Annotated in this window: 52 protein-coding genes (1 of these 52 running past the window's edge); 19 read left to right on the top strand and 33 right to left on the bottom strand. The window is 50.3% G+C overall.

Annotated features, from left to right (window positions below; translation table 11 throughout):
• On the top strand, window positions 1-322 hold the final stretch of the coding sequence (locus ACNI23_RS19590) for an EAL domain-containing protein (RefSeq protein WP_420250900.1). Its footprint begins 1,820 nt before the window's first position; 322 of the gene's 2,142 nt are visible here — the last part of the coding sequence; its start codon lies off the left edge, out of view; it ends in the stop codon at window positions 320-322.
• 41 nt (window positions 323-363) lie between these two features.
• Here ACNI23_RS19590 and ACNI23_RS19585 read toward each other — a convergent pair whose 3' ends face one another.
• The 14 genes from ACNI23_RS19585 to ACNI23_RS19520 are packed head-to-tail and all read right to left on the bottom strand — an operon-like array spanning window position 364 to window position 13,366.
• Window positions 364-1,188: a DsbA family protein gene (locus tag ACNI23_RS19585; protein WP_420250899.1), complete on the bottom strand. Its 825-nt coding sequence runs from the start codon at window positions 1,186-1,188 to the stop codon at window positions 364-366.
• Window positions 1,189-1,246: 58 nt separating this feature from the next.
• The gene (locus ACNI23_RS19580; RefSeq protein ID WP_420250898.1) at window positions 1,247-2,473 is read right to left on the bottom strand and encodes a type II secretion system F family protein; all 1,227 of its coding nucleotides are present in this window, start codon (window positions 2,471-2,473) and stop codon (window positions 1,247-1,249) included.
• 23 nt (window positions 2,474-2,496) lie between these two features.
• Window positions 2,497-4,089, bottom strand: a complete 1,593-nt coding sequence (locus ACNI23_RS19575) for a GspE/PulE family protein (RefSeq protein ID WP_420250897.1) — start codon at window positions 4,087-4,089, stop codon at window positions 2,497-2,499.
• 14 nt (window positions 4,090-4,103) lie between these two features.
• Window positions 4,104-5,708, bottom strand: coding sequence for a secretin GspD/PilQ domain-containing protein (locus tag ACNI23_RS19570; RefSeq protein ID WP_420250896.1), 1,605 nt, complete (start codon window positions 5,706-5,708; stop codon window positions 4,104-4,106).
• 53 nt (window positions 5,709-5,761) lie between these two features.
• Window positions 5,762-6,640, bottom strand: coding sequence for a PDZ domain-containing protein (locus ACNI23_RS19565; RefSeq protein WP_420250895.1), 879 nt, complete (start codon window positions 6,638-6,640; stop codon window positions 5,762-5,764).
• A gap of 3 nt (window positions 6,641-6,643) precedes the next feature.
• The gene (locus ACNI23_RS19560) at window positions 6,644-8,191 is read right to left on the bottom strand and encodes an ABC transporter substrate-binding protein (protein WP_420250894.1); all 1,548 of its coding nucleotides are present in this window, start codon (window positions 8,189-8,191) and stop codon (window positions 6,644-6,646) included.
• Complete coding sequence (locus ACNI23_RS19555) at window positions 8,188-9,534, bottom strand: PilN domain-containing protein (protein ID WP_420250893.1); 1,347 nt, start codon at window positions 9,532-9,534, stop codon at window positions 8,188-8,190. The genes ACNI23_RS19560 and ACNI23_RS19555 overlap by 4 nt, the downstream gene beginning before the upstream one ends.
• A gap of 13 nt (window positions 9,535-9,547) precedes the next feature.
• On the bottom strand, window positions 9,548-10,567 hold the full coding sequence (locus ACNI23_RS19550) for a type II secretion system minor pseudopilin (protein ID WP_420250892.1): 1,020 nt from the start codon (window positions 10,565-10,567) through the stop codon (window positions 9,548-9,550).
• A gap of 4 nt (window positions 10,568-10,571) precedes the next feature.
• Window positions 10,572-11,183, bottom strand: coding sequence for a PilW family protein (locus ACNI23_RS19545; protein WP_420250891.1), 612 nt, complete (start codon window positions 11,181-11,183; stop codon window positions 10,572-10,574).
• On the bottom strand, window positions 11,155-11,580 hold the full coding sequence (gspG, locus tag ACNI23_RS19540; protein WP_420250890.1) for a type II secretion system major pseudopilin GspG: 426 nt from the start codon (window positions 11,578-11,580) through the stop codon (window positions 11,155-11,157). Before gspG ends, ACNI23_RS19545 begins: the two co-directional genes overlap by 29 nt.
• Window positions 11,580-12,062, bottom strand: coding sequence for a PDZ domain-containing protein (locus ACNI23_RS19535; protein WP_420250889.1), 483 nt, complete (start codon window positions 12,060-12,062; stop codon window positions 11,580-11,582). Before ACNI23_RS19535 ends, gspG begins: the two co-directional genes overlap by 1 nt.
• On the bottom strand, window positions 12,059-12,475 hold the full coding sequence (locus tag ACNI23_RS19530; RefSeq protein ID WP_420250888.1) for a PulJ/GspJ family protein: 417 nt from the start codon (window positions 12,473-12,475) through the stop codon (window positions 12,059-12,061). Before ACNI23_RS19530 ends, ACNI23_RS19535 begins: the two co-directional genes overlap by 4 nt.
• Complete coding sequence (locus ACNI23_RS19525; RefSeq protein ID WP_420250887.1) at window positions 12,465-12,953, bottom strand: prepilin-type N-terminal cleavage/methylation domain-containing protein; 489 nt, start codon at window positions 12,951-12,953, stop codon at window positions 12,465-12,467. The genes ACNI23_RS19530 and ACNI23_RS19525 overlap by 11 nt, the downstream gene beginning before the upstream one ends.
• A gap of 14 nt (window positions 12,954-12,967) precedes the next feature.
• Complete coding sequence (locus ACNI23_RS19520; RefSeq protein ID WP_420250886.1) at window positions 12,968-13,366, bottom strand: hypothetical protein; 399 nt, start codon at window positions 13,364-13,366, stop codon at window positions 12,968-12,970.
• A 225-nt stretch (window positions 13,367-13,591) separates the two neighbouring features.
• On the opposite strand from ACNI23_RS19520, the gene ACNI23_RS19515 reads away from it, so the two are divergent.
• Window positions 13,592-15,541 (top strand): hypothetical protein, encoded by a 1,950-nt coding sequence (locus ACNI23_RS19515; protein WP_420250885.1) that lies wholly within the window; start codon window positions 13,592-13,594, stop codon window positions 15,539-15,541.
• Between the two features lie 97 nt (window positions 15,542-15,638).
• On the opposite strand, the gene ACNI23_RS19510 is transcribed toward ACNI23_RS19515, so the two are convergent.
• Window positions 15,639-16,028, bottom strand: a complete 390-nt coding sequence (locus tag ACNI23_RS19510) for a PaaI family thioesterase (RefSeq protein WP_420250884.1) — start codon at window positions 16,026-16,028, stop codon at window positions 15,639-15,641.
• A gap of 237 nt (window positions 16,029-16,265) precedes the next feature.
• Between ACNI23_RS19510 and ACNI23_RS19505 the strand changes: the two genes are divergently transcribed.
• Complete coding sequence (locus ACNI23_RS19505) at window positions 16,266-17,681, top strand: ATP-binding protein (protein WP_420250883.1); 1,416 nt, start codon at window positions 16,266-16,268, stop codon at window positions 17,679-17,681.
• Entirely contained in the window at window positions 17,678-19,021 is a 1,344-nt protein-coding gene (locus ACNI23_RS19500) for a sigma-54-dependent transcriptional regulator (protein WP_420250882.1), read from the top strand. The genes ACNI23_RS19505 and ACNI23_RS19500 overlap by 4 nt, the downstream gene beginning before the upstream one ends.
• Here the strand turns inward: ACNI23_RS19500 and ACNI23_RS19495 are convergent.
• A complete protein-coding gene (locus ACNI23_RS19495) occupies window positions 19,018-21,066 on the bottom strand; it encodes a S16 family serine protease (protein ID WP_420250881.1) in 2,049 nt (682 codons plus the stop codon). The two genes, ACNI23_RS19500 and ACNI23_RS19495, sit on opposite strands and share 4 nt — an antisense overlap.
• 500 nt (window positions 21,067-21,566) lie before the next feature.
• Between ACNI23_RS19495 and ACNI23_RS19490 the strand changes: the two genes are divergently transcribed.
• From ACNI23_RS19490 to nhaB, 3 genes are all read left to right on the top strand, one after another.
• Entirely contained in the window at window positions 21,567-22,178 is a 612-nt protein-coding gene (locus tag ACNI23_RS19490; protein ID WP_420250880.1) for a hypothetical protein, read from the top strand.
• A 41-nt stretch (window positions 22,179-22,219) separates the two neighbouring features.
• On the top strand, window positions 22,220-24,019 hold the full coding sequence (locus tag ACNI23_RS19485; protein WP_420250879.1) for an SLC13 family permease: 1,800 nt from the start codon (window positions 22,220-22,222) through the stop codon (window positions 24,017-24,019).
• Window positions 24,020-24,197: 178 nt separating this feature from the next.
• A complete protein-coding gene (nhaB, locus tag ACNI23_RS19480) occupies window positions 24,198-25,820 on the top strand; it encodes a sodium/proton antiporter NhaB (protein WP_420250878.1) in 1,623 nt (540 codons plus the stop codon).
• A gap of 93 nt (window positions 25,821-25,913) precedes the next feature.
• Here the strand turns inward: nhaB and ACNI23_RS19475 are convergent, their stop codons facing one another.
• Both ACNI23_RS19475 and ACNI23_RS19470 read right to left on the bottom strand, forming a co-directional pair.
• Window positions 25,914-27,533: an FmdE family protein gene (locus tag ACNI23_RS19475; RefSeq protein WP_420250877.1), complete on the bottom strand. Its 1,620-nt coding sequence runs from the start codon at window positions 27,531-27,533 to the stop codon at window positions 25,914-25,916.
• 58 nt (window positions 27,534-27,591) lie between these two features.
• Window positions 27,592-27,879: a metal-sensitive transcriptional regulator gene (locus tag ACNI23_RS19470; RefSeq protein WP_420250876.1), complete on the bottom strand. Its 288-nt coding sequence runs from the start codon at window positions 27,877-27,879 to the stop codon at window positions 27,592-27,594.
• 51 nt (window positions 27,880-27,930) lie between these two features.
• Here ACNI23_RS19470 and ACNI23_RS19465 point away from each other — a divergent pair, with 51 nt between their 5' ends.
• Complete coding sequence (locus ACNI23_RS19465; RefSeq protein WP_420250542.1) at window positions 27,931-28,581, top strand: TorD/DmsD family molecular chaperone; 651 nt, start codon at window positions 27,931-27,933, stop codon at window positions 28,579-28,581.
• Here the strand turns inward: ACNI23_RS19465 and ACNI23_RS19460 are convergent.
• From ACNI23_RS19460 to ACNI23_RS19435, 6 genes are all read right to left on the bottom strand, one after another.
• Window positions 28,568-29,560 carry a rhodanese-like domain-containing protein gene (locus tag ACNI23_RS19460; protein ID WP_420250875.1) on the bottom strand — a complete coding sequence of 331 codons (993 nt, stop codon included), beginning with the start codon at window positions 29,558-29,560 and terminating at the stop codon, window positions 28,568-28,570. The genes ACNI23_RS19465 and ACNI23_RS19460 overlap by 14 nt on opposite strands.
• A 54-nt stretch (window positions 29,561-29,614) precedes the next feature.
• The gene (locus ACNI23_RS19455) at window positions 29,615-30,727 is read right to left on the bottom strand and encodes a rhodanese-like domain-containing protein (RefSeq protein ID WP_420250874.1); all 1,113 of its coding nucleotides are present in this window, start codon (window positions 30,725-30,727) and stop codon (window positions 29,615-29,617) included.
• Window positions 30,728-30,878: 151 nt separating this feature from the next.
• The gene (locus tag ACNI23_RS19450) at window positions 30,879-31,598 is read right to left on the bottom strand and encodes a formate dehydrogenase subunit gamma (protein ID WP_420250873.1); all 720 of its coding nucleotides are present in this window, start codon (window positions 31,596-31,598) and stop codon (window positions 30,879-30,881) included.
• Window positions 31,598-32,353, bottom strand: coding sequence for a 4Fe-4S dicluster domain-containing protein (locus ACNI23_RS19445; RefSeq protein WP_420250872.1), 756 nt, complete (start codon window positions 32,351-32,353; stop codon window positions 31,598-31,600). Before ACNI23_RS19445 ends, ACNI23_RS19450 begins: the two co-directional genes overlap by 1 nt.
• Entirely contained in the window at window positions 32,350-34,560 is a 2,211-nt protein-coding gene (locus ACNI23_RS19440) for a molybdopterin-dependent oxidoreductase (protein WP_420250871.1), read from the bottom strand. The genes ACNI23_RS19445 and ACNI23_RS19440 overlap by 4 nt, the downstream gene beginning before the upstream one ends.
• Window positions 34,561-34,642: 82 nt before the next feature.
• On the bottom strand, window positions 34,643-34,966 hold the full coding sequence (locus ACNI23_RS19435) for a c-type cytochrome (protein WP_420250537.1): 324 nt from the start codon (window positions 34,964-34,966) through the stop codon (window positions 34,643-34,645).
• A 365-nt stretch (window positions 34,967-35,331) separates the two neighbouring features.
• On the opposite strand from ACNI23_RS19435, the gene ACNI23_RS19430 reads away from it, so the two are divergent.
• Window positions 35,332-36,378, top strand: coding sequence for a tRNA dihydrouridine synthase (locus ACNI23_RS19430; RefSeq protein WP_420250870.1), 1,047 nt, complete (start codon window positions 35,332-35,334; stop codon window positions 36,376-36,378).
• A gap of 32 nt (window positions 36,379-36,410) precedes the next feature.
• On the opposite strand, the gene hydE is transcribed toward ACNI23_RS19430, so the two are convergent.
• The 8 genes from hydE to fdhF form a co-directional block, all read right to left on the bottom strand.
• Window positions 36,411-37,427 carry a [FeFe] hydrogenase H-cluster radical SAM maturase HydE gene (hydE, locus tag ACNI23_RS19425; protein ID WP_420250869.1) on the bottom strand — a complete coding sequence of 339 codons (1,017 nt, stop codon included), beginning with the start codon at window positions 37,425-37,427 and terminating at the stop codon, window positions 36,411-36,413.
• 36 nt (window positions 37,428-37,463) lie between these two features.
• Window positions 37,464-38,873, bottom strand: coding sequence for a [FeFe] hydrogenase H-cluster radical SAM maturase HydG (gene hydG, locus ACNI23_RS19420; RefSeq protein WP_420250868.1), 1,410 nt, complete (start codon window positions 38,871-38,873; stop codon window positions 37,464-37,466).
• Between the two features lie 35 nt (window positions 38,874-38,908).
• Window positions 38,909-40,360, bottom strand: a complete 1,452-nt coding sequence (locus ACNI23_RS19415; protein WP_420250867.1) for a sigma-54-dependent transcriptional regulator — start codon at window positions 40,358-40,360, stop codon at window positions 38,909-38,911.
• Between the two features lie 5 nt (window positions 40,361-40,365).
• Window positions 40,366-41,478, bottom strand: coding sequence for a PAS domain-containing sensor histidine kinase (locus tag ACNI23_RS19410; protein ID WP_420250866.1), 1,113 nt, complete (start codon window positions 41,476-41,478; stop codon window positions 40,366-40,368).
• 112 nt (window positions 41,479-41,590) lie between these two features.
• A complete protein-coding gene (locus ACNI23_RS19405) occupies window positions 41,591-42,100 on the bottom strand; it encodes a 4Fe-4S dicluster domain-containing protein (RefSeq protein ID WP_420250526.1) in 510 nt (169 codons plus the stop codon).
• A gap of 2 nt (window positions 42,101-42,102) precedes the next feature.
• Window positions 42,103-43,491, bottom strand: coding sequence for a [Fe-Fe] hydrogenase large subunit C-terminal domain-containing protein (locus ACNI23_RS19400; protein ID WP_420250525.1), 1,389 nt, complete (start codon window positions 43,489-43,491; stop codon window positions 42,103-42,105).
• Window positions 43,491-44,093 (bottom strand): 4Fe-4S dicluster domain-containing protein, encoded by a 603-nt coding sequence (locus ACNI23_RS19395; RefSeq protein ID WP_420250524.1) that lies wholly within the window; start codon window positions 44,091-44,093, stop codon window positions 43,491-43,493. The genes ACNI23_RS19400 and ACNI23_RS19395 overlap by 1 nt, the downstream gene beginning before the upstream one ends.
• Window positions 44,078-46,195, bottom strand: a complete 2,118-nt coding sequence (gene fdhF, locus ACNI23_RS19390) for a formate dehydrogenase subunit alpha (protein ID WP_490722702.1) — start codon at window positions 46,193-46,195, stop codon at window positions 44,078-44,080. Before fdhF ends, ACNI23_RS19395 begins: the two co-directional genes overlap by 16 nt.
• Window positions 46,196-46,472: 277 nt before the next feature.
• Between fdhF and ACNI23_RS19385 the strand changes: the two genes are divergently transcribed.
• From ACNI23_RS19385 to ACNI23_RS19345, 9 genes are all read left to right on the top strand, one after another.
• Window positions 46,473-47,750 (top strand): diguanylate cyclase, encoded by a 1,278-nt coding sequence (locus ACNI23_RS19385; RefSeq protein ID WP_420250522.1) that lies wholly within the window; start codon window positions 46,473-46,475, stop codon window positions 47,748-47,750.
• Window positions 47,751-48,042: 292 nt separating this feature from the next.
• Entirely contained in the window at window positions 48,043-48,720 is a 678-nt protein-coding gene (locus ACNI23_RS19380) for a FadR/GntR family transcriptional regulator (protein WP_012765952.1), read from the top strand.
• 19 nt (window positions 48,721-48,739) lie between these two features.
• Entirely contained in the window at window positions 48,740-48,934 is a 195-nt protein-coding gene (locus ACNI23_RS19375) for a hypothetical protein (RefSeq protein WP_420250521.1), read from the top strand.
• Between the two features lie 87 nt (window positions 48,935-49,021).
• Window positions 49,022-50,425 carry a hypothetical protein gene (locus ACNI23_RS19370; RefSeq protein WP_420250520.1) on the top strand — a complete coding sequence of 468 codons (1,404 nt, stop codon included), beginning with the start codon at window positions 49,022-49,024 and terminating at the stop codon, window positions 50,423-50,425.
• 24 nt (window positions 50,426-50,449) lie between these two features.
• The gene (locus ACNI23_RS19365) at window positions 50,450-51,619 is read left to right on the top strand and encodes an MBL fold metallo-hydrolase (RefSeq protein ID WP_012765949.1); all 1,170 of its coding nucleotides are present in this window, start codon (window positions 50,450-50,452) and stop codon (window positions 51,617-51,619) included.
• A gap of 71 nt (window positions 51,620-51,690) precedes the next feature.
• Window positions 51,691-53,517 carry a CobW family GTP-binding protein gene (locus ACNI23_RS19360; RefSeq protein WP_420250519.1) on the top strand — a complete coding sequence of 609 codons (1,827 nt, stop codon included), beginning with the start codon at window positions 51,691-51,693 and terminating at the stop codon, window positions 53,515-53,517.
• Window positions 53,514-54,104 carry a MotA/TolQ/ExbB proton channel family protein gene (locus ACNI23_RS19355; RefSeq protein WP_420250518.1) on the top strand — a complete coding sequence of 197 codons (591 nt, stop codon included), beginning with the start codon at window positions 53,514-53,516 and terminating at the stop codon, window positions 54,102-54,104. The genes ACNI23_RS19360 and ACNI23_RS19355 overlap by 4 nt, the downstream gene beginning before the upstream one ends.
• A gap of 12 nt (window positions 54,105-54,116) precedes the next feature.
• Window positions 54,117-54,551 carry an ExbD/TolR family protein gene (locus ACNI23_RS19350; protein ID WP_420250517.1) on the top strand — a complete coding sequence of 145 codons (435 nt, stop codon included), beginning with the start codon at window positions 54,117-54,119 and terminating at the stop codon, window positions 54,549-54,551.
• The gene (locus ACNI23_RS19345; RefSeq protein WP_420250516.1) at window positions 54,548-55,075 is read left to right on the top strand and encodes a TonB family protein; all 528 of its coding nucleotides are present in this window, start codon (window positions 54,548-54,550) and stop codon (window positions 55,073-55,075) included. The genes ACNI23_RS19350 and ACNI23_RS19345 overlap by 4 nt, the downstream gene beginning before the upstream one ends.
• 35 nt (window positions 55,076-55,110) lie before the next feature.
• On the opposite strand, the gene ACNI23_RS19340 is transcribed toward ACNI23_RS19345, so the two are convergent.
• Window positions 55,111-56,400, bottom strand: coding sequence for an MBL fold metallo-hydrolase (locus tag ACNI23_RS19340; protein WP_420250515.1), 1,290 nt, complete (start codon window positions 56,398-56,400; stop codon window positions 55,111-55,113).
• A 207-nt stretch (window positions 56,401-56,607) separates the two neighbouring features.
• Here ACNI23_RS19340 and ACNI23_RS19335 point away from each other — a divergent pair, with 207 nt between their 5' ends.
• Window positions 56,608-57,645 (top strand): LacI family DNA-binding transcriptional regulator, encoded by a 1,038-nt coding sequence (locus ACNI23_RS19335; protein WP_420250514.1) that lies wholly within the window; start codon window positions 56,608-56,610, stop codon window positions 57,643-57,645.
• Window positions 57,646-57,671: the final 26 nt, after the last annotated feature.

Genomic DNA, 57,671 nt, shown 5'->3' with positions numbered 1-57,671 from the left:
ATTATCTATCGATGACTTTGGCACAGGTTACTCTTCACTATCGCATCTGAAAAACATGCCCATGCATACTTTGAAGATAGATCAATCATTTGTTGCAGGGCTGCCCCACAACAAATCAGACCAAAAACTTGTAAGAGCTATAATGTCTCTGGCTAAAAGTTTCGATCTTTCAACAGTTGCAGAAGGAATTGAAACACCGGAGCAATACAACTACATGCGAGAAATCGGCTGCGAGGTTATGCAGGGGTACTATTACAGCCCCCCTGTACCTTTAGAAGAGTTCGCGTCTCTTGTAGAAGCTACTTTAAAAACAGATTTTTAAAACCAACTTGCATTATCTGTTTTGAACCTGCCCAGAACCAATCACATCTGGTTCAGGCAGTCTTCGCAGATTTCACCTTCTTGCGTTGCATCTGCAGCATTCCTGGTCGATTTTTCAAGGATCAAATTAACCTTCTTTTCAAACATATCTACAGGAAGGTAGCCACGCACAACTACGCCATTAATAAGGAATGTGGGAGTTGCATTGATCTCGAATTCACGGGCTTCCTTTCCGTCATCCAACAGATATTGCTGCACTTGAGCGGAATTGGCTATTTTCCTGACCTGTTCAGGATCAACGCCTACTTCACCGAGGATTTTGCTCAGCACAACACCGGAATTATCATCATAAAGTTCCTTCTGGCGCTCAAAGACGAGATTATGAAACTGATAAGCCTTTGCCTTATCAAAGAGAGCTATTGCTTCAAAGTTAAGGGACAGTTCACGCGACTTTGCATGCATGGGCAGATGCTTAAAAATTACCCTGTATTTATCCGGCTGATCTTGAGCCAGCTTGCTGACCACGCTTGCTCCCTTACTGCAATAAGGACACAGAAAATCTGAATACTCCACGATAGTTACCGGGGCATCAGCATTGCCGAGCATAATTCTCTCAGCCCTAATTTGAGGTTTTAATGGATTCTTTATTTCCGCTTCCAGCCTTGCTTCGCGCTTCAACTTCTCTCGCTCGCTTATGCCCTGCTCAAGAATCACCAGCATATCCATTTTTCTTTCACGCATGGCATCAAGCACAATCTCGGGATTTTCACGGATCGCCTCAGCAAGCTGCTCCTTAATCATCTGCTTATTAACGCAACCGGAAATCAGAACAGCAACCGACAGAATCAACAGAATTCGCTTCAACACGGAAGACCTCCATCCATTTTGAGAAATGCCTACAATATAACAAACAACAAATAAATTTTTACCCCGCCATCAGCTGCATCTGGAAAACCGGCAGCAGGATTGCCATGACAATAAATCCGACCACCGCGCCCATGACCAGAATCATGACCGGCTCAAGAAGCGAGGTGAGGTTTTTAACCAACTGATCCACTTCACGTTCATAATGTTCAGCTATTTTTCCGAGCATTGAATCCAAAGAACCGGACTCTTCACCCATGGAAATCATTTCAGTGACGTATGGCGGGATGATGCCGCTTTCCTTAAGCGGAGTCGCCAACTTGCTGCCCTCACGGACCTCGGCGGTGGCTTTCTCCACAACTTTTGAAACAGCCACATTTCCGGTAACTCCCGCGCTGGATTGCAGTGCAGTCAAAAGCGGAACACCGGAACCTATCAGGGTTCCCAGAGTTCGGCACCAGCGGGCCATGCTGACCTGAATGACGATAGGCCCCAAAGCCGGAACCTTTAATTTGGTACTATCAATCTGCATGCGTCCGCCGGGGGTGGAACCGATCTTCTTCCACGACGGGATGGCGATGAGCAGAAACAAAGGCAGCAGCCACCATGTTTGTTGCAGAGAGTCTGAAATATCGATGAGCAAACGGGTGGCAATGGGTAATTTCTGGCCCATGCTTGAAAACATCTGGGCGAACCTCGGGACAACAAGCAGCATCATGGTGATAATCGCCCCGACCATGGCAATAAACATAATCGCGGGGTAGATCATGGCACCTGAAACCTTCGAACGCAGGTCCTCCTGTGCCTCACGCATGAAAGCCAGCCGGTCCATTGCCTGATCAAGCATTCCTCCGGTTTCTCCAGCTGCCACCAAAGAAACATACAGTATATCAAAATATTTGGGATATTCAGCCAAGGCCCGCGACAAAGGCATGCCTTCACGTACCCGGGAATTGATGGTTCCGATGACCTCTCCCAGCAAGGTTCCTTCATTCTGGTCACGCAGAAATGAAAGCGCCCGCACCAGAGGAAGACTTGACCCCAGCAAGGTTGCGAACTGACGGGTAAAAGAGGTTATCTGCTTATAGCTGATTCGTTTACCGAAAAGGGACTGGCTCTTCCCCTTTACTCTCAGATCTTCCCCCGGCCCGCCGTCCTTGCGTTCCACACGCAGCACTCTGGCTCCCTGCCCGGAAAGTTCACGCTGCACTGCGGCGGCATCAGCAGCTTCCATCTCTCCTGAAAGCTGCTGTCCGTCTTTGATTGCCGTGTACGTAAACTTTGCCATGAGCACTCCAATTACAAAATTACCTAGTTATCCTGAGCCATTCGATACACTTCCTCTTCCGTGGTCAGCCCCTTGCCCGCTTTGACAAGTCCATCCTGAAGCAGGGTACGCATACCTTCCTTCTGAGCCTGCGCTCCGATATCCGCGGCACTGGCCCCGTTCTGGATAAGCGTCTGGATTGCCGGGGTATTAATCAGCAACTCGAATATTCCGAGTCTGCCCTTGTAACCGGAACCTTCGCAGACCTCACAGCCCACAGCCTGCCATTTGCCGTCCGGACCCTGTTTCTTGCAATTGCTGCACAGCCTGCGCAAAAGCCGCTGAGCCATTGCCCCGGCAAGGGTGGGCGCGGCAAGATAGGGAGCTATCCCCATCTCCACCAGACGGGTGATAGCTGTGGGCGCGTCATTGGTATGCAGGGTCGAAAGCACAAGGTGTCCGGTCAGGGAAGACTGGATAGCGATTTCCGCTGTTTCAAAATCGCGGATTTCCCCAACCATAATTACATCAGGGTCCTGACGCAGAATGCTTCTGAGGGCAGCGGCAAAGGTCAGTCCGACCTTGGGATTAACCTGAATCTGGTCTATGCCCCGCAGCTGGTATTCAACCGGATCTTCGGTGGTAATAATCTTAAGTTCCGGTGACTTGATGTAATTAAGCGAGGCGTAAAGCGTGGTAGTTTTACCGGAACCGGTCGGTCCGGTAACCAAAATCGCTCCATGTGGACGATGAACGAGGGCTTTCCATGTTTCGAGCATTTCCGGCTCAAAGCCTACGTCTGAAATATCGACCTTAATGGAAGACTTATCCAGAATACGCATGACCACCCCTTCCCCGAACACGGTCGGTGTGGATGCCACGCGAATATCATAATCGGACTGCTCCATCTTCAAACGGATACGGCCGTCCTGCGGAATCCTGCGCTCGGCAATGTCCAGATTGGACATGATCTTGATTCTGGAAATGATGGCGGCCTGATATTTTCTGGGTACGGTATTGACCACATGCAGAATACCATCCACCCGAAAACGGATTTCCAGACCGTCTTCATAGGGCGAAATGTGAATATCCGAGGCCCCCTGAGCAATGGCATCGCGGAAAGTGTTGTTAACCAGCCGGATCACAGGTGCGGCCTGCGCCATGTCACGCAGATCCTCCACATCATCCAATGAATCAAGGTCTTCATCCAGACTGGTGAACACTCCCTCCATTCCTTCACCGGAATAGGCCCGCTCCAAAGCATCCACAAGATTGTCCGCCGGAGCGAGAATCATGTGCACCGTCATGTCCAAAGCCTGTTCCATTTCAGAAATGGAAGTGCCCAAAAAAGGTGTGGCAACGGCCACTCGTACCACTCCGTCCTTCTCCTTTGCCAAAGGCAGCAACAGATGGTTTTTTGCAAAATTTTCCGGCACAAGCTGCACCACTCCCGGCTCGGCAAGATAGGTTTTGTCCAGCTCCATCCACTCCAGACCGAGCAACTCCGCAGTACTTTTCAACGCATCCTGTTCTGACTCCCCGGCCTGCCTGACCCGCTGCCACCATCCTCTGATCCTGTCAGGAGAGGATAGGTCGTAAAAGGTTGCCGGAAGAAGTTTGATTTCGTTTTCCTGCATAGGTCTTTCCGGGGCTAAAGGTCGAAAATCAAACCGAATTCGTCCACCGCCATGGGACTCTGGGCCTTGCGCAATCCGCTCATCGAATCAGCCTCATCAGGTGTGGCAATTACGTATGGAGTCAGGAACAACAACAGCTCCGACTTGGTCATAGAGTCGTCCTGAGTACCGAACAAAGGACCGAGTACAGGCATGTTCCGCAGATAAGGCGCACCCTTCTTATTCAGACCGCTGTTAACAGTCATGAGCCCACCGATAACAAGGGTCTGGGCATCCTTGACCAGCACGGTTGTGGAAGCCGCACGGTCCGTGGACTGCCATTTATCAGGATCGGTTTCGTCTGTGACCAGACTGGACAATGTCTGATCGATCTTGAGAGTTACGTCCCGGTTTTCGGCAATAGTGGGTGTGATATCGAGCTGCATGCCGAATTTACGGTGATCATAGGTCTTAATTACATTCTGCTGGGCGGTTACCGAAGTCTGGGTCAGCTTAAGGATAGGAATTTCCGTGCCCACGGCTATACTCGCCTTCTGGTTATCCAAAGCCACGATATGCGGAGCGGAAACCACGCGGGAGCTGTCGTCAGAGGCAAAAAAGTTCATCATCATCTTGAAATTATCCGAATTGATAATGGAGAATTTCAAAGCCTCCTGCGCTGTATTGGCTATTCCTGTAGGATCGAAAATATGCCCGAAATCCAACGCTCCCTTGAGGTCCGTACCATCCGCATTGGTAGAGAACATCCACTCAAAACCGAGCTTGGTTTCATCTGTCAGGGTTACCTCAACAAGGTAAGCCTTTATGGAAACCTGCATGGTGCGGACATCAAGTTTGCTTATAATTGTAGTGATATCGTCATGTACGCTTTCCGGGGCCAGCACAATCAGGGAATTGGTTTCATCCATAGAAAGGATCTGGACGGTACTCTGATTAACCTTGCCTACCTTATCAGTATAAAGCTTGGTGAGCATCGGAGCCACGGTCTTGGCCTCGATATACTGCAGGGAATAGGTCTTGGAAGACGGCAGGGAACCGGGCTTATCAATGTGGCTGATCAATTCCTTAATCTTGTTCACATTGGCGGCAGTATCTGTGAAGACGATATAATTATTTGATTTACCTGAAAAAATTGACCCTTCAGGTGAAAGAATCTGCCGAAAATCAGCTATCACATCTGCTGCTTTCAGGTACTTGAGCATGATGACTTCAGTGACCATCTGGTCGCCACCGACAGTGATGGAATCAACATTCAGCCCTTCGTGCACAGCCATACTTTTTGAGACGATCTTATAATAACCGCTTTGCTGCACAAGGGTATATCCTTTCATATCCAGCACGGAATACAGCAAGCGCAAGGCTTCAAATCTGGTCACTGGTTTCGGGGAAATAACCGTAACCGGACCTTTAAGCTCAGGATTGGGAATGAATGTCTTGCCCATGAGATGCGAATAGAATTCCAGCACAGCCATAATGTCAGTCTGCCGGAAATTGATCTCAATCAGATTCTTTCCTTTTGGAGCAGCTTGGGCAGCTCCTACCCCCGTCTCCGTTACAGCAACGGAACAAAGCACGACCAAAAGGACAAACAATCGTATGCAGTGGGCAAGTCTCATCATGAATTCTCTCGTCTTATCTTTCTTGAATGCGAATCAATTCAATTTCCTGCACATCAGGGAACAGTCATGTTCACATTCATGGGTTTTCCTTTACGAATTATTGTCAGAAACACTTCCTTGCCGATTTTACTTTCTAATATATCACTAACCTGCGCAATTGAACCAACTGGTCTGCCGGAAACAGCCAGAAGCAAATCATCCGGCAGCAAACCTGTATCCTTCCGCAACACGCGAGCCACTTTCAATCCATGACCGGAAGGAATCCCCATATCTTTACGCTCAATCACCGTGAGCGGGATGAGGTTCACTCCCAAGCCCTTGATATCTACCGTGCCGCCATTGCCCTCAGCTTCCGCAGGAACTGTAAGCTTATATGAGACCCCGGATTTTCGTGTAACTCCGGACTCGCTCAGCAGACTATCAGCCTCCTCGTCCCAGACGCTATTCATAGGCAGAGTGACATTCTGATCATTGCGGGCCAAGGTCACATGGTTGGAAGCTATTTCCACAAGAACACTCTCCCTGACCATCTGGCCCAAGGTCACCAGAGTGCTTGCCCCTCCATTAATTCCGCTGATGATAGCATATGATTTACCTTCCCCCGGCATTGTCGCCATAAGCGACAGGCCGGAAACATCCGGTCCGGGAGGCAAAGCCGGGGCTGTTCGCTTATAGGAACGCTGCACCAGATGAAGTTGTCCATATTGAAAGATATGACGCCGCTTGGTGCTGAAAAATGAAAAAAAGGGATAGGTCAGCGGATCTGGCGGCGGAAGATCACGCGTGGCATCCACATAATTAACAGCTCTGGGCTGCGGTTCAGGCAGGGAGAGAATAATCAATGCTCCGAGCAGAGTCAGGCTTGCGACAATGAGCGCCCTCCTGAAAAAAGCATCCGCAGCAGCTTTGTGTAAATATTTTTCCATGCCCATGGATCAGCCCCCTGCCCCGCGCGTAGCGTTTGCATGCGCCGTACAATTGTACACCTTACGGGCATATCTCCAATCAAGCACATCAGCCTTGGGAACAATCACTTCATAGCCGAGTTCCTGTTTAAAGAAATTCTCATATTTCCTGAAATACTCATCCATGGAATTGTCCACTTCCGACTCGGTGCAGAAATAAGACCGCGCCTTCTCGGGTGTGAGAAAACGGACACTCTTCATTACCTCTTCGATGGTATTCTGTGAAACCCCTTGCGGATTATTGGCACTCAGAAATTGTAAAGCCTCGTCCGGATTTTCCTGCCACCAGCGAACTGCACGGGCAAAAGCGTCAATGAGGGTTTCAACCGCCTTACCATTGCCGGACAAAGCATCTTCACGCAGGACCAGAAATTGGAGACTCCAGTTATCCACCTCCGACGGTCCAGCGACAGGTCTGGCAATACGCATTTTCTGCAATCTGCTGACAAAGGGTTCAAAGGTGACCCCGGCTTCAATAAGCCCCGCTCTCAAACTTTGCGCAACAATTTCGCGGGACATATCACTTACCGTAACATCTGAAAGCGACATGCCGTTCTTTTTGAGAACTTCATACAGGAAATAATGGGCAGTACCGCCAGTTTGCAGGAAAACGGTTTTACCGCGCAGGTCCTGCACGGTTTTGATGGCTGAATTTCCGGCAACCATAAGGACATCACCGGTTTTGAACTGTGCCAAGGGAGCCACGATGCGCAGGTCCACCCCTCTGGTCAGGAGCTGGACAAGCTCCAATGCATGAGTGGCTGTGCCGTCGATTTCTCCGGCATATAATTTTTCAAAATTTGTCTTTTCATGCTCGGAGAAATAGCACTCGATGCGCGTACCATTCGAATGGAGCCATCCGTTATGGCGGGCGATTTCAAAAGGAGCATATCCAATCCAAGGCGGCATGGAGAGCACGAGGCTGACCGCATGTTCCGGCATCTTGGGATCAACCTTGGCCGGAATGGAATACTTGCTGACGACCAGACCGCCCTGCATATCACCGCTCTTCCCGGTCAATGAAATTTCCGAAACAACAAAAACCTGCGGGGAAGTTTCCAGATAATAAATGAATTTCTCGACGGCAGTAAAGGAACCGCTGAAGGTCACATCCATGGGCTGACTGCTCAAAAAAGCATTCTGCTTTTGCGATAGCGGACGCATTTCTTTGATGACAACCCCGGTGATGGATGCGTAGTCCCGGATTTCATTGTAAATATCCGAAGAACTCCAATCTCTGCGATCCACGAGGTCCAGTTGCCGCTTAAGAGAATCATATTCATCCTTTACCTGACGCAACTTGGCTTCCCGGTCAGGCAGGACCATGGCTTTAGGCGTATTGAGCTGAATTTCCTGCTTCAACTCCACCTGTTCCTGAACCGTGGCTTCATACATATTGCCGAGCGGAGCCAAAACCCCCATATAAAGCACCACGGAAAACAGAAAAATAAGACATATGCCTAAAGCACGGCGGTCACGCGGATCGAGTTTGTTCCAAGAGGCAAGCAGAATGTTCATTGCGCTGCCTCCAGCTTCGTCTTGGACTTGAAAAAATTTTGCCAGGCGGGGAAATCAAGTTCCACCACAAAGCGAAAACCCTGCCCATTATCCAGCTTACTCATGGAAGCAAGTACTGCATTGGAAAAAATCTCTGTACTACTTATATTTTCCAGCAAAGCCATGAGGCTGATTTCACTTTTTGCCTCCCCCTGCAGGGTGATCTTGCCGGATTGATCAAGACGCATGGTGTCCAATTTCACCTGAGCCGGAACAGAATCACCAAGATCGCGGAACACGTGGGAAACAAAAGGTTTCTTCACCGTATATTTTAAAATATCATTGTTACGGCGCACATATTCCCGAATCTCCATTGTTACCAGATCCGTACGCTTGGCCAGAAACAAAATCTTATGCGCTTCCTGCTTAAGGACCTTGGCATCCTGAGTATTCATATGAATCACGGCAAAGAAAAGCAGCAGGCATCCCGCAACAGCCCCCGCAAGAGCCAGCCCCGAACGCACATAGTCCTTCGGCGCAAGGGGAATACGCTCCCATCCTTCCAGACTTTCATGAAACGAACCTTTGGTGCGGTTCATACGCAACATAGGCAAAAAGTCTTCATAAGACCGGACTTGTTCCAGCGGGACATCCGGCAGCACCTTTGCAATCAGCTCTGCAAAACCGTCAGGATCACCTGATCCGCCGGGAGCAACCCAAAGCACCACCTTTTCCGGCTGCGGCTTTTCTTCCGCCTCAAGCTGAGCAAGAACCACCTCAAGCGCACTTTCCAAGGACGGGCCTCCGTCCGGGACAACTTCCCAGATCACAGGCACTTTCTTATAAATACAGCACAGACGGGTTTCCCTGTTTTCACGGGATATGAGCAGGGTCGGACCGGAAACCTTCAGGTCGAACTCAGGCAGGACAATAGACGCCACCTGAAATCCCATACCCTTTGCTGTATCCAGACATCCATGAAGATACTCGTTGGATATCCAGCCGAGAGTTGCGTTCAGACCTTTGCTACCACTGTAACAACGGATTTCCCGTCCTCCGGTCTCAAGGGAACGGAATAAACGCTGACCGGCTTCCGACTCAAGATCAGCCACTGCGTCCTTCTGCTCTTTGGACGGATTAGGATTACGGCACAAAGCCGCCGCGGATGATGGCAAAACCATAACGCATGGGCTGGGATTATCCGTTTCCGGCAATTGGGCGAGAGGTTGCCACAGCCTCTCCTTGGAAGAATATTCAAGCGATGCTGCGCAACTGCCCTGCACGTCAAACAGCAAGGCTATCCGAGCGTTCTTCCCCAAGGGGCAGGGGAGAGGAATCATTTTGCACAACTTCTTTAAGTCCATAGAACAACCCCGTTCATATTCGCGGCAGGGATTCGGATTCCCAGCGGGTGAAACGTAATTGATCCTTATCCACACTGACTCTGGCCGAGATGCGTTCGACATGCCTGCCCGGAATAAATCCAGCCAGACAGGTCATGCTGAAATTCTTGGACTGCACAGTCAGAAACGGTTCCACGTGTGTGCTCTGCGAAGCCGCGGCCAAGGTGCTCAGCGCCGCCTCAACCGAGGCAAAACCCTTCCAGCCCGTAAGGCGGTAAGCCAGCAGATTCTGAACCTGTCCTGTAGTGAAACCCACGGCATGAAGCACTTCCTTCCCGGCAGTGTTGATATTCACCTTACCCGATGAAAAGCAGGTCAAATGACTGGCAATACCTTCAGCACCGGAAGAACCGTAGAGAATATCCCGCGTCATTCCCTTAACCTGTAGCAATTCATCCAAACTGCGGATCGGACCGTCGACCAACCCCTTAGCCATTGCAACGGAAGGAGGAACAGCCTCGCCCTTTTTGCCCTGTTTCTTGGTCCGGTACAGAATAATATTCGAGGCCAGCACGTTGGAAATATTAGGGAACCCCTGCAACTGGGACATGGTGGCGACATTGATGTTCAGACGCGATTCCTCATCAATAAAGCCATAGTTAAAGACTCCGGCATCCTTAGCGGCCTTGGAATCCTTGCCTGACTTTTTCTTTTTAGCAGCTCCCGGCTCAGGACGAATAATGGAGTAATATCCCGGCCCGAACTTGATATCCTTGTACAAGGTCTCCCCGGAAAACCACTTATCCGTGATGCTGTGCACGGGATCGCGGGCATGCTCCCTGATGATGCCTGCCGCCCTGTGAACACCGCCACGCGCCAGATTGTAAGCCCTGCGATCCTGACTGCTCCAGCTTTCAACCTTTGTCTCGCAGACAGCCTCATATGAAAACGAAGCCGCCATAATACCCAGAATGGCCATGACCCACAGTGTAACCACCAGAGCAAATCCCTGCTCTGCGGAAACATTAGTATGTCCGGTAACATTCTTAAGCATTCTCTCAGCCTGCCTTCTGCTGCGGTGTTACTTCCAATAAAACCTGTGAACGAAAAACACTCCTTCGTGATGGCCCTTCCTTAAAATCCAAAACCAATCCGATCATTCCCGGTCCGCTTACAGCCGTAGTTGTCCCAGCTCCTGCGGCATTTCCGCCATGTCCCCTTGCGGTAAGCTTGAATCGGGTTTCAACCACCCCGGAACAAAGCTCCATCTTTGAGATCGGCTTTCCTTTCTCCGGCTTGCCTTTCTTATCCTTGCGCTCTTCCCGCCAGAGAGTGCTCTCTTTGAGAACATAACGGACCCAGATCCGTTTTCCTTTTTCATCCAGAACAGGGAACTGGCATTTACTATCCTGACAGCTGATATCAGAAGCCGAGCAAAGCGGGTCCAGATTGCGGACATCCCTGCCTAGCATGCTGAACGCATAAGCGGCTGAACGCATGGGTGAAAGAACAGCCTGTGCCCCCCTTTCCACCCGCGTGGCAGTGACGAAAATCGAATAAACAGCAGTAAGGACAACCGAACCGATCGTAATCGCCACCAACAGCTCAAGAAGAGTAAACCCGCCTTGATCAGCAATTGGATCAGTAGTTGGTGATGTCCGCGTTATCATCTGTTCCTCCGGGCTTGCCGTCCTTACCGTAACTGAGCAGATCAAAATCCGGGCTGTGCTTACCGGGGGCGGTGTATACGTAAGGATTATTCCACGGGTCCTTGGGAATGGTATTTTTACTCATATACGGGCCATGCCAGTTCTCCGGTACAGGCGGAGTGGTTGGTTTTACCACCAGGGCATTGAGTCCCTGCTGGGTAGTGGGGAAATCCCCGGTATCCAGCTGATAACTTTGCAGGGCCATGGAAAAATCTTCAATCTGGGCCTTAGCCGCCGCAACCTTGGCTTCATCGGTCTTGCCGAAGAACCTTGGAGCCACAATAGCCGCCAACACGCCGATAATCACGATAACCACCAGCATCTCAATAAGTGTGAAACCGCGTCTTCCTTTATGCATTAAGAAGCCTCCCCACTTGTAGTTTTGACCGCCTTGGTGACCGGGACGTCAACAGGCAGATGAATTCCAAGTTTAACGATCTTACCGTTTCTGAACAGGGTCAGAGCAACATTACCGCCCGGACGCTTACGTTGCATTATGAATGTTGAATCCCGCATACCCTGAACCGGGACACCATCTATTTCCAAAAGAATATCTCCGGGCTGAACGCCGCCCTTTTGTGCCGGACTATCCGGTTTGCAATCCATCACCAGCAAAGCCCGATCCTGATCCTTGCTGGTCTCCTCCTTCCCTTCCTCCTCAACAACGTGCAATTCCTTTTGGATAACCTTGAGTCTGAGTCCCATTAACGGACGTGGCATGGGCTGGTAACCGATATCGATAGGGTCCGACTTGAGCTGGCAGCCAGCCAAAAATATGCCCAAGAGAAAGAGAAGCAGAATTCGGGAAAAATTCATTTGCAAACGTAGTGCTGATTTCATTTTTTCTTGTCCTTGGTCTGGGTTTTACTCTGAACCGGCAGGGTTTGCTCGACCTGTGCAGTTTCCAGAACATATTCATGTTCCCTGCCTTCGGTGAAAAAAAGGACCGTGATCTTAACCCGGCTCACACCGGGAGTATCATCCTCTTTTTTGCTGACGATCTTCCATCTCCCATGCGGCAGGGTTTCACATTTACCGGAAGTTGTTCCCGACTTGATATTTCCCTGATTAAGAAAAGAGGCCAGCCGCATTTCAGCTTCCAAACCGGCCCGCTCGTACCCTTCCACCTGCGACAGGGAAGCGGTTGCCTGTGAATAAACACCAGCAACAGCAACCAGCCCGATGGACAGAATAGCCATGGCAACCATGACTTCCAGCAGGGTAAAACCGGAATGGCAGGGTTTAGCGCACATACACGCCCCCATCAGCTCCGGCGACAATCAAGTGCAGGCTTTCCTGCTTATCGGAAACCAACTTAAAACGGGCCGGGGTCGCAGTTCCCCGGGGGAAAAAAATGATTCGCATTTCATGACCGGAAACAGATTTCCCAAGAAGTTCCATATCCTTCACATTTACCCTAGCAGGCAGTGAGGTCAGGCTCAGAACCTCTCCCTTGTCAGCGCTCAGAAGCTTAAGACTCTTCGTTTCCTTATTTATAATCAGGACATGTTGCTTACCGGTATCAGCAGCCCTGAAGCGGGCAGAAGTGGCTATAGTCCCGAGATCGGCAACAGCAGCGCGCAGAGAATTGCCCGTAAGCTGACCACTTAGACGCGGCAAAAGAACAGCCATGACTATGGACATGATGACCATGACCACAATGAGCTCCAGCAGGGTAAACCCGTTTCGAACAGGCTCATGCTTCAGATTTATGCGAGGCTGAAAATCCATACGGGCTCCCCGTTTTATTGGGAATCAGGAGCAACTCTGCGTTTCAGAATATACCCGACATCGGGTGAATAGGTGACAAGTTCCCAACCCTGCTGGCCTAATGGGGCTAGGTTGGGCTTGTACGGATCAAATCCGGATTTTTCGAGGACATTGGGGACCAGAATCTTGTATTCCCACTTGGCATTGGCAAAGGCATCAAGCGTGGCCTCTATTCTGGCAAGGTCATCATGCAAAGCCTGCAAGGGAGCAAGCAGAACACTGACGTTCTCACCACTGCCGGAAGCAGGTTCGGAGGACTGAGCCAGACACGGTCCGCACATACAAAACAGGATAACGGCAAACAGGCCGGCCATAAAAACAGAAAAAAGGAAATTGGACTTGAATCCGCGTTCACATTCCACAGCTACCCCCATTTTTAGAGTCCTACCTTATTTTATAGGGGGTTAAACATAATTTGTCCACAGACATCTAAATTTAACGGATTACTTCACACTATCAATCTTACTTCCCTCTGATCCTCAAATTAAACTCAGGACAGATTGCAAATTTTTCTGTGCCTTGATCCGAATATAGTGGTATAGTTCCACGATAGAATTCTCTGATTTCTGTCTTACCAAAATCTAGATGAGGGGGACCGTATGCAACCTAACGGAATAAAAATCAAAAAAACATTCCTGACAACCTGTCTTTTAATCCTTTCCTGCCTTTGCAGTACGGCTTGGGCCGACAGCAGCCAATATCTTTGCACAGATTCCAGCGACAGCAGCTGCACCGGGATAACAATGGCACTGGGTCCATGCGGCACACAAAACTGGATCAGCACGGTCACCTATTCCGTTGTGAACGGCAATTCCACGACAGAAGTTTTTTCGGTGGACAATAAAAATCCCAATGCGGGCGCTGTAACAAAATACATGAAGCAAAACGTGCTTTGGAAGGTGGATGTAGAAAACGACCACTTCGATCAGAAACTGAGCACCTATATCAAAATCACCCCTTCCGGCTGGGAGTTTGCGCATGGGTGCAACAAGACTTCCCTTAATCCCGGTTGCGAGGCGGCAATGCTCTTCCCCACTCCCGGAACCAATCTCAGTCCCGGCTGCCAGATGACCAAATACACCCCGCCCAACCCGACTCCATCGGGCGGACAATGCGGCGACAACACCGCAACAACGACATGGCAAAAAAGGATCTCCATCTACAACAACTGCATGGATGACGCATACATCGTGCTTACTCCCCCCACAGCAGCGGACAAACAGCACTTCTACAACGCCAAGCTCTGGAACAAGACAGCAGAACTGGCCGAGATGGATGAAATGTATGCCAATCCCCAAAACAAGACTTCAGCCCTGTTGTTCCGCAAAAAAATCACCTTCGGGGAAAGCATGGATATCTCCGTGCCTGACGGCGGAATTGCCTCGGCAAACTTCGGAGTACTGCTCGGCTGTGACCAGCCTCCTTCCGAAGGTGGCTGGCCTGGCGAATGTGTTATCGGAGGAGTACCGGGACACGCCAGTTCCGGCGTGGGAACTGTATTTGAATATTCAGCAGGTTGCACTTACACCGGAACGGACAGAAACAAGTGTACTGTTAACCCCTCCGACGGCACCTGCATGGGCGCGACAGATTACTTTGACCTGAGCATGGTTTCCGGCTTCAACGTTCCCATGTCCATGGAACTCACTGACAATGGAAACGACTGCAACTTCACGGAAATGTCCGCCGTGGCAGATCTCTACGACTGCCCCATGGAAAACCAGACCACCATCGCAGCCAACTCCACCCTGTATACGAATAAGCAACTTAACGCAGGAATCGGCCTTGAGGTATCAAATGTTAAAAGCAGAGGACGGGCCGGATGTATGGCCCCGGAACAATGGCTCGAACCTCCGGGAGGTCAGGATCCATACAAAAATACTGACACTCAGGCTGCAAGTGCCGGGATAACCACTGATCCGCCAAATATATCTGACTGGTATGCCTGTAACGTCATGAAAGCACAGGGAGCAGACAAGGACCCTGAAACCTGCCTCACTCCCGGCTGCGGCGGCCCGCAATGCGCAGTCGGCCCTCTCGGAACCCCCGGGGTTTATGATATGGTTTCCCTCTCGAAGGGCAAGGGCAAGCCCTACACCAACTACGTGAAATACTTGAAGGCTATCGGTTCGGATGCCTATGCATGGCAGTTCAACGATGATGCCTCGACCGCTATCTGCCAAAAAGCAGGAGCTACTGTGAAAGTGACCCTTTGCCCCGGACCTCCGGAACAGCAACCATACAAAAAACAAAAGTGGGCATTCTCCAACAACAAGTGCCTGCCGGATGCAAACAACGGATCCTACCCGACCCTGCTCGCCTGTATGAAGGACAATTTCGATTACAGCTGCCAGAAGGAAGAGGTGAAAAAGCTGAACGCCAAGACCGGAGTCGCCACTACTGCCCAGCTCAACTACTGCAAACCGGTACCCAAGGGCCAAGGCGTACCCTACGATGTATGCATGAAAAACAATTCCCAATACTGCCAGCAGACAGGGAAGACTCCAGCGAATACGCAACAAGTAAAAACACCGAGCAAAGCTCAATAGAACAATGGCCCCACAACGAATTAACTCGCTGTGGGGCCTTATTTTTTGGAGCAATACCCGGCGGTAAACCGGAATCATTAGAATTACTAATTATCAGTTACGCACCAGCCAGAACATGTTCCTTAGTAACAAAGCAAGTAAAAGTGCCGCTGAAAACAACGTCTTCATTGCAGGACACATCCACTTTAATGATATGCTTGCGTCCATCCTTTTCCTGCTCGCTGGCTTTGGCAATAAGGACATCCCCGACTTTTGAAGGCTTCAGAAAGCGGCTTTCAGCGCCAGCCAGAACAACATTGGGATGATTGACTGTCAGCATTGCCGCGTAATCTGCCATGCCGAAGATAAAACCGCCATGGATCAGTCCGCTGGCATCGGCAGACATATTAGCGGTGCATTCCATGCGGACTTCACTTCCACCCTCAAATACTGAAACGGGTTCACCGCATAATGCTCTGTCAATCTGCTCATGTGTATTAATATCCATAATTTTCTCCATATAATTATCGTTAGCTCAAGCTTAATAAGGCATTCAGCTATCAATGCCATTTCCGGACATTGTATATGATAGGGCCGGGGATTTCGATTATTACATCACAGGAAACTATAGGAACCTGAGAATCGCATATCTTCCGTCCATAATGTCAGCGCAACTCACAATTGCCATTTAAGTCCAGTAGTCGTAGGTTTACAACCTCAGCAGAATTTAACAAGAGGTACTACTGTGCTTAAATTGAATATTCGCCAAAAAATCATCATCGGAATCATTATTTTTTCAATCTGTTTCGGTTGTCTGGGTTTGCTATCATTTGTGAATACCCTGCAGCTTGAAGACGAAGTCCTGCTGATTGAACGCAGTGACGATTTAAGCAATCTTATTCTCGAAGTCCGCCGCATTGAAAAAAACTACCTTCTATATCATGACCCGGCCCTATTCACCCTCGGACTTGACTACCTCAAACGAGCCGACACCCTCCTGCAGGAACTTGTGGAAGAATTCAAGAAACCCGAAAAAAAACAAACCGGCAAAAAACTGGAATCAAACCTGAATAAGTACCGGGAACTTCTGCTGCAGCTTAAAACTGCCCCGAAAGAGGCATCGACGGCAAACAAAGAACTTAACAATCATCTCCGGGAAACCGGACAAGCCATGGTAGGTCTCTCCAAAGCGATCTCTAATTTCGAACGTAAATACATACTCAGCATCAACCGCGAACTTCGCTCTAACCTCACTCTGTCCATGATCGGCATAGCCGTGGTCATCATGGCCCTTGTTCTCTTTTTCACCTTAAATATCCTCAAACCGCTTCGCGAAGTGCAGGAAGCCACTCGCAAAATCTCGGAAGGGAAATTCAAACCCCTGCCGATTAAAAATTCACATGATGAAATTCAGCAGGTCTTTGCTGCCTTGAATTCCATGGTCGAACAGCTGGTCAAACGCCGCCGCCAATTAGTACAGGCCCAGAAACTTTCATCAATCGGCACGCTCTCTTCAGGTATTGCGCACCAGTTGAACAACCCCCTGAACAACATTTCCACCTCCTGCCAGATCCTTGAGGAACGCCAGAAAGGTAAGGATGAACTGGCTGACCGGATGATGCACAACATTATGCAGGAAACCCTGCGTGCGCGGGATATTGTCAAAGGTTTGCTGGAATTCTCCCGGGAGAGCGAATATTCACCGGGACCGATAGAGATCGGCAGAGTTATGAAATCAGCAATGGACCTTGTATCCAGTCAGGTGCCGTCAACGATCAGTCTTTCCATGGAAATTCCTGAACATATCATCGTTCACGCTGACCGCCGCAAGCTGCAGGAAGCTTTCATCAACCTGCTCATCAATGCCGTACAGGCCATCGAAGATAGGTCAGGGTCAATAACTGTGACTGCTTTTATGGATCAGGAAAATACAATCATCAGGGTCAATGATACCGGACAAGGAATGCCCCCGGAAATTATGGAGCGCATATTTGATCCCTTCTTCTCCACAAAGGAAGTCGGACAGGGGACCGGGCTGGGACTGTACATCGTCTACGGAATCATAGAAAAGCATCAGGGCAGCATCAGAACGGAAAGCAGTCCGGGGGAAGGCACCAGTTTTTACATCACCCTGCCGCTCGATAAGGAACACACAATATGATCAACCACGCCAGCATCCTCATTGTTGAAGACGAAGCCATCGCAAGAGACAACCTGACCCACGTTATGACTGAGGCAGGACATATGGTCGTTGCTGTAAGCTCAGGCACGGAAGCACTGCAAAAAATCGGAAAACAGGAGTTCGAACTGGTACTGACCGACCTTATGCTTCCGGGCATGAACGGAATTGAACTGCTGGAGCACATCAAGGAAATCCAGCCTTCTACTCAGGTAATTGTCATCACCGGACATGCCACAGTCGATACAGCGGTTATTGCAATGCAGAAAGGGGCTCACTCGTACATAGCCAAGCCCCTCAATCTGGATGAACTCCGCGCACAGGTCTTTAATGCCCTTGAGCGGCAGGCCCTCTCTGTTGAAGTTCTGCGCTTGCGGCAAGTCCTTGAGGAAGGGAAACAGGACTTTCCTTTAGTGGGACAAAGTGACCAGATCATTAAGCTGAAAAAGACTATCGAACAACTGGCGCACATGGACTGCAACGTCCTCATTCAAGGTGAAACCGGAACAGGTAAGGAACTCATCGCCCGCGGAATTCACATGCTCAGCCCCCGTTCTCAGGAACGGTTCATGGCTATCAACTGCGGGACATTCACAGCCGAACTCATGGACAAGGAACTCTTCGGGCACGAACGTGAAGCCTTCACCGGAGCACAGCGCGGGCAAAAAGGGATATTGGAAGTTGCCAACGGCGGCACGGTATTCTTTGATGAAATGAGCGAACTGCCCCTGAACATGCAGGTAAAGCTCCTGCGGGTGCTGCAGGAAAGAAATTTTCTAAGAGTCGGCGGAACGCAGGAAATTCCGGTTGATATCCGGGTTGTTTCCGCAACCAACTGCGATCTCAAAGAAGAAGTTGGAAAAGGGACCTTCAGGCAGGATCTCTTCTACCGTTTGAATGTAGTCACCCTCTCGGCACCGCCTCTTCGTGAACACCGTGAAGACATTCCGGTCCTGATCGGTCACTTTCTGGAAAAACACCGTACCGAAACCCAATCCATCGACACAATTTCACAGGAGACGCTGGATATCCTGATGAACTATGCCTTTCCCGGTAACGTCCGTGAACTTGAAAATATTTCCCAGCGAGCACTGGCTCTGGCGCGGGGAACTGTATTTTCCCCGGACCTGCTGCCCGAAGAAATCCGCAATATCGACCGCAACAAACCGCTGCGGACCCTTGAGGAAGTTGAGCGCGACCATATTGAAAAGGTCATGTTGGCAACCAACGGAAACAAGACCCAAGCAGCCAAAATACTCGGCATTGACCGCGTATCCCTGTGGCGCAAGATGAAACGACTCGGACTGGAAAAAGACAATTAATTAAGAGCAGCTTCCAAAGCATCTTCAAGTCTGGAAACCAACCTTATTTCCAGACCTTCCAAGACTTCATCTTCAAGGTGCTCAACGGCCTGCGCACATTTTGCAGGCAGAACAATGGAGCGGATTCCGGCTCTGACTGCGGCCATGACCTTTTCACGTACACCGCCTACAGGCAGCACATCTCCGTGCAATGTGATTTCACCGCTGAAAGCCATATCCTCACTCACCATCCGTCCGGTCAATTGTGAAAGCATTGCCACCGCAATGGTTACCCCGGCAGAGGGGCCTTCCTTGGTCACCGCCCCGGCTGGTATATGGATATGAATATCCGAGGTCTCGAAAAAATCCTCTGAAAGACCGAATTTTCCGGCATTAGCCCGTAAAAAACTGAGTGCTGTCTGGGCGGATTCCCTGAGTACTTCTCCAAGCGATCCGGTCAGCAACAGATTCTTATTCCCGTGCATCCTGACCGCCTCTACAAAAATTATTTCGCCTCCGTTTTCCGACCATACCAGACCGGTGGCGACTCCCGTCTTTAACTTTTTAGTAACTGATGCACTGAAATGTGGCGGCGGCCCCATGATTCCGGGGATATCTGCCGCAGCAAGCTTGATCGGAAGAACATCTTCCTGACCTGACAATCTACGCCGGGCCAGTTTGCGGCAAAGAGCGGCAATCTGTTTATCAAGACCGCGCAACCCGGCTTCACGGGTATAGTCTGCGATGAGTGAATTCACTGCTTCCGGGGCTATTTCCAGCTCATTCACTGAAAAACCATGTTTCAGCAATTGATCTGGAAACATGTATTTCTGCGCAATCTGCAATTTTTCCCCGGGCGTGTAGCTCGAAAATTCGATCATCTCCATGCGGTCACGCAATGGTCCCGGTATGCGCTCCACAATATTGGCCGTAGCAATAAACAGCACCCCTGAAAGATCAAAGGGCAGGCCCAGATAATTATCAACGAAAGCGGAGTTCTGCTGCGGGTCAAGGATTTCCAGAAGAACGGAAGTTGCGTCGCCTTGAAAATTCTGAATAATCTTATCCATTTCATCCAGCATGATTACCGGATTGCGAACGCCTGCTTTCTGGATATTTTGCAAGATTCTTCCGGCCATGGCCCCCACATAAGTACGGCGATGACCGCGCAGTTCGGATTCATCCCGCAATCCGGCCAGCGACATGCAAATAAACTCACGCCCTAATGACTCTGCTATGGCGCGTCCGATAGACGTTTTCCCGGTTCCGGGGGGACCGCTGAAACAAAGAACCGGCCCCTGTAAACCCTGCAACCGCTGATTACGGCCCAGCAAATCCTGAACATGGTCACGCAGGCGGGTCAGGTTCACCGGCTTTCCGAGATATTGATCAGCTCCGCTTTTCATGGCTTCAACAGCCGTTTTTACCGTGGCGTAACCGGTAAGCATAATCACTCCGGTATCAGGCCAGCGGCTTCGCAGAACTTCGAGCAGTTCAAGCCCATCCATTCCATCCATCTTCAAGTCGGTAATTACTATATCCGCAGGCTCTTCTTCCATGGCTGCAACAGCTTCCAATCCGTTGCCCACAGTCCGTACTGCAAAGCCCTCGTGCTCAAAGATTATCGATAGGTTTTCACGGGCAATAACTTCATCATCGGCAATAATCAGGTTCGGACTGATCCTGCTGCGCAGATTTTTTACGGCAAGAAATTCAAGGATGCGCTCTTTTACACTGTTCAACCCGTAGTGACGGGCATCCAAAACGCCCTTTGCCCTTTGAATGTCCAAGTCGTCCTTGGTTGTTTCATTCCATGGAAGGGAAAGTATGAACTCCAAATAATTGTGAGCAATGGCAAATTCCGGGGAGACATTATCCATATTGAGAATACGTTCACATTCATCACGTGCAACACCATAAATATGGGCAGGAAGGTCAACAGACTCTACCCGTCTGCAAATGTCGTCAGCCGCACTTTCGGTGACGTTCTCCAACTCGGCATGAGTATCTTTTTTATTCTCTTCAGAGCGCGTGTTCTCAGCACTCTTCCTGCCAAACCATTTCATAATATCCTCCGGATAATGTCTGCCAATTCTATAAAGCCGGACTTCCGTACATAGACTCTTCTTATGTATTATCTGCTTAATATCATTAATATATAACTCTGTTAATGTTGCATGTTGAAACGACGCTGCCTAAGTCTGTCCTTTTTTGCACAATCTATTTCTTTTTAAACATAACAATATGAATTTACTTCATAATATTCGATTGTAGTTTCTAGATATTTTCAAAATACCCCGCACTCACCCAAATCTTACGGCCAAACAGAACGGTTTTAGCGTTGCAAAAAGCAACATGTTTTTTGGGCTTGATTCTGACCGTCCCTGAAAAACCAACATCAACTTTCAAGACAACGTTGCATATAGCAACATCAACAAACGCACACCTAAACAAGATACAATACAACATACTGTTTTTGTTAACTTTATACCTTAGACAAACCTTGGCATGGATATTGATTTATGGGGAGCAAGTTCAAGGAAGGAAACAACAATCAGGAGGCACCATGGCCACAGGACAAGGATTTTTCGGTCTCTTAGAGCGCTATTATGCATCAAAGGCAGCAAATCGAAGCAACACCTGTAATGTCGGAGCGTGGGCCATCAACCGGGATCAGGCTCCGACTGACCCCAAATCGAGGGAGGTTTTCTTGAAAACTTTATTAAACCGCTTCTTAACCAACAGTGGGAAACCCGAAGTTTCCCAAGAGGAAAACGAAGAACTGGTAAATAACCTTTCTGAGTGCACCAATGAAGGTGGCAAAATTCTTGTTGTAAGCAAGGGTGCTGCCTTCTCTGGAAGAGTCGTCAACTATGCTGTTGAAATGGCAGCTAGAACTCAAAGCAGCCTTATCGCCTTGAATCTGGATGAAAGAGGCTCAAATTTCAGTGATTTCTGTTCCCAGTCAGAAGAGAACATCTCTCATTTCTCTGCAAAAGCGGAGGAAGCGGGCCTTCTTTTCGCCCATGTTGTGAAACAAGGTGCCGAAGATTCCGTTGTGGCTGAACTACACCACCAAGACGAAAAACTTCGCTATGTAATGGAAGACAACACCCGCAGTAAATCAGCGAGTGCAGCTATTCCGGTATACACACGAGCGACACTTAGAGTCGGGTAATCCCGTACAATTTTGCTGTTTCAAAGGGAAAAGGGATACTTATGACTCCAGAAATTCTTCTAGTAATGGCAGTACTGGCCTTCGCGGTACTGCTTTTCATATTCGAATGGGTGAGGGTCGACGTAGTCGGCATCATCATGATGGTTTTACTGCCCCTGCTCGGTCTTGTTACACCTAAACAGGCCATCAGCGGCTTAAGCAGTAATGCTGTCGTCTCCATCATTGCGGTTATTATCATCGGAGCCGGACTGGACAAGACCGGCGTGATGAACTCCCTGGCACGGGTTATCCTTAAATTCGCTGGAAAAAGCGAAACCCGAATCATGTCACTCATAGCCGGGACTGTCGCCATAATTTCAGGCTTTATGCAGAATATCGGGGCCGCAGCCCTTTTTCTGCCCGCGGCCAAACGCATCGGTAACCAGACCGGAGTTCCTGTAGGCAGACTGCTCATGCCTATGGGATTCTGTGCCATTATCGGCGGCTGCCTGACCCTTGTAGGCTCCAGTCCCCTTATCCTGCTTAACGACCTCATGGTTGTAGGCGGTAAACATTACGAACCCTTCGGAATGTTCGGGGTAACACCTATAGGCATCTGTCTTCTTGTTGCCGCACTCATCTATTTCATTATTCTGGGCCGTTTCATCCTGCCCAGCAAAAACGTAGGCGAAACCTCAGGTCCCATGTCGGAACTGCTCGCCAACACATACGGCGGCATCGGCTCCCTGTATGAGATGCATGTTCCTGAAACATGGAGTTGCGATCATGACCTCATGAACCTTGAGCTGCGTCCCATATACTTTTCAACCATTGTCGCCATTGCTCGCGAACGCGGCAAAAACCACAAGATCGCCCCGGATGCACAGGAAGTAATCCTGCCCGGAGACCATCTTGCAGTGGTCGGCCCGATCGAATCTGTGCAGCGCATGGCTGCGGACTACGGCTGGGCTCTCAAGGACGACCTTGAAACCTTTGCCGAAGAACTTTCTCCCAACAATGCCGGACTCATGGAAGGTATCATCACCCCACGCTCAGAACTTGTAGGCGAAACACTGCGTACTCTGGGCATCCGTAACCGCTTTCAGGTTTCCCCGGTGGCAATCTTCAGGGGCGAGAAGCTGTTCATCAGCGGGTTGACCGACCTGCGCCTTGAATCCGGTGATGCCCTTCTGCTGCATGGTCGCTGGGAAATGTTCCACATGCTCAAAGACCGTCCGGACTTTGTATTTACCGAAGAAGTAAAAGGCGAAATCCTGCGCACAGAAAAGGCCAAACTGGCCCTCATGTGGCTGGCGGTTTCCCTGTTCATGATCCTCGGCCTGCACATTCAGCTCTCCATCGCACTGCTTACCGGCGCACTGGGAATGGTTCTGACCAAAGTCCTGAGCATTGATGAAGCATACCAGTCCGTTGACTGGATGACCGTATTCCTGCTCGGCGGTCTTATTCCGCTGGGTATGGCTTTTGAAAACACCGGGGCAGCAAAATATATTGCAGACACCATCATGGCCGCACTGGGACACCCTTCGGCCCTGATTCTGCTGACTGTAATCGGTGCGCTGACCTCGTTCTTCACTCTGGTGGCCTCAAACGTAGGCGCAACAGTCCTGCTGGTGCCCCTGTCCATGAACATGGCCCTCAATGCCGGAGTTGATCCACGCATAGCAGCCCTGACTGTGGCAGTAGCAGCTTCGAACACCTTCGTTCTGCCCACCCATCAGGTTAACGCCCTGATCATGCGTCCCGGTGGCTACAAAACAGTCGACTACGTCCGTGCCGGGACCGGTATGACCATCCTGTATATGGCCGTCATGATCTCCGCTCTGATGATACTTTATTAGCACCAAACCTAATTCCAAGGACCTTACGTTAGCACTCCCCCGGAGGAAGATCCGTCCAGCAATTTAACGGGTCTTCCTCCACTTTTCTGGAGGCTACCGGAAACTATACCGGAAAAAGCACGACAACCGGATACTGCCGCGCGATATCCGGCATGAATTTTTTAAAAAGGAGATTCTGATGCAGCAGACATTCCTGCAATCACTTGGAGGCAACTTTCTCGGCCATGCTCCCAAATGGTACAAGCAAGTTATTCTGGCCTTTCTGGTTCTTAACCCCATACTCATGTTCACAGCCGGGCCTCAGGTCGCAGGCTGGGCACTGATCGGCGAATTCATTTTCACGCTGGCAATGGCACTGAAGTGCTACCCACTCCCAGCAGGCGGACTGCTAGCCATTGAAGCCGTGTTCATGGGACTGACTTCAACAGAAACCATCTATCACGAAGCTGTAAATAACTTCGAAGTAATCCTGCTGCTGATCTTCATGGTCGCCGGCATCTACTTCATGAAGGAATTCCTGCAGTTCACCTTCACCCGCATTCTGGTTCGGGTTCACTCAAAAATAGCCATCTCACTGATGTTCTGCTTTGCCGGAGCATTTCTGTCCGCTTTTCTGGATGCCCTTACCGTTACTGCGGTCATCATTGCCGTGGCCTACAGTTTCTACAATATCTACCACAGGTTTGCTTCCGGCAAGACACTGCATTGCGAGCACGACCTTTGCAGCGATCAAGCGGTAATTGAAAAGAACCGCTCAGACCTTAAAGAATTCCGGGCCTTCCTGCGCAACCTGATGATGCACGGTGCTGTCGGTACTGCATTGGGCGGAGTATGTACGCTTGTTGGTGAACCCCAGAACCTGCTTATCGGCGGCGAAATGGGCTGGCATTTTGTGGAATTCTTTCTGGAAGTCATGCCCGTATCAATGCCCGTTCTTGTGGTGGGGCTGCTTACATGTATGACAGTGGAAAAATTCCATCTTTTCGGATACGGCGCAAAACTTCCCGGGAACATCCGCTCCCATCTGCTTGAAACAGCTGTAAAAATGGAAGAAAAACAGGGACAGGCAGGAAAAACCAGACTGATCATTCAATCCCTGACCGGAATATGGTTGGTTGTGGCTCTTGCGTTTCACCTTGCCGCAGTGGGGATCATCGGACTTTCTGTCATCATCTTCCTCACTTCCATGAACGGCTATATCGAAGAACACCAGCTTGGTAAGGCTTTTGAAGAAGCACTTCCTTTTACTGCCCTGCTGGTAGTATTCTTTTCCATTGTAGCTGTTATTCATGATCAGGAAATATTCCACCCGATCATTGAATTCGTTCTCAGCATGCAGGGACATACACAGCTTGCCGCATACTACATTGCCAACGGATTGCTTTCCGCAATCTCAGACAACGTATTTGTTGCTACTGTCTATATCTCGGAAACAAAACTTCACTTTATCAAACTACTGGGGACTATCCCTGACATCGGTATGAGCGCTCAGGCTCTGATGGAAAAGCTTACCGACCCTCATCTGGCGAGGATCGATGTTGTCGCAGGCATGCCTCAGACTACCGCTACGAAGGTTCTTGAGGCCATGCACCACTTCGACAAGCTGGCCGTTGCCATCAACACTGGAACCAACATCCCCAGTGTGGCAACCCCCAACGGTCAGGCTGCTTTCCTCTTTCTCCTGACATCCGCTCTTGCTCCGGTTATACGCCTCTCATACGGCCGGATGGTAATGCTGGCATTACCATACACCATCACAATGTCCCTGGCCGGCCTAGCGGCAGTTAATTACTTCCTGTAAACTGCCGCGCCGCAATTAAGCGGCACCCCTTTTTCTCCGGCAGACTCTCCACTGCCGGGGAAAGAAGGGGGAAAGAAAACATACCCAGCTATTCTACCTTCCAAACGGACACTTCGGAAAAGTACAGGAACGACAGTTAAGGCAAAGTCCACCCTCTGCTAAGCGGGCGAGGTCTTGGCGGGTGATCGTCTGCCCTGCAAGGATACGCGGCAGCACCAAATCAAAACTGGTAATCTTATAGAACAAAGCACATGCCGGAACGCCGATAACATCGGCACGACCAATCTTCCCGAGCAAAAGCATGGTTCCGGGCAACGCGGGGACTCCGAATAAAGCATCCTCCAGCCCGGCATCAACCAGACCGGCGCGGGTAGCATCATCAGGGTCTACGGAAAGACCTGCCGTGGTTACAATCAGATCAGCACCCTGCCTCAAAAGATCATTTACGCCATTTGAAATAGCATCCTTATCGTCAGGGACAATCACACTTGCAGCAACTTCGCACCCCAGACGTTCCACCTTTCCACTGATGATAGGAATAAATTTATCTTCTATCAGCCCTTGAAATACTTCGGTTCCCGTGACCAGAATTCCTACTTTGGTCTTTCTCAATGGAATGACGGAAAAAAGTGGACCTTCATCGAGCACGGATAAGGCATTACGGAAAACGGTTTCGGAAATATGCAGAGGAATAGCCCTAGTCCCGGCAACCGGCTTTCCTTCATCCACAAGAATATCGCCCTGTCTGGAAGTACACATCACATCGGGAAGCATGTTAAACCGCTCAAGGATTTCACGGTTGATGGAAAATAGTCCTTTGTAAGCTGCACAGAAACTGATTTTACCTTCTTCCGGGGGAGCCTTGAACACGATTCCTTCCCCGGCCATTCGCTCTGCAAAGGCTTGCGCTGCATCATTCTCATGAACCATTCCATCCGCAGAACTTTCATCCTGAACATAAACCCGGTTACGGCCCATCTGCTGCAAACGGCAGACATCCCCGGCAGTGATCTCCTGCCCGGCCTTGAACTCCGGCCCCTTGTAAACTCCGGGGTCGATACGGGTCATGTCATGCAAAGCGGTTTTGCCAACAGCGTCCTCAACGTCCACTGCCACTACGCAATCCTCGCGAACAACATCGCGAGAGCCGCCCACATAAGGAACTTCCCCCTGACAACCACGGCATATTGCCCCGTCACTGAGCGGGTAAGCTTCATTGCAAGACGGGCAGATACCGATATCACGCATATGCTTATGCCCCATAAAATCGGGCGAAATCTGAACCGGGGTGATGGAACAAAGTGACGGTCCGGCCTCACAGATTTCAGCGAAAAGTTTATCGGTATCCTGTTCCTTTTTAGGCTTCAGCTTCAAAAACCAGGCTTTGATTTCCGGCCAGTTTTCCAGCTTTTCGGTATCAATATGAACACGCACACCCTTACCTGTATACTTATCGTAGAGAGAAAGAGCATAACGTCCAAGCTTGATTACTTTCATCCAGCCGTTTCCGTATGAACAAAGGGTGAGGATCTGAACAGCATCAGGCAGACATTTCCCGGTTTCCACCACAGCATCAAAAAGAGTGTCTGCGGGAAGATGTTTCTTGGCTTCCTCCACCATATACGCGCCGATAAGCAATCCGGGAGCGGGATATCCGTGAAATTTACGGGCAACTTCCTTGAACTCTTCAAAAGTATACGGTCCAATGTTCATATATCTGGCTATCCTTATAAATTAGGGTGTGCTTCTACGAATCTTCCCATTATTATGCCTATTCCATATAATTCGTCATGACGGTTACGAATTTATCCATTGCCTCTACCGGATCCTCACCGTTTTCAATGGCCTCGGTATAGCATTTAAGCATGTAACGTTTCATAATAAGTTTGGTTGAAGATTTAAGGGCGGAACGCGCAGCTTTTACCTGCGTTAAAATATCGCTGCATTCCTTGCCTCCTTCAATCATTCCCTGAATTCCTCTGATCTGTCCTTCGATACGCTTCATGCGCTTGAGGACATCAATTTTAATTTTTTCCTGTTCTGCTGCGGATTCGGGCATAACGTGCTCCTTGATCTTGTATGTGCATGAGAGATTAAGTAGAGTCCCCGGATGACTGATAAAAACACCAACACACCAACGTCCGAAGAAGAAAACCTTGATCAGGTCTGCCTGCTCAACTGTATTGAGCTGTGTGCCATTATCTTTCGGGGGATAAACCCTGAAGAATGTGCCGCACTTCTGGACGAAGGTCTGCCCGCATTGGCTACACTTTCAACGGAATCGCTGCAATCCCTTTCAGGACCACTGAAAAATCTCGAAACATCCTACCCGGATGTCACCGACACTTTTTGTGCCGAGCTTGAATCCGAATACGTAAGGTTGTTCATCAATAGTCGGGACGGGATTGTCGCTCCGCTTTATGAATCATGCTACGAAAAGGGCTCCGGCAGAGTTATGGGCGAATCCCATGTTGCCATGAGCAAACTTCTCGAAGCAGCAGGGCTTGCCCCCACCGGGGAACAGGCTTCCGAACCCATGGACCATCTCTGCATTGAGCTGGAATACCTATACGTACTGCTGGCCAACGGCTGGGGCGGAAACGATGAGGACTCCCTCAAGCAGGCCAGAGAATTTGCAGCACAAAAGCTGGTCTGGGTCCGCAAATTAAATGAAAAGCTGACTGGCAGCGATGCCATTAAATTTTACATTACAGCATCTGAACTGCTGGTTTCCATGCTGGAAGAAGTTACTTCCTCCTAATACATTTTCGTCCGGGTTTTCCGCTAAGGGCATCGTTGATTCTTTTAACCAGCGGTGCCGGTCCGGAAACCAGATCATTACAGACAAACATTACCGCAAAAGCATCATCTTCCTTTTTCAACATGAATACGACAGGAAGTTGCTCCCCTTCTCTTAAAGCCCCACTGTGTTCCACGGGATCAGCAAGCATGGGAATTCCGGCATTGTTGATCTTGTGGAAACGTATTGCTTCGCGACGGTTCATGCCGAACCCGACAGTTATGAACAGCATGTCCGGGGTACAGCATTCCAATTCCCTGCGCGCAGCATCAACACTAAGTACCGCCTGTGCGTTTTCAGCGTGTCCTTCTTCCACCAGCAGTAGCAGGAAGTATTTCGCATCAAGTGATGCCAGATTAAGGTCGCTCTTCCCTTTGTCTAACCCAAGATAAGAGCGCTCTTCAGCGTTGCCGGAGAATGCAAAATTCATATCTGGAATAATCTTCAGTTCTACCGTCTGTTTTTCCGGTGGATGATCCTCAAGCCAGCCGAACCATCCCGCAGCATAACGGTAAATATTTGTATAGCCAAGGCGCGCAGCACGGCGAGCCGCAATGGAACTGCGCAGTCACCTGAAGCTGCGGCAGTAGATAATCACCGGACGGTTAAGATCCGGCCCAAGCAACTCCCGCAACTGCCTTTCTCTTTCCTTGGAAAAATACTGGTCTTCGCCAAGTTCAAATTCCATGTTCAGGGCACCGGGAATATGCCCGCCTTCAAATTCGTATTCTGCCCGCACATCCAGCAGCATAATACCGGGAACTTCTTTTAATTTCTTTTCAACTCCCGGTCCGTCCAACAGCTTATAGCCATAACGGTCAGCTTCCTTCTGCACATCGTTCCACCAGACTGGACGTTCTTGTTCCGCCCGAACCTGCACGGTCGAGAGCATAATCAGGATCACAAAGAACGTTGTGATGGAAATCCGCATCCGGATCATTGTTACTCCCGGAGTTAAAAGGGCCGAGACCTAAGTCCCGGCCCTGATTACTGATTATTTCTTAGGGGTATGAATGGTGAAGGAACCGTCCTTATGGAAATCGGTTTCAGCTTCAAGGTAATATACTTTCTTAATATCAGGACGCATGTCCAAGGTCATGTAGTAAGCTTCACCGCTGCGTGCTCCGGTTGTGCAGAGAAACACGATGGGCTTATCAGCGGAGAGTGTCTTTATCTTCTTCTCAAGCATGTCCACTGACATATTCACAGCACTGGGGATATGACCCTGTGCGTATTCATCCGCATCACGAACATCGATCAACATGATGGAGTTCGGATTTTCAGCAACAATCTTCTTGAACTGCTCAATATCGATACTGCCTTCTTCGCCGCCGGACTTAACTTCAACAGCACCGGATGCACCGAACATTTTCTTCCAACCGGGATATCCTGCTTCGGCAACATGCACGTTTTTATAGCCGATACCCATTGCACGGATGGCAGACTTGTGGCTCAGCTTACACTTGTAGCCGCCGCAGAAGTAGATAAGCTTGGTATTTTTCTTATCTGCGGGCAACAGGCCAGTGCGCTTAGCCCACTTGGAATCGGGAATGGAAATAGCTGACGGAATGGAACCTGCCAGAAACTTATTGGTTGGACGGGCATCGATCAGCATGTAAGGGTCGCCGTTAGCCATCATCTCGGCAACAGTTTCAAGGCCGATACCGCCGTAGCGACCGGATTTCATCCAGCCGGGATACCCATAGGGGTATACTTTTACATTTTTATAGCCCAGCTTTACAACTTTCTTGGCGGATTTGTGGCTCAATTTGCATTTAAGGCCCTGACAATAAAAAATGAGCAGGGTATTCTTATCCTTGGGCAGCTTATCGGTCATCTCGTCAAATTTTGAATCCGGGATGGAAACAGCAGTAGGAATGTATCCGAGAATGTATTTGCCCTTGTAAGGACGGGAGTCAATGATCATCACGCCTTCAGGTTTGGGCATTTTAGCGTACTTGGCAATAAAGTCGGTATCGACCATATCCTTGTACATCCAGTCCTGCATTTTGCTCTTGGGGACAACGTCTTTAGCCATGGCCGGTGCGGCGATGATCGCCAGACACAGTGCCAGTACCACTACCTTGAAAAACTGCATTTTCCTCATGTAATTCTCCCTTTGCTCTTTTTATTGTGATGCGCTGCGCGCTTTCTTCTAAAGATTTGCCTCCGGCGGCTTAAACCCTCTTTAAAAAAAGGGTTTAAGAATCCCAAAAACTTTCATCAGGCTTCGCCGCTTCGAATACTTCTGTCTAATTCTACACTTCAGACGAAGGATTATCTTTTACCCGCTCGTACCAGAGTTTATGGTGATGCTTGGCGTAATCCTCGGGAACATGTCCGGTAAACATGGAACGGAATCCGGGCTTTTCTTCCGGTGATATGGCTGCCATGTAAATGTGGACCAGCAGACCTGCGAAGACCAGACCAACGGCAAGATAATGCAGAGTGATGGACCAACTGACCAAAGCCATATGTTCCGCACCAAGGGTTCGGTCGGACAGGAACATGAGGATTCCGGTCACCACGATCACGACACCACCCACAACTGAAGCCTGTGCAAAAGCCTTCTGGCCCATGTTGTAGTACCCCTGATCGGGCAGTTCGGAATTCTTGCCCAGCAATTTAGGCCCAGCGGTCATAAGGATCATCTTGCGGATCATCCAGGTTATGTCACGGTCCGGATCAACCATGAAGATTTCCTTCAAAAAGAAGATGGCTCCCTTGAAATTAACCAGCATGTACAAAAGCAAACCACCAGCCCAGATGAGGCCGAGGGTGACATGGATGATCAACAGATTTCCGCCTCCGCCAACCAATGAACGCATAAAGGCCGGATAACCTGAGCCAAGCGGATCAATTTCCGGGTTACCGAAAAGTCCCAGTCCGGTTACCAGCAAAAGGAACCAGCAGACTGCGTTAAACCAATGGATAAAGATGTCCGAGCGGTCATGCCGCTTGTATTGTCTCTGACTCATTAGGCATCACCTCCCTTGCTCCGGGAGTCGTCATGTTCATCGGACCCGACCAGAAGCTGACGGCCCAGCATAACCGCCACTCCGAGTCCTGAAAGGCCGACCACGGTCTTAACCACAGGGTTGCCCATGGTGGTCAGTACATCCATTGCAGTAGGCATTCTCGCTTCCACTGGCCATTCCAGCGGAGCGGTTTCGCCGAGATAGATCATGTTCGGCTTGGTATCCGACTTGGCATTGATCACACGGACCAGCTTGCCCTTGTTTTCCTGAAGCAGTCTGTAAGCTTCAGAGTCGGGATCGTTTATGTCACCGAAAACCCGGGCCTTGGTGGGACAAGTGTCCACACATGCGGGGAGCAATCCCTGCGCACGGCGATCAGCACAGAAGTCGCACTTATCGGCTTTGCGGGTAATTTCATTACGGAAACGCGCATCATAGGGACAAGCGGGCATACAGTTGCCGCAACCGATGCACAGAGATGTGTCGATACGCACGGTACCGTCTGTCTTGTCTTTGAATGTCGCCCCGGTTGGGCAGGCCTGAACACAGGTTGGATTGTCGCAATGCATGCAGCCGCCGGGCTGGAAATGGGTCTTCGGTTTACCGGAAGCAAAGTCCGGCACAGAAGCCTTGATCCAGTTACGCCACTGACCGTCCGGCACATCGTTGGCGACCTTGCAGGAAGCCATACAGCCCTTGCAATCTATGCACTTTGACGAATCGATGACCATTGCGAGTTGTACTGTCTTACTCATGAGGCCACCTTCCTTGTTACGGAAACAAATGTTTCGTGCAGGGCCGCGTTACCGCAGATTTCATCATATCCTTCCTGCAATACGGCAGCCATGCTGGCTCCTTCACCGAAGATGAGGCTCAGTTGCGGAGACAAAGTTCCAAAACCGGAAAGCATATACACGGTATCCTCAAGAATGCCGTCAGTGATTTCCACCTTGAGTTCACCCTTACCGACGGAACTGGCTACTTCGACCAGATCTCCGGGCATGATGCCCAGCTTGTCAGCAGCCTTGGTATTCAGCCAAAGGGTGTTCGGTCCGGTAAGCTGGTGCAGAACCGTGTTGTTCTGGGATGAGGTCTGGGTAACCGATGCACTGCGACCCACAACCATGCGGAACCTGTTCTTAGGCGGCTTGGCAGGCGGAGTGTAAACCGGCATGGGGTCCACGCCCATTTTTTCGTAGCGCTGGTTGTAAAGTTCAACCTTTTTACTCAGCGTTTTGTAAACTCGGTCCTCATAAATGCCGTAAACCTTACTGGGGTTGTAATAGACCCCGTCTTTCTTGAAGGCTTCAGCTGCTCCGGGCAGCTCACGCAACTGCTGCTTACGATATTCCTCAATGGTAAAATCAAAGTATTCGCCAAGTTCCAGCTTGCCTGCCACATCCTTGAGCACATCGAAAACCGGACGGGACTCATAGAGTGCCGGAACCACAGGATCGCGCTGCACCACACAAGCACAGGCTACCGACCCCTGAAGACCGGAAGCCGGGTCCTGACGCTCAAGATAACTTGGTGCAGGCAGCACGAGATCGGCCATCCATGCGGTATCGCTCATGGCAATATCCACAACTGTCATGAATTCCATAGACTTGCACATCTCGATAGTCTTGGCACGGTTGGGTGCTGTTCCCATGGGATTAGTCTTGTATACGAACCAGCCTTTGATGGGATACGGCTTACCTTCAAGTATTGCGTCGCGCGTAATGACGAACGAGCCGTCATGCTCGAACAGCATGGGCACCTTGTGGGCATCGATGCGGTCATCGGGGTTATCATCGTACCAAGGAGCATCGTAAGGAACGCCCTTGAGTCCCACTTCACGTGCAGCAAGCAGACCTCCGGGCTGGTCCCAGTTTCCGAGCAGCCCGTTCACAATGGCAAAGCTGCGGCGGACCTGCGTGGAATTCTTGTAGTCGGAAGTACGGCGGCCGGGATAGATCATGGACGCCGGGGCGGCAGCAGCCAGCTCGCGGGCTATGCGGGCGATGTCCTGTGCGGGAATACCACACTCTTCAGCTGCAAAACGGGGATCATATTTCTGCACATGTTCGCGGAGCTGCTCAATGCCGTAGGTCTTATCGGCGATCCATTTCTTGTCATAAAGATCTTCATTAATGATGACATGCGCCAGCGCGAGCATGAAGGCCATATCCGTACCGGGCTGGATGGGATACCATTCGTCCGCCAGTGCTGCGGTCTTGGTATAGCGCGGGTCAAGCACCACAAGCTTGGAACCCTTCTGCATGGCGGTCATCAGATCGATGGAATCCGGAGTTACCAATGCTTCAAAACGGTTGGCTCCGGCCATGATGATATATTTGCTGTTGAGAACATCAGCGAAAGGAACTTCGCCAAAGGTATCAAGAAAGGCACGGCTCCCGCTGAGCAGGCAGAGGGATTCGTGGGAAGTCACATTGTATGATCCGTAGACTTCGGCAAAACGGCCTACAAATTGAGATTGCAGGTCGGCTCCGGCAGTAAAGAGATGCCCACAGGGGGTATACTTCTGACGGATATCCTGCATCTTTTCCGCCATCATATCGATGGCTTCATCCCACGGAATGCGTTGCCATTTGCCATCACCGCGCTCGCCCTTTCTCAGAAGGGGATACTTTAGACGGTCAGGGGCGTACATTTGTGCGACACCGGCATTGCCGCGAGCGCAGAGCATGCCTCTGGATTTCAAAAATTTAGGGTTGGGATCAAGTTTCTTGACCACACCGTCCTGAACACGGACGATGCAGCCGCACTTGTTGAAGCACATATCACAGGCCGAAAAAGCCGATTCCCATTTACCCGATGAATTAGTTGTCTGTGCGGACGCCGCTTCGAGTCCGCCCAGTGCGGGGACACTCCCGGCTGCGGCAGCGGCCAGCATCCCGGAGGCCTTGAAAAAGTCGCGGCGGGAAAGCCTGGTCTTGTCTTTAGCCACTTCCACCTCCATGTTGATCAAGTGGAAAGGAGTTTAGATTAGTGCGACGGAATCAGGTCTTCCGCCGCACATAAATATTACTGTTAACTAGACACTAGCTGCACTTTGCCGGGGACGGGGAATCCTTGGCATAATCATGCAGGTAGGTGAAAATATCGTTGATGTCTTTTTCTTTGACTTTGTTCCAATCAGAGGAACAAGGGATCTTGGAAGTGTCAGAAAACATGGCAGTCCATTCAGCCTGTGTCTTAGTGCTGGGACTTAAGTCGGATGCAGTTGCGCCGTGGCATGAACGGCAGTGTTTACGATAAAGGAATTTACCCTTGCGAGCATTACCGTCACCGAAAGCAGCAGCCATACTGGCCATGGACAGAACCATAAGAACACAGATCAGAGTTCCTATTACCTTGCGATTCATTACAAACCTCCAAAAAAATTATTTTCTTAACCCATAACATCCCCTCACCTTTTGTGAAAGCAAAGAGACATTTTTATCCAACTCTTCTATGTCAATATACCCATACGGGGTATAGGTGTCAATAAAAACTCATTATACGGTCACAAACACAAAATTTCCTGACAAAAAGAGTCCTCACAATGGCTTAACACATTGTGAGGACTCTTTTCTTCTCTACTGACGAACGAAACTTACCAACTTTTTACTGAGTATAAATTGACCGGTGATAGTTAATTTTTCAGAATCTCAAGACTTGCCCGATATGCAACAACAGGATACGGAAGTCAGCATTCCGTGACACCTATAAAAACAGCCTTACAGATTACATGACCGAATCAATTCCTACCCACTTACCCAAACTGGCGGACCAGCTCGGCACCCCCATTACCATTGGCGGGAAATCCATCCCCAACAGGTTGTGGTTGGCTCCCATGGCCGGCCTGACTCACACTGCCTTTCGTCAGGTGCTGGCACACTATGGTTCCTGCGGACTGGCCTTTACTGAAATGTGCAGCGCCCGGGCTGTACCGACAGAAAACCCCAGAATTTCGCCTGTTTTCAGCTGGCACGAATGGGAACTTCCCAGTCTTGTATGTCAGATAGTTGGAGCAGAACCGGAAGAAATGGTGATTGCAGCAGAACGAGTGGAACGCGAAGGATTCTTTGGCGTGGATATCAACATGGGATGCTCGGCACGGGGAATGATCAAACGCGAGGCAGGAGCAGCTCTGCTTAAGACACCGGACAAGGCGGTTGCCATAGTGGAAGCAGTGCGTAAAGCCGTGTCTATTCCGGTGTTTGTAAAATTTCGCACCGGCTGGTCCAAGGAAATAGGACCGGCAGTGGCTCTGGCTAAAGACCTTGAAGCCGCTGGAGCCGACTGTCTTGTATTCCACCCGCGAGTCGCCCCGGACAAACGAACCCGTCCGCCCTACATTGACCACATCCGCTATATCAAGGAAGCGGTCTCCATCCCTGTTTTTGGCAATGGAGATATAACAACCCCGCAGCACTGTCAGGATATGCTGGATAAAACGGGCTGTGATGGGATATCCATAGGCCGCATGGCTGTGGCCCGCCCGTGGATTTTTGCCCAATGGACAACCGGATTCACACCGGACGACAATATTTTTCAGGACTACGTTCTGCGTCTGGCTACAGCCTTGGAGCAGGAATTCGATCCCATCAGAGGCATAAAACGATTCAAGCTTTTCATGGCCTATTTTGCAGCCAATTTCCGATTTGGACACAGCCTGCAAGCCAAATTCGCCACGGCAAAGACTATGGACGATGTCCGCCGCTTAGCAATGAAACACATCAAGCCGGACATGCAGTTAAGCCCGACTCCGAACATGAGTTTGTACAATCTTTAATTGAGTATCCATGCTCGCCTCTTGAGGCTTTGTCACGCATGGGTACATTCCTTGTCCTTTATTGTCCGCAGCGGAGACTGGCCGCGAGTGGAGGAGGGATGGAAACCCGCTATTTTCAATCTCCGCTGCATCTGGACAACATTTTTCAAAACAGAATCGGCTGATGAGTTCTTCCCGGGATAAATACTGTATTCTGAACGAACGGACTCAGGTGTAACCGAAGGCATTACTACGTTGGCTCCTGCCTCAAGCCCCTGCTCCCGGCCGTTTGCAACCAAAGCATCCAAAGCACTGGTTGCCGGGATATTGACCTTCGGATTCATGATCCGCACCAGCGCAGTCGCCCGCAAAGTTTCATCGAGGCTGCCGGCCCAGAAACGTCCAAGGGGCGTATCAGGATGTGGAATAAACGGCCCCACCGCTATCATATCCAGCGGCAATAAACTCAGCCGCCATAAGTCCTCAGCCAGAATTTCCGGGGTCATGCCGGGTAAGCCTGTAATCAGACCGGACCCCGCCTCATAGCCAAGGCTGCATAATGTTTCCAAACGGGCTAGACGTTCAGAAACACTCTGTCCGGGACGAAGTCTGGCGTGCAGTTCACTGTTGAAGGTCTCCATTTTAAGGAGATAGCGGTCTGCTCCGCAATCACGCCAGTATTTATATGTATCCCGGTCATGATCACCAAGGCACAGGGTTACCGATACATCGGCATAAGCCTTGATGGATTGAACGATCTCTCCGATGAAACGCGGGTCCATACTCTTGTCATCACCCGACTGCAGGACCACAGTTCCCAAGCCCGCATCAATGGCGCAGCGGGCTGCTGAAAGGATTGAATCCGCATCAAGGGAATAACGTTCCACCTGCCCGTTGCAGCAACGAAGACCACAATAATGGCAGTTCTTTCGACACCTGTTGGAAAATTCAACCACCCCGCGCTGAAAGACCTCATTTCCGAACACGGAATTGCGGATTTCACGGGCCTGTGCAAATAAGGCTTCGGAATTATCCGCCTTAAGGACTTGTAATATTTCTTTTACGGTCATAAGTGATATCGTCGAGGTAATCGGCCTGAGAGTGAATCAAAGATACAAATCCCGCTCGCCGTGTTCGATACGGTTAAGCCTGTCTGCAACAGCAGCCCTGCGTTTCTCGGCAAGTCCTTCCAGCTCATGGCTGATCAGTGAATTGCCCTGCTCCTGCGTTCCCGTTTGGGCGTAATCCAGCAGGTATTCTTTAAAAGTCAGCAAGGCATTGGGATGACAGAATTCCTGAATGAACCCTTTCTTTGCCAGTTCCATGAAATGTTCTCCGGTCCTGCCCGCACGGTAACAGGCTGTGCACCATGAAGGTACGTAGCCATGTTCCACAATCTCTCCGATTACCTCTTCAAGACTGCGGTTATCACCTATGCAGAACTGCTGCACATCCGGGCGATCATAATCAGGGTCGCTATACGCACCGGGATAAGTTCTAGACCCGGCGCTAATCTGCGAAATCCCGAGGTCGAGCAGCTCACGGCGCATTTCACGGTTCTCGCGGGTACTGAGAATGAGTCCGGTGTAAGGAACAGCAAGACGCAGTACAGCGACCAGCCGTTTGAACTGCGCATCGGAAATTGGATAAGGCGGATTAAAGGCTATCTCGGCATTAAGGGCCGGTTCCAGCCGGGGAAAAGAGAGGGTGTGCGGCCCCACTCCGTATTTTGCCTCCAGTTCGGCGGCATGGGCCAACAAAGCAATGGTATCAAACCGGTAGTCATAAAGACCCAGCAGCGTCCCCATACCGACATCATCAATGCCGGCTTCCATAGCCCGATGCATGGCATGCAAACGCCAGAGATAATCTTTCTTGTATCCGGTAGGATGAAGTTCGGCGTAAGTTCCGCGGTGATAGGTTTCCTGAAAACACTGGTAGGTACCGATGCCCACCTCGTGCAATTTATGGAATCCTTCAACATCCAGCGGGGCGCAGTTAATGTTCACCCGCCTGATTTCTCCGCTCTTTTCCGAAACAGTGTCATAAACATTGCGGACGGTTTCAGCTATCCACTCAGCTCCGAATTTGGGATGTTCACCGTAAACCAAAAGCAGCCGTTTATGCCCCTGATTTTCCAGCACGGTCACTTCCTGCCGGATTTCATCAGCACTTAGTGTACGGCGCAGAAGTTCCTTATTCGTGTCTTTAAATCCACAGTAAGCACAGCGGTTACCGCACTCGTTGGTCACATAGAGCGGAGCAAACAGCACCAGACGGTTGCCGTAAATGCCCTGTTTTACTTTGCGTGCGGTCTCAAAAATTGCCTCGTTCAGCTCCGGGTCCTCAACCTGCAAAAGTCTTGCGGTCTCTTCAAGGGACAGACCCTTGGCCTGAGCGGCTTTATCCAAAATATCGTAAACTTGAGCGGCATCGGTCCGGGTAGTTGAATTCACTATCTCCCAGATTTTTTCACCGTCAATAAAATCTATTAATCCTGTACTATCCGGCTTCATAAAAATCTCCGTTATCTAATCATTACGAAAGCTTTTTAACTTTCGTTTTGCTCTCTGGCCGCAAGCCGGTAATAAAGCATACGAATGGAAATCCCCAATCGCGCGGCGGCCTTGGTTTTATTGCCGCCGGTTGCAACCAGCGCAGCATCTATATCTTGTTCAGTAGGTCTTGATTTTTTAGACGGGTTTGTTTTCCGGACTGCGGAAGTTCTTTCCTTTACGGAAGGACTCTTTTGCATGCCCCCGAAAAAACCGGCTAAATGTTGTGGTTGCAACACTTGCGCATCATGCATGACCGAAATCCATTCCATGGCATTCTTGAGCTCGCGCACATTTCCCGACCACGGTTTTTCCAACAGGAGAGCGGCTGCCTCGGGGCTGATATCAGCAAATGCCTTGCCCCGTTTTGCGGCAAAAGCTCTCAAAAACGAAAGAGCCAGAGGAACAATATCATCAGTACGTTCACGAAGTGGAGGAACGATTATACTGCCGACCCGTAAGCGGTAATAAAGATCACTACGGAAGAGCCCTTTTTCAATTCGTTCAGTCAGGTCGAGGTTGGTAGCGGCAATGATGCGTATATCGGTCTCGACCTTGGTCAGCCCGCCGACACGGTAAAAACTTTTATTCTCAATGACCCGCAGAAGCTTAGCCTGCAATTCAACCGGGATTTCGCCGATCTCGTCCAGAAAAAGAGTCCCGCCCTTAGCAAGATCAATCTTGCCCCGTGCGCCGCGGGTGGCACTTCCGGTAAAAGCCCCGGCCTCATAACCGAACAACTCGCTTTCAAAAAGATTCGCCGGAAGGGCGGCACAGTTGATGTCCACAAAAGGTCGCGGCGAACGGGAACTATCCTCACCGTAATGGATCAGCTTGGCTACGATATCCTTGCCGACTCCGGTCTCTCCCTGAATAAGCACGGGCAGATCACGATCTTCATGGTAAAGACGGGCCTGACTGACCACCTCCCACATGGCCTCGGAAAAGAAACCGATATTATCCAGTCCGGCCTGCTGAGCAAACTGCTGGCGCAACTGCGATAATTCAGCACGCACACCACTGGTAGCTTCGGCAACAACTTCTTCAAAATGATCCGTCAGCTTTTCATTCTCCCGCAGAAGGGACTGATGTTCAGCCACTCGATCCAGCACCGCGGCAAGTTCTTCCAGATTAATGGGCTTGGTGAGGTAATCGTAGGCCCCGGCCCGCAAAGCACCTATGGCAAGTTCAAGGTCAGCGTGCCCCGTGTAAAGAACCACATCCGGCGCAGTGGTAAATGAAAGCCCCTTGATATCACGCACCAGCTCGATTCCGGTTCTTCCCGGCATCTGGATATCTGAAAGGACCATTTCAAAATCATGGTTGCGACATATATTGAGAGCGGAAACAGCCTCTGCGCTAGGTGTGACGGCATGCCCAAGAAGGGTCAGGTATTCGGCAAGAGAATCACGGGTAGGAGCATCATCGTCTACGAGTAAAATACGCATTATCTTTAGGCTCCTCCCGATTCTGCGGCGGGCAGTATTACCCGCAGTAATGCCCCGCCTTCGGGACGGTTCTCCGCAATGACCGACCCGCCTGCGGATTGCACAATTGTGCGTACGATAGACAACCCCAGTCCCATGGAAGAGCCCGGAGATTTCGTTGAGAAAAACGGTTCAAAAAGCTCATCCGCCAATTTCGGATCAAATCCCGGACCGTTATCAGCCACACTCAGCTCCACGGAGTCAGAACCTTGAGATACAACACGGATGGAAATTGTTTTCGGGCAGTAGTCGCAGGTTTCCAGAGCCTGCATCGCATTGGCAACAAGGTTCATGACCAGCTCTTCAAACCTGATTGAGGTCCCGACCACAAGCTTGATTTCAGGATCTACGGTAAGCTCCAATCCAATACCTCTGGCAACCATCTGGGCTCTCATCAGGGATAGCGCAGACTCCACCGCCTTTCCGAGATTGCAGAGTTCACCTGCCACCGTCTGGTTATTCCGCAAGTGCTCGCGCAGATGGTTGACGATGGAATCAATGCGGTCCACCTGTCCGGCAATATTCTGCAAAATACGGACAATTTTCTTATCCGGATTCTCGGAACGGTCCGCCAGCAGCAAAGCAGATGCGGCAAGCAAACGTATTGCATTCAGCGGCTGATTGATTTCATGGGCTATGCCTCCCCCGACAACGGCGAAAGTAGTAACCCTGCTGGCCCGTGCCATGGCGGAGCGTGCTTCTTCCAAAGTAGCCTCTGCCTGCCGCTGAGCCGTAACGTCGCGGCCTACCGACTGATATTCAACAACATTCCCATCATCATCAAAAATTGCCCGAGTCACATACTGCACATAATGAACCTCTCCGGCAGCGTCAGTAAAACTTGGTTCAGTGACGATTTCAGGATTCTCAGGTGTCAGTGAATAAAGCATACGGACAATTCTCTCGCGTTCATCAGGATGCAAAAGTTCCTGAAAATGAGACGAAAGCAACTCGTCGGCACTCATGCCGTAGAATCGGCAAAAAGCACTGTTTACGAAGGTCAGCTTCCCGTCTGGACGGAAACGCCGGATAAGCTCCGTCTGGTCCTCGACCACGCTTCGATATATGGAATCTGTCATAGTAATGTGCCCCACGCTTTTGCCGAATTTATTTCACCTTCAGCGGGACCAAAGGGGAAGCCCCCCTTTAGAATCCCTGACTGTAATTACCTTGAGGTAACTGAGATTTTAATTAGCCCAAAGCCATGAGCCGCGCATTTTCCCGCCGCTTATTCGCTGAAAATTTTTTCAAAGACTCGCTGGAAAAAACACTCAGTGCCCCGGCCGGACACACGGACACACAGGCAGGATTATCGCGATGCCCCTCGCAAAGATCACACTTATGAGCTACCGGAGCTTCACATTCAGCATTGATTATGCCGACCTGCATGGCTCCGAAAGGACAAGCCGCCAGACAAGCCTTGCAGCCGAAACAACGTTCGGCATCTATTACCACCGACTTTCCGCTGTAACCGATGGCTCCCACCGGACAGGCAGCGGCACAGGGTGCATCTTCACACTGCCGGCACTGGATCGGTGCGGTAACACCGGACTCGCGCACAACAGAAATACGCGGGCTGAAAGGAAGGCCGTTTTCCATGGCCTGCCCCATATCAGCTTTCATATGGGCGTCAACGCAGGCGATCTCGCAAGCACGGCAACCTATGCAACGTGAAGGCACAGCCAGAACAAAAGCATTCATGACTAATGTCCCCCGCTCTCGGTTCCGTAGTGGGTGTGCAAAAGCTCATGTGACCTGTGTCCGAGAGGTTCACCCAAATATTTATCATACAAAACCGTAACTGCCTCATTTTTGTGTGAAGCACGGACCGGAAGTTCCTTATCATGACGATGCAAACCGCCACGACGCTTGGCAATCACCTCGTCACGGTCAATTCCGGGCAGAAGTTTCGGCTGGCCCCCTCCGGCAACACAACCTCCGGGGCAGCACATGACTTCCATGAAATCAAAATCTGCCTTTCCGGCACGGACATCTTCAAGAAGAGGTGCGGCATTAGCCAGACCGGAAACAATCACTGCGCGGACAGTCTTCCCGGCAACATCTATGGATGCCCTGCGGATGCCCTCTCCTGCCGGAGAAAATACGACCCCGCTCTCACAGACATCCTTACCGCTGGTAACGGCAATTGCTGTGCGCAAAGCAGCCTCCATGACTCCCCCGGTGGCTCCGAAGATAACCCCGGCCCCGGAATAGAGGCCCATAGGTACGTCAAAATCCTCTTCAGGAATTTCGGCAAGATTGATGCCTTTCGCCTTCAACATGGCGGCAAGTTCGGTAACGGTAAGCACTGCATCCACGTCCGGCTGTCCGCTTGACTGCATTTCAGGACGGGCGGCCTCGTGCTTTTTAGCTGTGCAGGGCATAACCGCAACACTGGCGATTGACTCCGCACCGACTCCGGCGATTTCTGCCCCGTAAGTTTTGAAGAGCGCGCCAGCCATCTGCTGCGGTGATTTACAGCTGGAAAGATGATCGGTCAGGTCAGGCCATGCGGTCTCCATGTAGCGTACCCAACCGGGACAGCAGGAAGTGAACATGGGCAGCGGACCGCCGGACTTAATCCGGTCCAGCAGCTCCGAAGACTCTTCCATGATGGTTACATCCGCTGCGAAAATTGTATCGTAGACAGCATCGAAACCAAGACGGCGCAGGGAAGCCGCAAGCTGTCCCGGAGTCAGGGTTCCCGGAGCAAGACCGTATTCTTCAGCAATGGAAGTACGTACTGCCGGAGCACACTGAACCATTGATTTCTTAGCCGGATCAGCAAGCAGTTCCGCAACTCTTTTGGTATCATTGCGAAAATGAGCGGCGAAAAGAGGTGCTGTATCATCGCCATCAAGACCGCGCTCTCTGCGCATGGCCGGAATTTCATCCGCCGCATCGTCAAAAGGAGAAACAAATGCGGAACAGGTCAATACGCACTGACCGCAGATAACACATTTAGAGATATCGATGGTCTGGGCTTCACCTTCAGCACCGACAATAGCATTTACAGGGCAGACTTCGGCGCAACGGCGGCAACCGGTACAGATAGCGGGATCAATTGCCACTACTTGAGAAAAATTCATCATTACATTTCCTCCCCGGGTCTTACTTCAGATCTGGCTCCGACTCCGGCAAGGGCCAATGCAGCTTCTATATTGCGGCGTTTCTTAATTTTCATGGGATCAATCAAAGTCAAAGCATCCTTGGAACAGGCTTCCACGCAGGCCGGACCTTCTTCACGTTCGTGGCAGAGGTCGCACTTGCTGGCTAAAAGTGCGGGTTCAATAATGTAGGAATCAGGATTCTGCGGATCAACGACCCTACGTAGGGCAGGACGGCCATCTTTCCAGATCTGGGCCATTTCCATAGCGCCAAAAGGACAGGCAGCAAGGCAGGTCTTACAACCAACGCAATGAGCTTCATCCACCTGCACACCGGAATCAGTGCGCTGGATAGCACCATTGGGACAGACTGCGGCGCAGGGTGCATCCTCGCAATGACGACAGCCTACCGGGACACAGACTTCTTCTGCGCGGATCAGGTAAAGACGGGGAGAAAGCGAGCCCTGCAAGCTTCCCACAGAAACACCGCCCTGCAAGTGAGCAGCAGCGCAGGCCAGTTCACAGGCCCGGCAACCGATGCACTTTGCAGCATTGGCAAGGACAAAAGGGCTTAAACGTGATGACATGAAATTTCTTCCTTTATGAATGCGGAAACCTGTGCGTCTACTGACTGCTCAGGCTCCTTAAATTTGCGGATGGAAACAGCGCAGACTTTCAGCTGCGGAGTTCCGGTAACCGGGTCAGCTGCCGAAGTAGTCAGCAGGTTGGCCGGACTTTCAGAAAAGTGAAAAGTCATAAAGACCAGCCCACGCCGGACCCGTTTGGTAACCCATGCCCGCGCCTTGACTGTTCCCCGGCGGGAGCTGATTTCCAACAGTTCACCATCCTCTACACCGTATGCTGCGGCATCAGCAGGATGAATCTCCACCAGCTCTTCCGGCCACGTACCTTGCAAACCGAAACAACGGCGGGTCATAGTGGCAGTGTGATAATGAGCAACTACCCTTCCAGTGGTCAGGGTCAACGGATACTGCGCATCAGGCAATTCCGCAGGCTCGCGATGTTCAAGCGGCACGAATTTACCGGGACCGCGCATGCAGCCCCCCACGTGCAGAATTGGAGTTCCCGGATGTTTTTCATCAGGACAGGGCCATTGAATACCGCCAGCCTCCAGACGTTCATAACTTATGCCTGCATGGGTCGGGGTCAACGCCCGCATTTCATCAAAAACCTCGCTGGCATTTGCATACTCTTCAGTACGTCCCAGCAACCGCAGCAACTCAGCCAGAATTTCCCAATCCGGACGGCTCTGCCCGATGGGGTCTACGGCCTTGCGGACACGCTGCACGCGCCGCTCTGTACTGGTGAAAGTTCCGTCCTTCTCGGCAAAACTGGCTCCGGGCAGGACAACATCAGCCAGCGCGGCTGTTTCGGTAAGGAAAAGGTCCTGAACAACAAGAAAATCAACGTGACGCAGGCAATGTTCCACATGATTGATATCCGGGTCGCTGCGCATAGGGTTTTCGCCGAAGACAAAGAGTCCCTTAAGGCGATCTTCTTCAACAGCATGCAACATCTTGGGAATGGTCAGCCCCGGTTCAGCAGGAAGCTTTACTCCCCAGCCGGATTCAAATGTCCCCCGCACCGCATCATCAGTAACCGGACGATATCCGGTCAGTACGTTAGGCAGGGCTCCCATATCACATGAACCCTGTACGTTGTTCTGACCACGCAACGGGTTCACACCAGTCTTAGGCCGCCCGATATTTCCGCTGACCAGTGCAAGGTTGGAAACAGCAAGAACATTATTGGTTCCGGTAGTGTGCTGGGTCACGCCCATTGTGTAGTAGAAGGCAGCATTGGCTGACTTTCCGATAAGCCGCGCGGCTTTGCGTATATCAGACGCAGGAACTTCAGCGATGGCAGCAACACTTTCAGGATCGAAAGCCTGCAATCCTTCCCGGAAAGCTGCAAAATCTTCGGTAGCTGCAGCAACGGCTTCAACGTCAGCGAGCCCTTCATCCAGAATGACCTTGGCAATGGAAGAAAGCAGCGCAGTATCTGTGCCCGGACGCAATCTGAGCCAGACATCGGCCTGACGTGCAAGGTCGATCTCGCGGGGATCAATGACAATCAATCCGGCGCCGTTGCGTTTGGCCTCCATCATGCCGATACCGATGATGGGATGGCATTCGGTAGTATTGGTCCCGATGGCGCAAACACAATCTCCCCTTCCCATGTCCCAGAGCTCGCGGATGGAGTTGGTCATGGAACCGCTTCCTAATGATGTAGCCAGACCGGCTACAGTGGGAGCGTGTCAGAGCCGTGCGCAATGGTCGACATTGTTGCTGCCGAACCCTGTGCGAAAAATTTTCTGGAAAAGGTAGTTCTCTTCATTGGTACAGCGGGCACTGCTGAAACCGCCCACAGCCTGCGGACCATGCTCAGAAACAATGGAGCTTAAGCGGCTTGCCACAAGACCCAACGCCTCATCCCATGAAGCAGGAACCAGCTCGCCGTTCTTGCGTATCAGCGGAGTAGTCAGCCGGTCGCTATGATGAACAAAATCGAATCCGAAGCGTCCCTTCGAGCACAATGCGCCCTGATTGACTGATGGTTCCGGTCCGGGAGAAACACTGACAATGCGCCCCTCCTCTACTTCCAAAGAAAGAGAGCAGCCGGCACCGCAGTAAGGACATGTTGTAGTTGTACGTTGCATGCGGCCCATTTAGCATAAGACATGCCATAAACCAATCACAGGACAATAAACCATAACATACTGAAAAAATAGCTTTTACATGCTAAAACAAAGAAACTCTCGCGAAAAATGCTATTTTTGCACACTTAAATTGCATGCAATCATGCAAAAATTGCATGCAATTCATACTTTGGGAATCCCCGGTTAATCTGGCTGGACCAATAGAAACATGTTTGCCAAGACAGTAATTGAAGGTATAAACGGGCTATCTTTTTATCTATAGAAGCCAATATTAATAAGGATCAGAATGCCTACTCATACCAATGGATGCGAGAAAATATTCACTGACTTTGAAAAACATTTCTCGAGCTACTTAAACCAACTTCCCGCCATCATTTGGCGAATTGATATTGTAGAAAATGAAATCTCTTTTCTTAATTCCTACATAATACCAACCGACAATCAAAAAGTAAGATCCGTCCTCCAAAACCCGCAACTCGCCCGCGATATGATCCTGAGCGAAGACTGGGAAAAATTCCAGAACAGCCTGCAGCAGGTAAGGAACCGCATACCGACCAGTTGCGTTTTCCGTATGCGCCTGAACAAAAACTCGACCAGATGGTTCAGGCTCGGGGCCATTCCCGATCCCCTGCATCAGACTTGCTCCGTCGGTATGCTGATGGATATTTCCGGGCAGGTTGATGAAATCCTGACCACGGAAGGCAGGCCGAATCTCGCTACCAAAATTGATCTTATTGATGATCCGGTCTTGTTCGTTCGTTTTTCCGATCGATCCGTATGTGCTGCAAACAATGCCGCCGGAGCTCTGCTGAAATATGAACGGCAGGAACTGCTCTCCATGAACTTTCAGGATCTCTTCCGCCACAACACAGATACAGACCTGCATAAATTATATGAAGGTCTTATCTTTTCAGACCGCTGGAATGGCAAACTATCTGTTACGGACAGCATGGGTAAAAATCACGAATGCTCAATCCGCATCCAGAGTATTTCGCGTAACGGCGAGAACCTTCTCTGGATCACTATGGATCACCGTAATGACTGTCAGGCATGCAAAGGCATCCCGGTCCGGGGCAACGAAACCGTTCCTTCAGGGGCAGCAGTCAAGGAAATGAATAAATGCAGCAGCATTGAATGTTTGCTGGAAACCATACTGCAAGCGCTGCCCTTCGGATCCCCGACGGATGCGATCATGCTTTCCCGTATATTCATTGACCAAAACAAGGTCGAAGTTACTGCTGCAGGAGAGCCTTTTGCCGGATTGGATGAAAACCGCACCCATCCCTACGAAGGTTCAATTGCCGAAAACATCGTCCGCTTCAACCTTAAGAATCATGTGGTGATGGAAACATCCAAAAGCATCAAACCTATCGACTGGGCCTTATTCATTCCCCACGGAATACGTTCATATTATGCCCAGCCTTTCTACGAAAACGAGACCCTGACCAATGTGCTGATATTCTGCTCAACAAAAACGCACAGCTATGACCCTGATGCAGCTCCCCCGCTTCACGAACTTCACGATAAGTTCATTGAAACCTTAGGCCACTGCATCAATAAATAGCTGCATATCTGGTCCAACCAGACAGCCAAAATCTACCACACAGCGCGATGAGATTGTTTCTCATCGCGCTTTTTTTATTTCTAAAACAAAACCACTGCACCCACAACAAAAACACAATATTTTAAGTACTTATACAGCAAAAGATCGAGCCTAGCATATTTGGCTTTCACATCTGGTTGGACCAGTTTAAGTGCTTATTTTCACAAAGCACCTTGTGCTCAAAAAAAACGGACCATAAAACCTCTTCAAGTGAAGAGCGGATCAATTAACCCTCAAACTGGTTGGACCAGATATGGCATCAACACAACGACCAATCCTTTGTCAGAAAATTACTGCAATGCTGCAAGGCAAATCCTTCTCCATCGGGGACCGACTTCCCGGAGAAAGACGGCTTGCAGAAATGTTTAAAACCAGCCGCAACACGGTAAGGGAAGCCCTCTGCAACCTTGAAAGCATGGGCTATCTCGAAATCCGTGAAAAAAGCGGCTGCTACCTGAAAAACAAGGAAGGCTGCATCAGCTGGGAAATGCTGCGCAAGCGCAAAAGCATCGAGGCAAGCCGCCAACTGGTCGAGACCCTTTATCTGGTCGTTCCCGGTCTTGTGCGCACTGAAACACTGCGCCTTTCCCCGGCCGACATCACCGAGCTGGAAACCGCAACATCAAGACTGGGCGAAGCCATTGTGAACTTCGACCTGTCGATGATCAGCCGGGTATACATCTCATTCTTCCGGTCTCTGGCGGAAGTCTCCAACAACGGCTACCTGATCCTCCTGCTGAAGGAACTGGAACTTGCGGCCAAGAATCTGGAGCATGCCGGAACAGGATTATCTGAGGTGCAGATTGATTCACTATTCGCTTACCACGTTGAATTATTCAATGCCCTGAAAACCGGCCAACCGGAACAAGCTGAAAAACTGGCAAAATACTGCCTTCAGACTTTCAGCCAGATGGTTCTGCCGGACAGCTAAAAACAGGCAGGGAATAATTATGAACCGCAGAGAATTTTTCAGCCGTTTCGTCTCACCAAAGCGTCAGCGCGACAGACAAAAGGGACCAGTTCAAGAACATGAGAAGTCTGAAAAGACTCCCCTGACAGAAAAAGAACTGTTCCTGCTCGCAATGGCGAAGGGAATCGATCCGGCTACTGTTACGCCCGGGCAATTGGAGGAACTGGTTTCCTGACGGAAACCTGTAAACAGACGTTATACGAGCACAGTTGGGATACGGGGACTGATCATCCCCCCGGCGTACTCACAAAGGAGTAGTCACATGGACAACAGTAGTGTCAGCTACCTTGAGAGTCGGAAGTTGGTGAAACGCTGGAATGGACCGATTCCGGCCTTAGTCAACACGATTATCATTTTTGCTTTCTTTTATTTAACATGGTGGATTTTTCAGGACCCCCGCGGAATCATGCGCATGTACACCCCTTATGTCGGGTACATGGTCTGCCGCTGGTTGCTGATCCTCTTTATCTGGCTTGCTTACATTTTTGATTTCTGGCCGTTCAAACGCTCATGGCTTCAGAAAACGCACCCGCTGGTTAAAGGCTCCGTCCTGACTCTGGTCAGTGTTGCGGCCATGATCCTGCTCATCAAGGGCTTCTTCATTGAAATCCTCGGAAACTTCGGGATTGCATACTTTAACCCTGCACGCCTTGAGTCAATGGGCTTAACCGATTTCTACGCAATCGAATATGCAGCAGAAGCAATCATGATGTTCGCGGCAATCGCATCATGGCTTTCCCCCAGCTGGGTTGTAGCCTGCGAAAATGCACCGTGGCAGAAACTGAAGCAGCCGGCGCGAGGCATCACCATCGTGCTCGTAACCTTCTTCTTCAGTATGATTGTCTATTTCCTGACCATGCATTCCCACATGGCGATCCTCTTCTACCCCTGGCAGAAATTTACCGCCATCTGCCCGCCCTATTGGGAAGAGTTTGCCAACACAGTTTCCGGTAACTTCCATATCGCATGGATCATGTGCGGAACCGTTGTTGTCTGGCTCTACGAAGGTATCTGGGAACGCTATCCCTTCAACCTGATCAAAAACGACGTACTGCGCCGCACCGCATCATTCTTCGGTATCATCGGTATCGCATTTGCCCTGTGTTTCTTCCTGTACTACGCGCAGGACCTTGTCTGGGGTGAAACCATCCGCGGAACCCGCCGTCTCATGGCTCCTGACTGGCGCTGGCTGCACGTTGGTGAAATGGCTATTTTCTGGCTCGTTCCCAGCTTGTACCTGACCTTCTACTGCGGAAACTGGCCCACTAAATTCAGCCGTCCTGTCAACGTGTGCATCCGCACCCTGTTGACCGCTGTTATGGCTGTTGTGGTCTACGTGGTCTACTACAAGACCTCCCACCTTTTCCTCGGAACCCAGAAAGGCTTCTCCCATCCCCAGCAGTTCCCCATGATCCCCATGATCTGGCTGATCAACATCTTCCTGATCAACGTATGGTTCATGGACGGCTGGCCGGGCTGGAAAGCTGTGCCCAAAACTGAGGCAGAGCTTGAAGAGGTCAAGGAAGAAATGGTCGCGAGTGATGTTAAATGGACTCCGGGTGTAGCTAAAGGGCTCTTCATCGGTCTTGCTGCCGGGGTGCTGTTCTACTTCGCAATCATCAACATCCTGCCCTGGGTAAGCGCAAACTTCACCATCATCAAGTAAGCGTACGGAACAAGGAGCTAAATTATGAGCAATGAGAAAAAGAATATAAGCAGACGTGATTTCGTCAAAGGCGCGGCAACAGGGCTTGTGGCCGGTGCCATCGCCGGAATGGGTATGTATTCATACACCCCGATGGCTTATGACCGTCTTCCAAAAACACAGCGCAAACTGAACGATTTCGGTGCCTGCCGCAGTGTTCGCGTAACCAATATCTCTGAAACAAGCTGGTTCAACAACTCCCACCTCATCGGGGATATCCACGAAGCGGGCGGATTGCTGGTTAACCAGTACACCCTGAACTGGGCCCCTTTCGGAAACGGTAAGGGTTCCGCTCAAGGTTCTTACAAAGATGGTATCAACTCCATCAAGGACCTGCTGCCCCACGATCTGGAAAAGGCATGGGAAATCCAGAAAAAACTGTCCCTGCACCCGGATAACCCCGGCGGATACTCCTGCCTTATCGAGGTGGAGGAACTGGATGGGACCATGCACAAATACCTGCTGGATACCGGATGGTCCTACGAATGGATGAATGACAGCTTCAAGCGGGAAGGCATCGATAAGATGCTGAAAGAACAGCAGATCGAAGCCCTGTTCATCTCCCATGAGCACTGGGACCACTTCTGGGGCCTGCCTGTAACCCTTAAATATGACAACCGCATTCCCCTCTACCTGCATGACGGCTTCTACGAAGAAGGTCTGCAATATGTGAAAGACTGCGGCTACAAAGGCGATTTAAAAATCGCAGACAAGCCCATCACCCCCATTATTCCGGGAATGGCCCTGCTCAAGTTTGATGTGCCCATCATCAACCGTGTCTTCGGTGAGACTTCCCTCGCCTTCAACGTAAAGGGCCACGGTCTGGTACTGATCTCCGGCTGCTGCCATCAGGGAATCCTCAAGTTTGCAGACTTTGCCTATGCCAACCTGAAATATGACAACGACAAATTCTACGGAATTTACGGCGGCCTGCACATCTCACCCTTTGAGGACTGGGACCCCAAATACGATGACCTCGTAATCTCCCTCGGCGAATGGGGCTTCGAGCGTATCGGCTGCAACCACTGCACCGGACATCTCACTGCCAAGAAATTCATTGAAGCCGGTTATCCGGTGGTACGCGGAACAGCGCGCTTCCGCTCCGCATCCAAGGACTATCTCGGCAACGGCGATAAGATTAACTTCGGCTGTTAAGGCCTGAACAACCATATCCAAACTGTCCGGCCCTGACCTCCGGGCCGGGCAGTTCATAAAGGGTGTCTATCATGAACCTTTCCGCAATTCTCCCTCCCCGCCGGGGCAGCAACCACCAGATCAACATGCCGGATGTCTTGGTCAACTGCCTGCTGGTAGCCTGCCAACATGATGAATTCAAACGACTGCTGGGCTGGAAAGGCATGGCTGTGTGCCCAAAGGGCAAAAAAGCATGGACCATGAAACTGCGCACCCATCCGGGGGTATTCGGAATTTGCACTGAAGATGAATATGCAAATGACACAGGATTCTTTGCATCATTGGGCCTGTATTACTTCCCTGAAGAAAATGAAGAACTGTTGGAATCCATGTCACTGGCAGCCAATATTTCAGCAGTGCAGGAAGACTACATTCAATCCATCCGCCGATTTTCATCAGACGAAAACTGGGCGGCTCCTTTTCGCATTGCAACCGTAATTAACGGGCTGAATAAAGAGGAAAACTGTTTCACTCTTAAACTTTCCGCCGACCAAACAAAAGTCAGCATTTCTCAGGACGGAATTGCGACTCAAGACGGCCAATGGATCATCAATCCCGGCGAGATTGAGGAGAACATCCCTGCGCACTCCATAGCTATAGATTTCCTGCTTGTGCTTGCAGCAGCGGTATCCAACAGCCTTGAAGTCCCGCCCTGCGGATTTTACAGGACCGAAGCTCAGGGCCATGCCACTATCTACGATTCCATGGGCAATAAATTTCCGAGCAGCCATGAAATCACCCACATCACTGATGCCCTGAATTGGGGGGAACGCGAGGCAGCCACTAGTCTCGCGTTCCCGCAAATTCCCGACTTCTGCGCCCAAGGTCATGCGGAAACAAGAAAAGAGCTGCCTGCCCCTCTTGCTGATGCTCTTTTCTGGGAAACCCATGACCTCGCTGCCGTTGAAGTTGAAGGAAACCACAATTATGCCTTTGACAAACGCCCGAGCCTTATCGTGCTCAGCGGCTTCCTCGGAGCAGGAAAGACGACCTTTTTGAATCAACTGCTGGAATACCATGCTTCACGGGATGAACTGGTTGCCATTATCCAGAATGAAATAGGCCAGACCGGCGTAGACGGAAAACTTCTTGAAGGTGATGATTCCATTGTGGAATTGGATGAAGGCTGCGTCTGCTGTACACTGGCCGGAAACCTGTCCAAAGGCATTGAGCAGCTTAAGACCCGCTTCAATCCCAAAGTAATTGTCCTTGAGACAACCGGACTGGCCAACCCCTTTAATATTCTCAATGAAATAGAAACCCTGCGTCCGCTGGTCCGGCTGGATTCTGTGACAACACTGGTGGATACTGAAAACGGCCCACAATTGCTTGCCGACAGTGATATCGCCCGTAATCAGGTCAAGGCGGCAGATGTCATCATTCTCAATAAATGCGACCTCGTCTCACAGGAAGAACAGGAATCTCTGGCAAAACTCCTCACCACACTGAATAAACGTGCCTTGCTGGTCAACACAATTAACAGTGCGATTAATCCCGGAACCATATATGATTCCGACCCCCGAACACACCACATCGGAGGGATTTCGCTTTGTCCCCTTACACCACCCCAGCATACGCACGCTATGGAAGGGTTCACCTCCCGACGTTTTGCCTTCAACAAACCCTTGAGTCGTGAAGATCTTAATTACCTTATGACCTCACTCCCGAAAGAGGTCTTCAGGCTCAAGGGAATTGTGAAAGTATCCGGTAACAACGCCCCTGAAGTAGTTCAATACGTGTCAGGAAGATATGAATTATCAAGCTTCAGCGGGGAATTTGATGATGACGGATTCCTCGTTGCCATCGGCAGAGACATGGGGCTGGAAATTCTTGAAAAACTTGAACGGAATTACTCATGAATATTCTACAACAGGGCGGCCTCATTATGTGGCCGCTCTTTATTCTTTCGATTGCTTCCTTAGCGGTCATGGGGGAACGATTTTTTGTTTTCAGCACCAACCGGTTCCCCAAAGCTGAACGGCTTGACGAGCTAGTGAATCTGGCCCGTCAGCATAAAAACGAAAAAATCCTAAATTTGGTAGAAGAGACTTCGCCCCTCTACCTTAAGATTTTCAATGCTCTTTTCAGCCCGCTCCCGGACAGGGAGAAAAAACATGAAGTCCAGTTGGCCGGGGAGGAAATCCTCTTTTCACTCAACCGCCGTCTGGATTTTCTGGCAACAGTAGCCACCGCCGCACCGCTTATCGGGCTCTTAGGTACCGTCCTCGGTATGATCAAAGCTTTTTCACGGCTTTCAGCCTCTGGAAACGTCGACATTACCATGCTTGCCGGAGGAATATGGCAGGCCCTGCTGACCACCGCCGCAGGGTTGAGTGTTGCCATTCCGGCTCTCATCGCCCACCGCTGGTTCTGTCGTCAGCACGAAAAGGCTGCCTATGCCATGCAGCATACCGCAAACATGCTGCTGGAAATTCAAAAAGATTAGAGCCTTGCAGCTATGATTTCTTTCACCAAATCCACCCTCAAACCGGCCAGTCCGGACCTTACTCCCCTGCTGGATGTTGTTTTCATCCTCTTGATCTTCTTCGTGGTCTCAACTGTTTATACCGCCAAAGGCATGAACATGGACCTGCCCCCGGCCGAAACATCGAAACCGGTTTCCGGGAAATCATTGGAGATAGAACTCAAAGAAGACGGGGAAATCCTTTGCAATATGCAGTCGGTAACCCTTCATGAACTGGCTCATGAATTGCGCACCGTGGCAAGGAAACCATCTGCCATGCAGCCCGAAAACATCCTGCTCAAATCCGTTCCGCAGGCTCGGGTGGAAAACTTTATCCGTATTGTCGACATTGTTCGAAGCGAAGGATTCAGCAATCTGGTAATCGTCACAGCGAACAAAAAGGAAGACAGCGGCAGGAAGTCCAGATGACTTCACAGCAGCTTACATGTTCCTGCATTGCAGTCTCTATCATCGTTCATCTCTGGCTGGTAAATTTTGAATGGATTTCCGAGCCGGAAGCGGGCGACACTCAGATCGCAATACCTGTAAATTTCGATGTTCCCCCTATCCGATCAGCCGACAAAACTGCGCTCGGACAACAAGTTGCGGACAGCAGTAATGAAAAACAGGCCGAAGAGCAGGCTAGAAAATTAGAACGTCTGGCCAGAAAATGTTATCTGGTGAAGGTCCGTGAAGCAGTGGAACAACGTAAATTTCTTCCGGGCAATGGGGACCTTTCCGGGCTTATCGGCAATGTTCAATATTCCTTTCACATCCGCAAAGACGACTCCTTTACCTACATCAGGTTGATTCGTTCCTCAGGTAATCCCCTTCTGGACACAGCCGCAGGCAGAGCCGTTGCCGCAGCAAGCGGGGTAGTCAAAAGACCCGGCATACTCCGCGGACAGTCCTTTAACATACGCATTACCGTTAAATATCAACGCAATATGTGAATATTTATAAGCAAATGAGCAGACACCATCCACGATTAATCAAGTACATAACATCTCCCCTCTTCAGCCAGAGGGAAAGGACTGTTCGCCAGAAAAGGGCAATGATATCCGAGCACTTTGCCTTCTATTTTACTTTGCAAAGACTCGACCTGTTTCCAGTGGGTATGCACACTGTCCGGATTATCAAATTCTATTTCATGAAAAACCAGATCACAGGATGCAAACCATCCGGCTTCAAGCTCAGGACGGTTCAGGATTTGGTTGATCTCCTCGTCGTACTTCGTGTCCCCGGAATAGCCGAAACTGCTGCCTCCGGCAGAGATTTTAAGACCGATAGTCCCATAAGGCAGAATATGATGATTCCAGCGGCTGTCTATTTGAATTGGACCTAATTGCAAAGAAGTTCCGGGTTTTAATGAGAAGACCTCCACCTGACCTTTCATATCTGGAAAAAGCGGGGAGTAAAGATCTGCCAGCACCCGAAAGACGTTGTCGGCAAGAATCAGCTTCAACTTCCGGTTATACTTACGTGCACGATACATGCAGGCAGTGAAACCCTGTACATGATCTTCATGATTATGGGTAAATAGACAGTGAGTAACATCATCCCAATGTATACCGTAACGGGCGAGAGTCTGGGCCGGATATCCGCAGGGATCTATCCAGATTACATATTCACCGTAGCGCACAATGGTATTGGCGACCGTTCCGTAAACCCCGTTTCCGCAGCCGATAGGAATAACTTCTAAATTTTCCCGGACTTTGCCGTCTCTGGGGATATCTTCCAGCAAAGCCTCTATTTCCTTATCGGGATGGACACCGGAAGCAAGCGAGTTGCGATCATATAAAACAGTTCCATCATCAGAAACAACTACATTGCCGCCTTCGAAGCAGATTTCCAGAGAGCCCTTGCGGTAAAAGGGATCGGCAATATCGTGATTAAACCATTTGCAGAGCCAATCCTTGCGAACTACCTTGATGTTTTCATCATCAAAAAAGTACGGAAAAATAGACTCAAGATTACCGTGCAGCAGCTCAACATCCCGCTTAAGACCCACGTATTCCTTGAGAATCCCACCTCTGATTTGAGCCTGCCATAGTACGAATTCCTCTCCGGTGCGGCTGTCACCTGCAAGAGAAACTTCCCACGGGGTCACTACAACGATTTCCTCACGAAAACCGTGCTCGGTAACGAATTTTGCTACATCAGGCATACTGCCGACCCGCACTGTTCCTGCTGAAGTGCTCACAAGATCAACATACATCCCGCAGTATTCAATACGCTGAACCTGTTCTGTCAGCTTTCGTAAGGTACTGGTAGTCATCCGATATTCCCTTCACTCACAATGTATATGTTTACATTTAAATGACACAAGCGAGATCATTATGTCACTTCAAACTGTTAACTTTCCATATCTTCAAAACTAAAAACTTAATAAAAACAAGCTAAAATTTCATTATTCAGCAATCTGTTGACATAATTGTTATCAAGCTGATAGAAAAATGTAAACGTTTACATGGTGAGGTTGTCTGTGAGTACTATTCGTGATGTTGCCCGCTTAGCGCAAGTTTCCACCGCCACGGTGTCCCGGGTTATCAATTCCCCGGATTCCGTGCGAGAGAAAACCCGTGAGAAAGTTCTGCGGGCCATGAAGATGTGCAACTACAAATACAATGCCCTCGCACGCGGCTTTGCCACCAAAAAGTCCAACACCATCGGACTGATAATTCCCAACATCAACAACCCCGTCTTTGCCGAATCCACTCTTGGGGTTCAGGAATATGCCGAAGAAAAACAAATCAAAGTAATCCTCGGCAACACATCCTACAAAATATCACAGGAAGAAAGCCTGATCAAAGCTCTGCGCGAAAGTCAGGTGGACGGACTGATCATCACCACGACCAATCCCAAAGGCGAAATAATCAAATCTCTTACAGATGAGGGGATTCCATTTGTGCTGCTCTTCAGCACGGTCAAAAACGGCCCTGTTTCTGCTGTCGGAGTTGATAACTATCGCGGCGGATACGTTGCCACTGAACACCTTATTTCCCTCGGGCACCGCAGAATAGGTATGATCGCGGGTAGCTTTACCGTGACAGACAGATCTTACCACCGCTGGCACGGATATCGCCAATGCCTCAAGGATCACGGTCTTCCCTACGACAAAGACCTGCTGGTCCAGACCGAGTACTCCCTTTCAGGGGGACGGGACTCGATCAAACAGCTCCTTAAACATGACTCTCCGCCCAGCGCGGTTTTCTGTTCTAATGACTACATTGCCCTGGGAGCAATCAAAGGTGCGCGTGAAGCCGGACTGTCCCTACCCGAAGACCTGTCCATAGTGGGCTTTGATGACATGCCGACGGCATCATACATGGTACCGGCCCTGACGACTATCCGTCAGCCCGCTTATGAGATGGGCAGACGCGCCTGTGAACTTCTGCTGCAAAAGATGGATAATCCGGAAAAACCGGAACAACATATGATGGAGACCAAACTGATTGTCCGCGAATCTACTGCCGCCGTCCAATATGACACGGAAGCAGAGGATGGCGGGGACAGACAGTAGCAAAAGGATTACTGCAATTGTTTGTA

This window comes from Maridesulfovibrio pacificus (SeqCode) (genome assembly GCF_048612815.1).
Classification (GTDB): domain Bacteria; phylum Desulfobacterota; class Desulfovibrionia; order Desulfovibrionales; family Desulfovibrionaceae; genus Maridesulfovibrio; species Maridesulfovibrio pacificus.
The sequence above is the reverse complement of the archived record's forward strand: the minus strand, read 5'-3'. Positions and strand labels throughout refer to the sequence as shown.

Coding starts and splice junctions, on each gene's coding strand:
- ACNI23_RS19440 (WP_420250871.1), bottom strand. CDS start 34,560: ATGGAGGTGGAAGTGGCTAAAGACAAGACCAGGCTTTCCCGCCGCGAC.
- ACNI23_RS19570 (WP_420250896.1), bottom strand. CDS start 5,708: ATGATGAGACTTGCCCACTGCATACGATTGTTTGTCCTTTTGGTCGTG.
- ACNI23_RS19410 (WP_420250866.1), bottom strand. CDS start 41,478: ATGACAGATTCCATATATCGAAGCGTGGTCGAGGACCAGACGGAGCTT.
- ACNI23_RS19360 (WP_420250519.1), top strand. CDS start 51,691: ATGAACCTTTCCGCAATTCTCCCTCCCCGCCGGGGCAGCAACCACCAG.
- ACNI23_RS19485 (WP_420250879.1), top strand. CDS start 22,220: ATGACTCCAGAAATTCTTCTAGTAATGGCAGTACTGGCCTTCGCGGTA.
- ACNI23_RS19525 (WP_420250887.1), bottom strand. CDS start 12,953: ATGGATTTTCAGCCTCGCATAAATCTGAAGCATGAGCCTGTTCGAAAC.
- ACNI23_RS19345 (WP_420250516.1), top strand. CDS start 54,548: ATGACTTCACAGCAGCTTACATGTTCCTGCATTGCAGTCTCTATCATC.
- ACNI23_RS19385 (WP_420250522.1), top strand. CDS start 46,473: ATGCCTACTCATACCAATGGATGCGAGAAAATATTCACTGACTTTGAA.
- hydG (WP_420250868.1), bottom strand. CDS start 38,873: ATGAAGCCGGATAGTACAGGATTAATAGATTTTATTGACGGTGAAAAA.
- ACNI23_RS19380 (WP_012765952.1), top strand. CDS start 48,043: ATGGCATCAACACAACGACCAATCCTTTGTCAGAAAATTACTGCAATG.
- ACNI23_RS19560 (WP_420250894.1), bottom strand. CDS start 8,191: ATGAACATTCTGCTTGCCTCTTGGAACAAACTCGATCCGCGTGACCGC.
- ACNI23_RS19435 (WP_420250537.1), bottom strand. CDS start 34,966: ATGAATCGCAAGGTAATAGGAACTCTGATCTGTGTTCTTATGGTTCTG.
- ACNI23_RS19500 (WP_420250882.1), top strand. CDS start 17,678: ATGATCAACCACGCCAGCATCCTCATTGTTGAAGACGAAGCCATCGCA.
- nhaB (WP_420250878.1), top strand. CDS start 24,198: ATGCAGCAGACATTCCTGCAATCACTTGGAGGCAACTTTCTCGGCCAT.
- ACNI23_RS19400 (WP_420250525.1), bottom strand. CDS start 43,491: ATGATGAATTTTTCTCAAGTAGTGGCAATTGATCCCGCTATCTGTACC.
- ACNI23_RS19580 (WP_420250898.1), bottom strand. CDS start 2,473: ATGGCAAAGTTTACGTACACGGCAATCAAAGACGGACAGCAGCTTTCA.
- ACNI23_RS19450 (WP_420250873.1), bottom strand. CDS start 31,598: ATGAGTCAGAGACAATACAAGCGGCATGACCGCTCGGACATCTTTATC.
- ACNI23_RS19545 (WP_420250891.1), bottom strand. CDS start 11,183: ATGATAACGCGGACATCACCAACTACTGATCCAATTGCTGATCAAGGC.
- ACNI23_RS19490 (WP_420250880.1), top strand. CDS start 21,567: ATGGCCACAGGACAAGGATTTTTCGGTCTCTTAGAGCGCTATTATGCA.
- ACNI23_RS19445 (WP_420250872.1), bottom strand. CDS start 32,353: ATGAGTAAGACAGTACAACTCGCAATGGTCATCGATTCGTCAAAGTGC.
- gspG (WP_420250890.1), bottom strand. CDS start 11,580: ATGCATAAAGGAAGACGCGGTTTCACACTTATTGAGATGCTGGTGGTT.
- ACNI23_RS19340 (WP_420250515.1), bottom strand. CDS start 56,400: ATGACTACCAGTACCTTACGAAAGCTGACAGAACAGGTTCAGCGTATT.
- ACNI23_RS19470 (WP_420250876.1), bottom strand. CDS start 27,879: ATGCCCGAATCCGCAGCAGAACAGGAAAAAATTAAAATTGATGTCCTC.
- ACNI23_RS19375 (WP_420250521.1), top strand. CDS start 48,740: ATGAACCGCAGAGAATTTTTCAGCCGTTTCGTCTCACCAAAGCGTCAG.
- ACNI23_RS19510 (WP_420250884.1), bottom strand. CDS start 16,028: ATGGATATTAATACACATGAGCAGATTGACAGAGCATTATGCGGTGAA.
- ACNI23_RS19370 (WP_420250520.1), top strand. CDS start 49,022: ATGGACAACAGTAGTGTCAGCTACCTTGAGAGTCGGAAGTTGGTGAAA.
- ACNI23_RS19365 (WP_012765949.1), top strand. CDS start 50,450: ATGAGCAATGAGAAAAAGAATATAAGCAGACGTGATTTCGTCAAAGGC.
- ACNI23_RS19575 (WP_420250897.1), bottom strand. CDS start 4,089: ATGCAGGAAAACGAAATCAAACTTCTTCCGGCAACCTTTTACGACCTA.
- ACNI23_RS19530 (WP_420250888.1), bottom strand. CDS start 12,475: ATGTGCGCTAAACCCTGCCATTCCGGTTTTACCCTGCTGGAAGTCATG.
- ACNI23_RS19350 (WP_420250517.1), top strand. CDS start 54,117: ATGATTTCTTTCACCAAATCCACCCTCAAACCGGCCAGTCCGGACCTT.
- ACNI23_RS19495 (WP_420250881.1), bottom strand. CDS start 21,066: ATGAAATGGTTTGGCAGGAAGAGTGCTGAGAACACGCGCTCTGAAGAG.
- ACNI23_RS19455 (WP_420250874.1), bottom strand. CDS start 30,727: ATGAGGAAAATGCAGTTTTTCAAGGTAGTGGTACTGGCACTGTGTCTG.
- ACNI23_RS19520 (WP_420250886.1), bottom strand. CDS start 13,366: ATGGGGGTAGCTGTGGAATGTGAACGCGGATTCAAGTCCAATTTCCTT.
- ACNI23_RS19565 (WP_420250895.1), bottom strand. CDS start 6,640: ATGGGCATGGAAAAATATTTACACAAAGCTGCTGCGGATGCTTTTTTC.
- ACNI23_RS19415 (WP_420250867.1), bottom strand. CDS start 40,360: ATGCGTATTTTACTCGTAGACGATGATGCTCCTACCCGTGATTCTCTT.
- ACNI23_RS19395 (WP_420250524.1), bottom strand. CDS start 44,093: ATGTCATCACGTTTAAGCCCTTTTGTCCTTGCCAATGCTGCAAAGTGC.
- hydE (WP_420250869.1), bottom strand. CDS start 37,427: ATGACCGTAAAAGAAATATTACAAGTCCTTAAGGCGGATAATTCCGAA.
- ACNI23_RS19405 (WP_420250526.1), bottom strand. CDS start 42,100: ATGAATGCTTTTGTTCTGGCTGTGCCTTCACGTTGCATAGGTTGCCGT.
- ACNI23_RS19465 (WP_420250542.1), top strand. CDS start 27,931: ATGACTGATAAAAACACCAACACACCAACGTCCGAAGAAGAAAACCTT.
- ACNI23_RS19475 (WP_420250877.1), bottom strand. CDS start 27,533: ATGAACATTGGACCGTATACTTTTGAAGAGTTCAAGGAAGTTGCCCGT.
- ACNI23_RS19515 (WP_420250885.1), top strand. CDS start 13,592: ATGCAACCTAACGGAATAAAAATCAAAAAAACATTCCTGACAACCTGT.
- ACNI23_RS19535 (WP_420250889.1), bottom strand. CDS start 12,062: ATGAAATCAGCACTACGTTTGCAAATGAATTTTTCCCGAATTCTGCTT.
- ACNI23_RS19550 (WP_420250892.1), bottom strand. CDS start 10,567: ATGCTTAAGAATGTTACCGGACATACTAATGTTTCCGCAGAGCAGGGA.
- ACNI23_RS19555 (WP_420250893.1), bottom strand. CDS start 9,534: ATGGACTTAAAGAAGTTGTGCAAAATGATTCCTCTCCCCTGCCCCTTG.
- ACNI23_RS19430 (WP_420250870.1), top strand. CDS start 35,332: ATGACCGAATCAATTCCTACCCACTTACCCAAACTGGCGGACCAGCTC.
- ACNI23_RS19355 (WP_420250518.1), top strand. CDS start 53,514: ATGAATATTCTACAACAGGGCGGCCTCATTATGTGGCCGCTCTTTATT.